A 54,739-nucleotide genomic window follows, 5' to 3' on the forward strand; every position below is an offset into this window, starting at 1 on the left:
CATCAGCCCGACCAGCAAACCGCCGATCAGCCCCGGCCCGGAGGTCGCGGCAATCGCATCGACATCGGCCAGCGACACGTCGGCGCGCAGCAAGGCTTCCTCGATCAGCGTATCGAGCGCCTCGACATGGGCACGTGCGGCAATCTCCGGCACGACGCCGCCATAGGCGCTGTGTTCTTCGAGCTGGCTCAACACCACGTCGGAAACGATTTCGCCACGGCCATCCGGGTGGCGCAGCACCACGGCGGCGGCGGTTTCGTCGCAGCTTGTTTCGATACCGAGAATACGGAGCGGTCTTACCATCGGGTCGTCGTCGGATTGCAGTCGCATGTGAACCTGTTCTATGGAGACTGTCGGTAACAACGGATCAGAGCGGATGCAAACAAAACCTTTCCGGATCGGCACGCGCGGCAGCCCGCTGGCGCTCGCCCAGGCCCATGAAGCCCGTGACCGGCTGATGGCGGCACACGGCTTGGCCGCCGAAATGTTCGAGATCGTCGTGCTGTCGACCACCGGCGACCGGATCACCGATCGCTCCCTTGCGGAAATCGGCGGCAAGGGCCTGTTCACCCAGGAACTGGAAGAACAGCTGACATCCGGCGACCTGGATATCGCCGTGCATTCCTCCAAGGACATGCCGACCAAATTGCCGGAAGGCCTGCATCTCTCCGCCTTTCTGCCACGCGAAGATCCGCGCGATGCCGTGGTCGGCCGCACCGCGCCGAAACTGTCAGAACTGCCCGAAGGCGCCACCGTCGGCTCGTCGTCGCTGCGCCGGCAGGCGCTGATCCGCCGGCTGCGGCCGGATATCAACGTCATCACCTTCCGCGGCCTCGTCGATACGCGCCTGCGCAAGCTGGCCGAAGGCCAGGTGGATGCGACGCTGCTCGCCTTTGCCGGCCTGAAACGGCTCGGCAAGCCGGATATCGTCACCGAATTGCTCGATCCCGTGGAGTTCCCCCCGGCCCCAGCGCAGGGCGCGATCTGCATCGAAAGCCGCATTGGCGACGACCGCATCCAGACCCTGCTGTCGGCGATCAACCACGCCGCAACCTTCGACGCCGTGACCTGCGAACGGGCCTTCCTCGCGGCGCTCGACGGCTCCTGTCGGACCCCGATTGCCGGTTATGCCACCTGCGACGGCGAGGACCTGCATTTTTCCGGCATGGTGCTGACACCCGACGGCAGCCAGTCGCACCGGGTGGAAGTCAGCGGCAAACGCAACGCCGCCGAAAAACTCGGTTACGATGCCGGCGAAAAGGTGCGCCGTGATGCCGGCGCGGCCTTCTTCGAAGGCTGGGGCTGACGTAATTCCGAAGACTGAGGCAGGCCGCAAACCGGAAAGGAGGGTTTTATGCGCGTGATCGTTACCCGGCCGCATCTTTCCGGCCGCCGCACGGCGGAAAAGCTGCGCCAGCGTGGCCACATGCCAGTCGTGCTGCCCTTGACCGCGCCGACCCATGACGTGCTTGCGACCGAACGGGCGCTGGAAAAGCCTTACGGCGCCTTGGCGATCACCAGTGCCGAGGCGGTCCGCGCCCTGTCAAAACTCGAGGGCAAGCTCGACACCCACCGCACCGTGCCGCTTTTCACCGTCGGCAAGGTGACCGCAGCCGTCGCCCGCGAGGCCGGCTTCACCACGGCCCATTCCGCCGATGGCAGCGGCCTGGAGCTTGCCGCCCTGATCGCCGATCATTTCGCAAGAAACGGCACCCCGACCGACCCCTTGCTCTATCTCGCCGGCCGGCCGCGTGCCTCCGGTTTCGAGCGGGCGCTGGCGGAGGCGGCAATCGCCTTCCGCACCGTCGAATGTTACCACATGCTGCCGATCGACCATGATCCAGACGAACTTCGCCAGACCCTGGTGGAGCGCCCTGTCGACGTGGTGCTTTTTTACTCGCGGGAAAATGTCGAGCGGTTTTTCAGCCTGCCGGTGTTCACCCGCGACCTCTCGCCGCTGCACAGGACGCGTTTTTTATGCCTCAGCCGCAACATCGCAAACGCCGTGCCGCCGCAATTCGATACGCAGATCGACGTTGCCGCATCTCCGGAGGAAGAAGATCTTCTTTACCTTCTCTGAACCATGCAAAGGCCGCAAAATTTCGCCAAGGCCTTTCCTTGGCAGGTTTTGCTGACTAGTTTTGTTGCACTGCATGGAAAAAGAGGTAGCCATGATTCCGGAAGATCCGTCACGCCACTCGAAAAAACCCGACGAACCGGTCATCATCGACCTGTCCGCGGAAGACGTGACCGAGGCGGAAAAATCCCGGCTCGCCGACGAGCCGTCGCAGACGGCGGAAGCTGAGATCGAAACCGTCGAACAGGCGGAAACCATCGACAGCGCCCCCGAGACCGCCGACCGGCCGCAGCCGGAAGCCGAGACGGCACGGCCTGTCTTCGAACCGCAACAGACGGTGGAAAAGCCGCGACAGCAACCGGCAACGGCGGCCCTGATCGCCGCCGGCATATTCGGCGGCATCGTCGCTCTCGCCGGCGCCGGCAGCATGCAATATGCCGGCTATCTTCCCGGCGCTTCGCCTGCCATCGACAATTCGGCGCTGACCAGCGAGATCGAAGCGCTGAAGGCCCAGGTCGCGACGCTGGTTTCGGCCCCCGCCCCGCAAGCCGATACCGGTGCCATCGAGCAGCGCCTGACGACCCTAGAGCAAGCCGCCGCCAATCCGGCCGTTGCCGGCGACGACGGTGTCGTTTCCGCCCTGCAGGACAAGCTGGCCGGCCTGACGGAAACCGTCGACCGCCTCTCCAGTGCTGCCGGCGAGGCCCAGAGCGGTACAGGCCAGCTGACGCAGCGTCTCGACGCCATCGAAAAGAAGCTGTCCGAGCCGCAGAACGACGGCACCGTCGCCCGCACCATCGCGCTGACCGCCATCAAGGCGGCGATCGATCGCGGCGGCCCGTTCGTCACCGAATTGGAGACGCTGTCCAGCGTCAGTCCCGACGACCCGGCGGTGACCAGCCTGCAACCGTTCGCAACCGCAGGCGTGGCTTCCCGCGCCGACCTCGTCAAGCAATTCGAGGCCGCGGCTCCGGCGATCCTCGAGGCCGTCAACCAGCCCGATCCGAATGCCGGACTTGGCGACCGCCTGCTCACCAGCGCGATGTCGCTGGTGACCGTGCGCGATGTCGGCAACGTCGAAGGTGCGACGCCGGAAGCGGTGATCGCCCGCATCGAAGACAAGGTGAAGCGCGGCGACCTCAAGGCAGCGGTAACCGAATGGGACGGCCTGCCCGAAGCGGGCAAGGCCGCCGCCGCCGGTTTCAAGAAAGCGCTCGACGAACGCATGCAGATTGAAGACCTCGTCAATGCGGCGGTGACCGCCGGCAACAAACAGATCTGAGGCCCGGGACGACATGATCAGAATTCTCGTATTTGCCGTCCTTGTTCTCGCTCTCGGTTTCGGTTTTTCCTGGCTTGCCGACAGGCCCGGCGAACTCTCCATTCTCTGGCAGGGCAAACTCGTCGAGATGAGCCTGATGGTGGCCGCCAGCCTGGTGGTGGCGCTTGTCGCCGCCGTCATGATCGTCTGGTGGCTGGTGCGTACCATCTGGACCTCGCCGCATTCCGTCACCCGCTATTTTCGCGCCCGCAAGCGTGACCGTGGCTACCAGGCGCTGTCGACCGGGCTGATTGCCGCCGGTGCCGGCAATTCCGCTCTCGCCGCCAAGATGGCAGCCCGCAGCCGCGGCCTGATCAGCGCCGACCAGGAGCCGCTCATCCATCTGCTCGAAGCCCAGACCGCGCTGATCGAAGGCAAGCACGACACAGCACGGAAAAAATTCGAGTTGATGGCCGACGATCCGGAAACCCGCGAGCTCGGCTTGCGCGGTCTCTATCTCGAAGCCCGTCGGCTCGGCGCCAACGAGGCGGCGCGACAATATGCCGAGCAGGCCGCCGAAAAGGCGCCCTACCTGCCCTGGGCAGCACAGGCAACGCTGGAATATCGCTGTCAAGCAGGCCATTGGGACGATGCAATTCGGTTGCTGGAGCAGCAGCGCGTCGCCCATGTGCTCGACAAGAAAGCCGCCGAGCGCACCAAGGCCGTGCTTTTGACCGCGCGTGCCGGCGATCTGCTGGAAGCAGACCCGAAAACCGCCCGCAACGATGCGCTGGCGGCACTGAAGCTCGCCCCCGGGCTGGTTCCGGCCGCCCTGATCGCCGCCAGGAGCTATTTCCGCGAGGACAATACCCGCAAGGCGTCCGCCGTGCTGGAGCAGGTGTGGAAGATGGCGCCCGATGCAGAGATCGGCCGCACCTATGTCCGCGCCCGCAGCGGCGACAGCGTGCTCGACCGGCTGAAGCGCGCCGACCGGCTGGAAGCCTTGAAACCCAACAATGTCGAATCGCTGCTCGTCGTCGCTCGCGCAGCACTCGATGCCAAGCAGTTCGAACGCGCCCGCGCCAAGGCCGAGGCCGCCGCTCGCATGGATGCGCGCGAAGGCGTCTTCCTGCTGCTTGCCGATATCGAGGAGGCCGAGACCGGCGACCAGGGCCGTATCCGCCATTGGCTCGCCCAGGCGCTGCGCGCGCCGCGCGACCCGGCCTGGGTTGCCGACGGTTTCGTCTCCGACAAATGGCTGCCGGTTTCGCCGGTCACCGGACGCCTGGATGCCTTCGAATGGAAGGCGCCCTTCGGCCAGCTCGACGGCCCGGTCGAGGAAGGTTCGCTGTCGAACGGCGAACAGGCCTTGCGCTCGCTGCCGCCGCTCAGCGCCGTCGAACCGGAGCCGGAGCCGCTTCCGGAAAAGGAAAAGGTCATCGAGGCTGTGGTGGTTCCACCACGAACCGAAACCATAGTTGCCGAACCGGTGCGCGAACAACCGCCGGTCAAGCTGGTGAAGACGGAAAAAACCGAGACTGTTCCTGCCAGGGAAAAACCCACGCCGGATCCGTTCTTCGGCCGTCCGCCGGATGATCCCGGCGTCAAGAACCGCGATGGCGACACCGATTCCAAGACGCGCCTGCGTCTGTTCTGAACCCTGGAGCATGTCCGGTGAAAAAGCTTCACCGGACATGCTCTATGTTTTTGTTTCTTGCCGCATTGTCCGACGCCGAAACGACCCCGCTTCGGCTGGAAATGCTCTAGAGGACCGACGCCCGATGCTGGAGCGCCTGCAGACGTTTTTCCAAAGCCTGACCACCAGCCGCACCACCAGCGAATTTGCCCCCGGCGACCCCTTGATCGCCGTGGCAGCGCTTTGCACCCAGGTGATGGAGGCGGACGGCACGGTTTCGGAAACCGAAACGAAAAAACTGCGCGTGCTGCTGCGCGAACATTACGATCTCGACGGCAGCAAGCTCGACGCGCTGATCGAGGCCGGGCGCGAAGCCGGCAACGAGGCGGTCGATTATTATCGCTTCACCACCGACCTGAAACGGCACCTCGACGAGAACCAGCGGATCGAGCTGGTCGGCATCCTCTGGGACATCGTTTATGCCGATGGCGTGCGCAGCGAGATGGAAGATCACGTCATCTGGCGGATTGCCGACCTGCTCGGCGTCTCCGGCAACGACCGTATCACCCAGCGCCGCCAGGCCGCAGCCCGTGCGCCGGAAAGCGCCGGAGGCGGCGATGCTGATTGACCCTGCGTCGCCGGATCGCAAGGCGCCGATCCTGATCGTCCTGCATCAGGAGCGGTCAAGCCCGGGCCGCGTCGGCCAGATGCTGGTGGAAAAGGGATACGGCCTCGACATCCGCCGCCCGGTGCTCGGCGATCCCCTGCCGGTGACGCTGGACAATCATTCGGGCGCCGTCGTCTTCGGCGGACCGATGAGCGCCAACGATCCGGACGACTTCGTCAAGCGGGAAATCGACTGGCTCGGCGTGCCCTTGAAGGAACGCCGCCCCTACCTCGGCATCTGCCTCGGCGCGCAGATGCTGGTGCGCCATCTCGGCGGTACCGTCGCCAGCCACCGGCACGGGCTGACGGAAATCGGCTGGTATCCGCTACGCGCCACCGAAAGCGGCAAGGCGCTGCTGCCCTGGCCGCAGATGGTCTATCATTTTCATCGCGAAGGGTTTGACCTGCCGGCCGGCGCCGAGCTTCTGGCGGAAGGCGACGCCTATCCGCACCAGGCCTTCCGCTACGGCGACAAGGCCTGGGGCTTGCAGTTCCACGCCGAACTGACCCGCGCCATGATGCATCGCTGGGTGGTCCACGGCGCACACCGCTTCACCATGCCCAACGCCCAGCTCGGCAAGGCGCATCTCGACGGCCGCTTCCTGCATGACGCGCCGCTGCGCTCCTGGCTCTCGACCTTCCTCGACCTGGTCTTTGCCGAAAACGATCAGCGCTGATCGCCGGCCTTGCGAGGCGTATCCAGCGTATCGATGCGACGCAGCTGCGGAAAACCCATTGCCCAGATGATCGAGACGGCAAGCGTGCCGACCCCACCGATGACCACCGCCGGAATGGCACCGAAGGCGGCTGCCATGGTGCCGGCGCGGAATTCGCCGAGTTCGTTGGAAGCGCCCACGAAGACCATATTCACCGCATTCACCCGCCCGCGCACCTCGTCCGGCGTCCAGAGCGCGATCAGGGTTTCCCGCACATAGACGGAAATCATGTCGGAGGCGCCCATGAGGCAGAGCGCCAGGATCGACAGCCAGGCACTGTCCGACAGGCCGAAAACGACCGTTGCGGCACCGAACAGGGCAACGCCGATGAACATCGTGATGCCGGCATGGTGGCGGATCGGATAAGCGGCAAGCCAGATCGCCACGACGATGGCGCCGACACCGGGAGCGGCGCGCAAAAGCCCCAGCCCCCAGGGACCAAGCGTCAGCACATCGCGGGCAAACACCGGCATCAGGGCGACGGCGCCGCCGAGCAGCACCGCAAACAGGTCGAGCGAGATCGCTCCCAGCACCACCTTTTCCGAGAAGATGAAACGGAAGCCGGCAAGGATGGTGCTCCAATCCGTCGCTTCCGACAGGCGTTTCTGCGCCGGCTTCGGGATCGTGAAGACGAGCAGTGCCGCAAGTACCATGAAGGCGAGCGCGACGGAATAAGCAACGGTGGCACTGACGCCATAGAGCAGCCCGCCCGCCACCGGGCCGACGATCGATGCCGCCTGCCACGAGGAGGAATTCCAGGCGATGGAATTGGCAAGGTCTTTTTCCGGCACCAGATTGGGCGCCAGCGATTGCACCGCCGGCGCCATGAAGGCGCGTTCCACCCCGAACACCAGCAGGATGCCGAAGACCGGCAGCGGCGAAAAACTGTCGGTGACGGTAAGGAAAAGCAGCGCCGCGGCGCAGAATGCGCTGATCACCAGGCAGATGGAAACGATGGCCCGGCGATTGTAGCGGTCGGCGGTCGTACCGGTTACCAGGATCAGCAGCAGCGATGGCAGGAACTGGAAGAGGCCGATCAGGCCGAGATAGATGGTGCTGCGCGTTTCATCGTACATCTGCCAACCAACCGAAACGCTGATGATCTGGATCGCGAACACGGCCAGGAAACGCGCGAGGAAAAAGCGGGCATAAGAGGAATGGCGAAAGGCCGCGAAACGGTCACCATTGGCAGGAATGGACATGCAAGGACTTTCTTCAACTGCCAAAGGCGCCGGCAACAGGCCGAAAGCGGCGCGTTAAACATGATTCATCGTGCCATCGGCCGCGGCCCTTGCCCGTTAACTCGCCAATGTCTACATGTCTGTCAACAACGAATTGGAGACGATGATGCTCGCGCTTTTTCAAACCATTGACCTGGCTTTGAATATCTACACCTGGATCCTGATCGCCAGTGCCGTGTTTTCCTGGCTCTATGCTTTCAACGTCATCAATGCCCACAACCAGTTCGTCAACTCGGTGACGTTGTTCCTCTACAATGTCACCGATCCGGTGTTGCGGCCGATCCGCCGCGTGCTGCCCAATCTCGGCGGCATCGACATCTCGCCGATCATCCTGCTGCTGATCATCTTCTTCATCCGCTCGCTGATGTGGAACACCATCTACCCGATGGTTGCCGGGGGTTGAATCGCCCCCCTTACCAGGTCTTTGCCGATCACATCCGCCTTTCCCTTCGCCTGACGCCGAATAGCGGGCGCGACGCGATCGAAGGTATCGAGGCGGATGCGGACGGTTTGGCCTTGCTCAAGGCACGCGTCACCGCGGTTCCCGAGAAGGGCAAGGCCAACAAGGCGCTGATCGCGCTGGTCGCCAAGCGACTGGGCATCGCGAAATCCAATATTTCCCTGATTTCAGGCGAAACGGCGCGTAAAAAAATCCTCCGCATCGATGGCGATACGGAGGATTTGTGTTTGCGGATCGACCGAATGGCAGCGGAAGGCTGATCAGCCCTTCGCACCCTTGGCGCGTTCGATCGATTCGAGAATGATGCGCTTGGCGGCGTCGACATCCAGCCAGTCGCCGATCTTCACCCACTTGCCGGGCTCCAGATCCTTGTAATGCGTGAAGAAGTGCTCGATCTGCTTGAGCGTGATTTCCGGCAGGTCGGTGTAGTTCTTGACCTTGTCGTAACGGCGGGTCAGCTTCGGAACCGGCACGGCCAGAACCTTTTCGTCCTTGCCGCCGTCGTCTTCCATCATCATCACGCCGATCGGGCGGACGTTGATGACGCAGCCCGGCACCAGCGGACGGGTGTTGCAGATGAGAACGTCGAGCGGGTCACCGTCTTCACAGAGCGTGTGCGGCACGAAACCGTAATTGCCCGGATAGGTCATCGGCGTATAGAGGAAACGGTCGACGACCAGCGTACCCGCCTCCTTGTCCATCTCGTACTTGATCGGCTGGCCGCCGACCGGAACTTCTACGATCACGTTGATGTCTTCCGGCGGGTTCTTGCCGATGGAAATGGCGTCGATGCGCATGCAGGCCTCCAGGGAGTGAGGGAGAGATCGCTGTGCAGATAATAGCTTTCATTCCGCAACGCAACACGGCTTTTCGAACGAAGCAGACCACCGGAAATAGTCATCGCGCTGCCATGCGAACGGCTGTAGCGTGAGGAGGGATGGTTGACCGGTCGAGCCGAACGAATAAGCGCGCCGGTTGTTGCGTTGAAACAGCAGGGAACGGGGGTTTGCGATGACTATGATCCGGGTCGGTATGTATTTCGCCATGCTGACGCTCGCCGCGACTGCGGCCGGCGCCAACGAGAGCAGCTACACCGACATGAACACCGATAAATGCAAGACGCTTTCACGCAACGAGGAAGAGAGCGGCAGCGTCTCGCTGAAATGCCGTGGCCTCGATGGCTACCCGGTCTATTTCAAGGAAGGGGACGCGCGCCAATCGGTGTTTTTCGGCCCGGTCAGCCAGTCCTACATCGACGGCGCCTTCGAGAGCTTCGGCATGTTCAACTATGTCGGCAAGAAGGTCGAGTGGCGCGTCGATGACAGCGGCACGCCGGTTGCGGCCATTCTGCGCTATTTCATTTCCAATCTCGACCCGGAAACCGGCATGCCGACGAAAGAGCTTGAAGGCCAGGTCCTGGTCATCTCCCGTGTCGCGCAATCTGACGACGAATCCGGCTGTGTCGCAGCCTATGTCGATGCACTCGCCAACGGCGATGCCAATGGCCTTGCCCGCCAGGTGGCCGACGATATGGCCGCGAACTTCACATGTGGCCAGGACGAGCCGAGCTTCCACGGTGAAAGAGGCGAACGCGCAAGCGAACCGTCGCGTTATCTTCCGGAATGAGGGATGACCGATGCGAAAAGCCGGCCCCATGGGGCCGGCCAGCCTGCCGATCCTGCCTATGAAGTCACAAGCGCCCAGCGCGAATGGTCAGTTCCAGGCGAAGCCGATCTTCTTCAGCGAGGTTTCGCCAAAGGCTTCCATGCCCTCGGCAATATCCATGCCGCCGTTGGAGCGGAAAAACCGGTCGGCATGTTCGCTTTCTTCGAGGCACCAGACGACCGTGCCGTTGCAGCCGAGCGTCTTCAACAGCCGGCGTGCCTCGCCGAACAGCCTGTAACCGAGGCCAATCCCCTGGTATTCCGGGCGCATATAGATTTCGTAGATCTCACCTTCCTGCGGCAAGGAGCGGGCACGGTTGAGACCGAGGGTCGCATAGCCCGCTATTGTTCCCGCGACATCGACGACCAGCAAGGTCGCCGGACCACGTGTCGCCTTGCGCCACCAGCTTTCGCCGCGACGTTCAAGCATGTCGTTCAGCGGGCGATGCGGAATGATGCCGCTATAGGTGTGCTGCCAGGCCTGGCGATGCGCATCGGCAATCGCCCGGGCATCCTGCGGCTCAGCCGTCCGAATCTCTATCGACAACGTCTTCATAACGCTACTTTGGTCCTGCCATAGCCAAACCGCCACCGGCAATCATTGCCGATGGAGCTCTTCCCACAGGCTTTTCCCGTGGACATATCTAAAATTTAACGCGCTTTTAAGGAATTCGACAAGGGGAGAATGATCATAGCGCACAATAAAAACCCCGGCCGAAGCCGGGGTCCATCAATCGTCTGCAATCAATCTCAGGCGTAGCGCTGCTTTTCGAAGCGCTTGCGCTCATTCGGATCGAGGTAGAGCTTGCGCAGGCGGATCGACTTCGGCGTCACTTCCACCAGCTCGTCGTCCTGGATCCAGGAGAGCGCGCGCTCCAGTGTCATCTTGATCGGCGGCGTCAGGCGCACTGCTTCATCCTTGCCGGCGGCGCGGATGTTGGTGAGCTTCTTGCCCTTCAGCACGTTGACTTCGAGGTCGTTGTCGCGCGTGTGAATACCGACGATCATGCCGGCATAGACCTTCTCGCCGGCATCGATGACCATCGGGCCGCGGTCTTCCAGGTTGAACAGCGCGTAAGCAACGGCTTCGCCCGATTCGTTGGAGAGCAGCACACCGTTGACCCGGCCGCCGATCTCACCCTTGTAGGGCTGGTAGTCGTGGAACAGGCGGTTCATCACGGCGGTGCCGCGCGTGTCGGTCAAAAGTTCCGACTGGTAACCGATGAGGCCGCGGGTCGGGGCAAAGAAGCGCAGGCGGACGCGATTGCCGCCGGACGGGCGCAGTTCGACCATCTCGGCCTTGCGTTCGGACATCTTCTGCACGACGACGCCGGAATGCTCCTCGTCAACGTCGATGACGACTTCTTCGATCGGCTCCAGCGTCTCGCCGGTCGCCTCATCCTTGTGCATGACGACGCGGGGACGCGACACGGCAAGTTCGAAGCCTTCGCGACGCATGGTCTCGATCAGCACTGCGAGCTGCAGTTCGCCGCGGCCGGAGACGAAGAACGAATCCTTCTCGCCCGACTCCTCGATCTTCAGCGCGACGTTGCCTTCGGCTTCCTTGAACAGACGGTCGCGGATGACGCGGCTCGTCACCTTGTCGCCTTCGGTGCCGGCAAGCGGGCTGTCGTTGACGATGAAAGACATGGTAACGGTCGGCGGATCGATCGGCTGTGCCTTCAGCGCTTCGGAAATCGAGGGGTCGCAGAACGTGTCTGCAACGGTGCCCTTGGTGAGGCCCGCGATAGCGACAATGTCACCGGCATGGGCTTCTTCGATCGCCGTGCGCTCGATGCCGCGGAAGGCAAGGATCTTCGAGATGCGGCCGTTTTCGATCAGATGGCCGTCCTGGCCGATAACCTTGACGGTCTGGTTCGGCTTGATCGAGCCCGAATGGATGCGGCCGGTGATGATTCGGCCGAGAAAGGGGCTGGCTTCCAGGATCGTGCCGATCATGCGGAACGGGCCTTCTGCAACCGTCGGCTCCGGTACGTGCTTCAGCACGAGGTCGAGCAGCGGCGCCATGCCCTGATCGGTCGGGCCTTCCGGATTGACGTTCATCCAACCGTTGCGGCCCGAACCGTAGAGGACCGGGAAATCGAGCTGTTCGTCGGTGGCGTCGAGATTGGCGAACAGGTCGAACACCTCGTTCAAAACTTCCTCGTGGCGGCCATCCGGACGGTCGATCTTGTTGATCGCGACAATCGGCTTCAAACCGACTTTCAGCGCCTTGCCGACAACAAATTTCGTCTGCGGCATGGGGCCTTCCGACGAGTCGACAAGAACGATCGCGCCGTCCACCATCGACAGGATGCGCTCAACCTCGCCGCCGAAATCGGCGTGACCGGGCGTATCGACGATGTTGATACGATGCCCCTTCCACTCGACCGAGGTCGCCTTGGCGAGGATGGTGATGCCGCGTTCCTTTTCGATATCGTTCGAGTCCATCACGCGTTCAGCGACGCGCTGGTTCTCACGGAAAGAGCCGGACTGCTTCAGGAGTTCGTCGACGAGGGTCGTTTTCCCATGGTCAACGTGCGCGATGATCGCGATGTTGCGAAGTGCCATATTGTTAATCTCTGAGGCTTGGGCGCGAAAAGGGAATGAAGCGCCAATTACATTTGGCGCGCTCATAGCCTGTTTTTTGCGTTTGCGAAAGGGGGGGAAGGCACAGAGGAGCAAAGCAAGGGTTAACTCGTCACGGCCGGATCGAGGTTTATTCTCCAGAGTTCGGTGTCGTTGCGGTCCATCAGACGCACGGTCAGTTGCTCCGTCTGGCCGTCGATATCGACGATGCCGAAAAATTGCAGACCGGCCGAAGGCGGCAGGTTTTGCTCGATGCCACCGGGCGCCGCCTTGATGAAACGCACCTCCGGACCAAAGGTCATGTCCAGTTGCTGCGCCCCGTAGGTGCCCGAATGCAGGGGGCCGGACACGAACTCCCAGAACGGCAGGAATTCTTTGAAGGCGGCGCGCGCCGGATCGTAGTGATGGGCGGCGGTGTAGTGCACGTCCGCCGTCAGCCAGATGATGTTGGCGATGCCGGCATCGCGGATGAAGCGCAGCAGATCAGCAAATTCCAGTTCGCGGCCGAGCGGCGCGCCGTTGTCGCCGTTGGCGACGGCTTCCGATCCCTGTTTCTTGCCGTAGTCGTCCCAGATGACCAAGCTGAGCGGCATGTCGCAGGAAATCACCTTCCAGGTGGCATCCGAGCGGGCGAGTTCCCGCTTCAGCCACGCCACCTGCTTTTCGCCGAGGATGCGCGACGTGTCCGACAGCACCGGATCGAGGCCGTGGGTATTCGGGCCGCGATAGGAGCGCAGGTCGACAAAAAACACATCCAGCAGCGGGCCATAAGAAACCTTGCGGAAGATGCGCCCCGGCTCTTCCGCAACATAGCGGATCGGCGTCATCTCGTGAAAGGCGCGGGACGAGCGGCCAGCCACCGCGCCGATCGTCAGTCCCGCATAACGCGCATCGTCGCGAAGGTCGGAAGACGGCGACCAGTTGTTCAGCACCTCGTGGTCGTCCCACTGATGAAAGACCGGGCAATGCGCATGCAGGTCGCGCACATGCTCGTCGAGCAGATTGTATTTCCACTGGCCACGGAATTCGTCGAGCGTACGCGCCACTTCGCGTTTTTCATCGGTGACGATGCGGTTCTTCCAAACAGATCCATCGCGCAACCGGATTTCATCCGGCATCGGATTATCGGCATAAATGGTGTCGCCGGAGTGGATCATGAAATCGGGGCGATGAGCGGCAATCGTGCTGTAGGTGCGCATGCCCTCGTCGTCGATGCCCCAGCCCTGCCCCGCCGTATCGCCCGACCAGACAAAACGCACATCGCGTCGCGTGGTCGGAGCGGTGCGGAACTGACCGCGCACCGCATTGGAAACGGCGTTGATTTCCTGCAGGTCGGCGGCGACGAAACGGTAGAAGATATCCTGGTCCGGCGGCAGGTCGGCCAAAAGCGTCTTCAAGGTGAAGTCCGTCTCCGGCCCGACATCGATCGGCGAAAGCCGCGTGGCATTGGAAAACCGCTCGGTCGTCGAATATTCGATGGTGATGCGCGACGGGCGGTCCACCCGCGTCCAGATCATGCCGGATGTCGCATCGACATCGCCTGATTGGACGCCCGAGGTAAAGACGGGCCGGCTTGCGGTGCCACGCGCCACATAAGGCATCGCCAGGCTGGCGACCGCAAAACCGCCGACCGCGCTCATGGAGGAGAGAAAACGGCGGCGGGTCAGGGAGATGGCTGACATGATTCTGGCTCTCCGATGTCACACGGACGAATCATCCGTCCGTGCGGAGAGCCTTGGCCGCCGCTTGTGTCAGCCACTTAACCGTCGGGTGACGGTTTTTATAAGCTTTCGCTACAATTTTGTTACGCGCCCCGTTACGCATCGGCGCCGGAAAGCTCCTCGAAGGTTGCAAGCCCTTTCTTCTTCAGCATCACATCCGGGCTCGGCAGCTTGCCGCGGAAGGCTTTATAGGTCTCTTCCGGATCGATCGAACCGCCGACCGAATAGATATTGTCCTTCAGACGCTGCGCCATGGCCGGATCGAAGGCGTCGCCGGTCTCTTCGAAGGCGGCAAACGCATCTGCATCCAGAACTTCCGACCACATGTAGGAATAATAGCCGGCCGAATACCCATCGCCGGCGAACACGTGCTGGAAGTGCGGCGTCGCGTGGCGCATGACGATCGCATCGGGCATGCCGATCTCAGCCAGCACCTCTGCCTGCACCGCCATCGGATCGCCGCCGGCCGGACGGGTATGGAACGCCATGTCGACCAGCGCCGAAGAGGTAAACTCGACGGTGTTGAAGCCGGCATTGAATGTCCGCGCCGCCAGCACCTTGTCCAGCAAGGATTGCGGCATCGGTTCGCCGGTTTCGAAATGCACCGCATATGTCTTGAGGATATCAGGCACCGTCAGCCAATGTTCGTAAAGCTGCGACGGCAACTCGACGAAATCGCGCGAGACGCCGGTGCCGGAAATGCTGGGATAGGTGACGTTGGATAGCATGCCATGCAATGCGTGGCCGAACTCGTGGAACAGCGTGCGGGCTTCATCCAGCGACAGCAGCGCCGGCTTGCCTTCCGCCGGCTTGGCGAAGTTGCAGACATTGTAAATGATCGGCAGTTCGCCGACAGCGCCGTTCTTGAGCGGCAGCTTGTGCTGCGACTGGAAGGAACTCATCCAGGCGCCCGACCGCTTCGAAGACCGTGCGAAATAATCGCCGAGGAACAAGGCGACCAGCCTGTCCGCGGAATCGCGGATCTCGAAGACACGGGCATCGGGATGATAGGCGGGAACACCCTTCTTCTCGACCGCGCGGATGCCGAACAGCCGCTGTGCCACGTCGAAGCAGGCCTCGATGATCTTTTCGAGCTGCAGATAGGGCTTCAGTTCCGCTTCCGAGAAATTGAACCGTTCGGCCCGCAGTTTTTCGGCATAATGGCGCCAGTCCCACGGCTTGACCTCGTGGTTCTTGCCTTCGCCGGCGATCACCGCCGCCAGTTCCGTTTCTTCCTCGCGCGCCCGCGCCACCGCCCGGACCCAGACCTTGCGCAGCAGGCCGTTGACCGCATCCGGGGTCTTGGCCATCGTGTTGTCGAGCTTCAGCGCGGCAAAATTTTCGTATCCCAGCAATTTTGCCTTTTCGGCCCGCAATGCCAGCGTCCTTTCGACAGTCGCGCGATTGTCCGTATCGCCGCCGTTGGCGCCACGCGCCGTCCAGGCCCTGAATGCCTGCTCGCGCAAGTCGCGACGCTCCGAAAAGGTCAGGAACGGCTCGATGATCGAGCGCGACAAGGTCACGGCATATTTGCCCGGTTCGCCGCGTTCGGCGGCGGCCGCTGCCATGGCATCACGCACGAATTCCGGCAGGCCTGCCAGTTCCGCTTCGCCGTTCAGCATCAGGAACCAGCCTTTTTCGTCACCCAGCACGTTCTGGCCGAACCTGGCGCCAAGACCGGCCAGTTCTTCGTTGATCGCCGCCAGTCGCTCCTGTTCGGCCTTGGGAAGCTTGGCACCGGACTTGACGAAGCCCTTCCAGTGACGCTCCAGCACCCGCTCCTCTTCCGGCGTCAGGCCAAGGTCGGATCGGCCTTCCCACAACGCATCGATGCGGGCAAACAATGCGGCATTCATGCCGATCTTCGAATAATGCCGCGACATTTTTGGCGCGATCTCACGCTCCAGCGCCTGGATCACCTCATTGGTGTGGGCGCCGGCGCGGTTCCAGAACAGCGACGAGACGCGGGAAAGATCGTCGCCGGCGATTTCGAGCGCAACGATGGTATTGGCGAAACTCGCCGCTTCCGGATTGCCGGCGATCGCATCGATCTCAGCCTCGTGCCTGGCCAGCGCCGCATCGAACGCCGGCGCGAAATCAGTGTCGCTGACGGCATCGAATCGCGGCAAGCCATGCAGGCCGTTCCATTCGACAAGCGCGGGGTTGAGGGAAGCATTGAGATCGGCATGAGACGGCATCGGTCATTCCTTCGGCCTGCAAGATGATGCCGCCTATATAGGCGATGCGAAACCGATTTCCTACCGCCCGAAACAACACCGAGCCGCGCAGGATCCCAAAAATAGTAGACAAGAAATCATATACAAAAATTAACGATTTGTTAACGATTGACGCTGCAGCGCAATAAACGGTAAATTTGCAGGCATATCCGGCGCGAAGGATTTTTTGCCATGGAGATTTATTCCTTACGTTCTTACTACAATAGTACATTCCGAAACAGCACCAGTAAGAATACCAAAACGCCCGGCATTGAAATCGAAACTGCAAATCCCGTTTTCAACGCAGCGCAAACATCGGAGCAAAACGCGTCGAATCTCGATTTTTCGTCGATGACGCCGCGGGATCTGCGCGAGGTCGCGCGCGTTGGCCTGGAGGATGGCCTCATCGACCAGGAGACATTCGCTACGATTTCCGAAGGCCTGCCGATGCAGACCATCGACGTCAACGGACGGATCGTCGACCTCTCGGATGTCGGCGACAACACGCCGTTCAATTTTCGCGATTATTACGAAAGTCAGCTGGACATCGCCGTTTCCGTCGGCAGCGGCTCTTCCGTCGAGGTGTTGCGCTCGATCATGAGTTTTATCGGCGACGGTCGATAGAGCATTTCCGCCTTTCTCTGAAACGCGAAAACACCCTCTCTCCTGTTTTTTGCGCAACCGCTGCGCATTTTTGCTGGAACCGCTCCCGGTGGAGCGCTCAGGGTTTCCGCCATCCCAACAGGCCGGGCGCCGCATGCCAGAGAGCCTGCACGGCAAATCCCATGAACAGCAGGCCCGACAGGCGGACGATCACCCGTTCATGCGCCCGGTAGAACTGGCGGACGATGCGTGCGCCGATGATGCCGATCAGGATGGCATCGGCAACCAGAAAGCCGATGAGCGATACGCCGAGCAGCATTGGCAGCGTTTCCAGTTCCAGCGCATCGGCAGAACCGGCCAGCAACGCGGTAAAGGTCGCCAACGCGACAGGATAACCTTTCGGATTGGTAACCCCAAAAATGAGGCCGCGCCGCAGCGGGCGCTCCACCGCCATCAGGGCCTCTCCCGGCGCGCGCGGCTTGGCGGTCAAAGCCGACCAGCCGATCCAGGCGAGGTAAAGCCCGCAGAGGACGCCGAGAATATCGAATACCGTGGTGCCCACGGTGCGGGCGCCGACGATGGCGACAAGCGCCAGCGACGACCACAAGAGGTCGCCGATGAGATGCCCCATCATGAACAACGCCCCCGCGCGGCGCCCCTGGCCGGCGCCGATGCCGAGCAGGGCAAGAAATGCCGGACCGGGGATCAGCACATAAAAGAGGGCTGCCAAAAAGGCGCCCGTTAATAAAGTCTGTGACATGAAAATTTCCCTTGCTATGCGCAGAGTAAGGGGCTTGAAACTTTCGTCAAGTGCTCCACACTGCGGCACAACCATTCGACCAAAATCCGCAACCGGCCGCATGTCGCGGCGAAACGATATAGATGCCAAAAAAGCTTAGTTCAGACTCCCTGGGTTTTCTCATTACCGACAGTGCGCGATTGATGCGCATGATGTTCGAAAGACGCATTACCGATGCCGGCCTCAACCTGACGCCGGGTGAAGCGCGCACTCTGCTGCATGTCGCCATGGAAAACGGCAGCCGCCAGCTCGACCTGGCCGCACGCATGGGCGTCGAACCGATGACCGTCTGTACCTTCCTCGACAAGTTGCAGGCATCCGGCCTCATCGAACGGCAGCAGGACCCCGCGGATCGTCGCGCCAAGAAAATCGTGCTGACGGAACGGTCGGATTCCATGATCGATTCCATCAATATGGAGCTGCAATCGCTGTTGGCCGACGCAACCCGAGGCATCACCGAGGAAACCAAGCTTCTCATGCAGGAAGCGCTCGGAACGTTTCGCATCAACCTTCAAAAGATGGCGCGATAAGGCATTTTCGCATTCTCTTGGTCACGGCAACATTGCCGAAACGGCACGAAGACAAACATCCAAATAAAAATCCGCGGGGGCAACCCCGCGGATTTTTTGTTGTCCTGATGGTGATGCCCCGGCTTATTCGCCCAGGTTACGCTTGGCGAGCGTGCGCAGGCGCAACGCGTTCAGCTTGATGAAACCGGCCGCATCCTTCTGGTCGTAGGCGCCCTGGTCGTCCTCGAAGGTGACCAGCTTGTCGGAGTAGAGCGACTTGGCGCTTTCGCGGCCGGTGACCATGACGTTGCCCTTGTAGAGCTTCAGGGTCACTTCACCCTCAACATCCTTCTGCGACAGGTCGATGGCGGCCTGCAGCATCTGGCGCTCCGGCGAGAACCAGAAGCCGTAGTAGATCAGTTCCGCGTAACGCGGCATCAGATCGTCCTTGAGGTGCGCCGCACCGCGGTCGAGCGTGATCGACTCGATGGCCCGGTGTGCCGCAAGCAGGATGGTGCCGCCGGGCGTTTCGTAAACGCCGCGCGACTTCATACCGACGAAGCGGTTTTCCACGAGGTCGAGACGGCCGATGCCGTTGTCGCGGCCGTAATTGTTGAGGGCGGCCAGCAGCGTCGCCGGCGTCATGCGCACGCCGTTGATCGAGACGGCGTCACCACGCTCGAAACCGACCTTGATGACGGTGGCTTTGTCGGGTGCCGCTTCCGGCGAAATCGTGCGCATATGCACGTATTCGGGGGCTTCCACCGCCGGGTCTTCGAGAACCTTGCCTTCCGAAGAAGAGTGCAGAAGGTTGGCATCGACGGAGAAGGGGGCTTCGCCCTTCTTGTCCTTGGCGACCGGGATCTGGTGCTTTTCGGCGAATTCGAGCAGGTCCGTGCGGCTCTTGAACGACCAGTCGCGCCACGGCGCGATGATCTTGATATCCGGGTTCAGCGCATAGGCCGAAAGCTCGAAACGCACCTGGTCGTTGCCCTTGCCAGTCGCGCCATGGGCAATAGCGTCGGCGCCGGTCTTGCGGGCGATGTCGATGAGGTGCTTGGAGATCAGCGGACGGGCGATCGACGTGCCGAGCAGGTAGACGCCTTCATAGACGGCATTGGCGCGGAACATCGGGAAAACGAAATCGCGGACGAACTCTTCGCGCACATCCTCGATGTAGATTTCCTTGATGCCGAGCATCTCGGCCTTCTTGCGTGCCGGTTCCAGCTCTTCACCCTGGCCGAGATCGGCGGTGAAGGTGACAACTTCAGCGCCAAGTTCCGTCTGCAGCCATTTCAGGATGATCGAGGTGTCGAGGCCGCCGGAATAGGCGAGGACGACTTTCTTTACGTCTTTGTATGATGCCATGGTGAAGGGTCCGTCTGATAACCGGCGGCAACATGCGCCGCCTTGCGAATGGCCGGCACTTTTATCGAGATTGTCGCCGTAAGCAAGGAAAACCGCGCACGGCCGGCCGCTTCACTTCTTCAGAGATGCGCCGCAATGTTCATGCGGCGATGAAGGATACGGATGATGCGGACGCTGTTGCTGGTTTCGCGGTAGATGATGAAATGGGATCCACAGGTCAGCGACAAATATCCCGGGCGCACACCGCCGATCACTCTTCCCCGCTGCCGACGCTCCACCAGATGGCTGCAACAGTCACGTAACTCGAAAATGTAAGTTTCCGCCTGCTCGGAACCCCACTTTTCCTCCGTATAGTCAAATATGCGGTCAATGTCAGCCAATGACTTTGGAGAGAAAACCAATCTCCTCATTGGCTTCTGCGCGATGCTCGCTTCTTCTCTACGAAGGCATCGAAATCGAACTCAACCGGCTCCCCCGATTCCTCTCCCTCGATGATCGCAGCCCGGATCGCCTCGATCTCCGCTTCCCGGCGCAGCAGTTGCAGCGCCGCATCCACCACGTCTTCTGCCGAGCGGAACCGGCCCTGATCGATCTGTTCGACGATGAAGGCGCCCATCTCGTCATCGATGGCAACGGATGTCACTTTGCCCACAACCACACCCTGTATGTTTGACTTATCCGGCGAGCATACCATATCTGCCGCTGCCAACAATGATCCGCGAAAGGAGCAAAGACATGGCCGATACCCACTCTGCTTTTGCCAAATCGAACGTGGCCGTCGTCACCGGCGCAGCCTCCGGCATCGGACTTGCCGCCGCCAAGGAATTTGCCCGGCGTGGCATGAGCGTCGTGCTCGCCGATCTCGGCGGTGACAAGCTGGCACAGGCCTGCGAAGAGACTGTAGCGCTTGCCGAAGGCGGCGTGGAACACGTCGCAGCCATCGAAACGGACGTATCCCAGCTCGATTCACTCGAAGCCCTGGAGCGCGCCGTCATCCAGCGTTTCGGCCGCGTCCACGTGCTGATGAACAATGCCGGCATCCAGCCGGGTTCGTCGATCTTCGGCCCGCAGGTCGCCTGGGACAATGTGCTGGCCGTCAACCTGATGGGCGTGGTCAACGGCACGCGCACCTTCGGTCCCGGCATGATCGCCCACAAGGACCCCGCCATCATCATCAACACCGGCTCGAAGCAGGGCATCACCACGCCGCCCGGCGACCCGGCCTACAACGTCTCGAAAGCCGGCGTCAAAGTCTTCACCGAAGCCCTGCAGCACGAGTTGCGCAACACCGAGAACTGCAATGTCTCCGCGCATCTGCTGATCCCCGGTTTCGTCTTCACCGGACTGACCGCCAACGGCCGCACCGAAAAACCCTCTGGCGCCTGGACGTCGGACGAAACGATCGGTTTCATGATGAAGAGCATCGAGCGCGGCGACTTCTACATCCTGTGCCCCGACAACGATGTCGACCGCGCGACCGACGAGCGCCGCATCCTCTGGGCCGCCGGCGATATCGTCGAGAACCGCCCGCCGCTGTCGCGCTGGCACATCGATTTTTCGGAGAATTTCAAGGCGTTCCTTACCCGCAACAAAGATTGATTGGCATTTTTCGGAAAGCCGGATAGGGAAACATCCTCCAGATCCGGCTTTTCCGGGAGTTTGCCGTGGATTTCATTCCGAGCCTGCCTACACTTCTCGCCTTCAGTGCCGCAAGCCTGCTGCTTGCCGCCACGCCCGGGCCAGACATGACCCTGTCGATCAGCCGTGCGCTGGCGCAGGGCAAGAATGCCGCGCTGTATGTGGTGGTCGGCACGAGCCTCGGCATTGTCGTCCATACCATGTTGGTCGCCTTCGGCATTTCGGCGCTCATCACCGCCTCGCCGACCGCCTTCCTCATCCTCAAGACCGGGGGTGCAGCCTATCTTCTCTGGCTGGCGATCCAGGCGCTGCGCTACGGCTCGACGCTGACGGTGAAGAAAATGGACGATGTGCGCGGCACGCCGCTCGCCAACATTTCCAGCGGCTTCTGGGTCAACCTCTTGAACCCCAAGGTCATCATCTTCTTCATGACCTTCTTGCCGCAGTTCGTCTCCGCCGGCGATCCGGCCGTCACGCACAAGCTGCTGTTCCTCGGCTTCTTCTTCATCCTGATCGGCATGCCGGTGAACACGGCGGTGATCCTCGCCGCCGACTGGCTGGCCGGCTGGCTGCAGAAAAACCGCCGGGTGCTGCGCGGATTGGATTACACCTTTGCCGGCGTCTTCTCGATCTTTGCCGCAAAAATCTTCTTCACGCAGGCGAAGTGAGCGCGGCTATACACCGTAGCGATAGTGCCCAGTGATCGGATAGGCAAACAACACGTCCTCCAGCCGCGCGCCCGCCCCAATATTGTGGACGACGAGCGGCCGGGACGCATCGGCAGACCGCTCGTCCGCAACGATGCCGATATGCGGCAGGTTTCCGGGCAGCATCTGCGAGACGATGTCGCCCGGCAGATAGTCCGATGCCGAATCGCTGACGGCCAAGGAAGCGCCAGCCCGCTTGAAGAAGGTTTGCAGGTTGGGAACCCGGCGGTGATCGATGTTGCGGTCGGTCTTTTTCAGGCCCCACAAAGGCGGATAGGCTGAAAAGGCCTGTCGCATATCCTCATGAACCAGCACCTGCAGATCGATGCCGAGACCGTCGCGGTAAGCGCGGACGATAACGTCGGTGCACACGCCCCGCTCCCGCGGGACATCGCCGCCGGGATAGGCAAGCCGGGAATAGGATGGATCGTAGGTCAGCGTAACGCCCACCTGGGCGCGGGCGGCGGTGACGAGCTTGCGCGCCGCCTCGCCATCCGATGCGGCACGAGCGAGCAGCGGCAGGCAAACGGCAAGGCCCGAAGACAGGCCACCCAAAAGCAGCGAACGGCGATACAGCATGGCCCCCCAAAGATCCGGCAACAGAAAGCTGCCGGCTGATTCGGGCGGTTTGTTGGCGTATCAGCCGATCAGCAAGGCGTCGTCGTCGAGCGTCTCGCCGCGCATCTTGCGGAACATGTCGATCAGGTCTTCGACCTGCAGGTTCTTGCGGTTGTCGCCGGCGACATCAAGCACGATCTCTCCGCCATGCAGCATCACCGTGCGGTGGCCGAAATCGAGCGCCTGGCGCATCGAATGCGTCACCATCAGCGTCGTCAGCTTGCGTTCGGAAACGATTTTTTGCGTCAGCTTCATGATGAACTCGGCCATGCCCGGATCGAGCGCCGCCGTATGTTCGTCGAGCAACAGCACCTCCGAACCGGCCAGCGTCGCCATCACCAGCGACACGGCCTGCCGCTGGCCGCCGGAGAGCAGGTCCATGCGGTCGCGCATGCGGTTTTCGAGACCGAGATTGAGTTCGGCAATCCGTTCGCGAAAATGCTCGCGACGCTTCGTGCCAAGCGCAGCGCTCAGGCCGCGCTTCTCGCCGCGGCGGGCGGCCAGCGCCAGGTTTTCCTCGATCGACAGGGCACCGCAGCTGCCGGTCAGCGGATCCTGGAAAACGCGGGCAACGAGGCCGGCGCGGCTGGCGGTTGCCACTTTGGTCACATCCGTCGAGCCGATCAGCACCTGGCCTTCGCTCGCCAGCACATCGCCAGCGAGCACGCCGAGCAGTGTCGACTTGCCGGCGCCGTTCGAACCGATGACGGTGACAAAGGAACCCTGCTCGATGGTCAGGCTGACGCCGTTCAACGCCTGCTTCTGCAGCGGCGTACCCTTGCCGAAGACGACCTTGATATCCTTGAGCGCGATCATGCGGCACCTCCACGGCGCAGGCGGGGGAGAATAAGGGCGATCGTTACCAGCAACGCCGTAACGAAATTGAGGTCGGAGGCCTGCAGCCCGAGCACATCGCTCGACAGAGCGAACTGGATGGCGATGCGATAGAGGATCGAGCCGAGCACGCAGCCGATCAACGCCAGAAGGATGGCGCGGGCGCCGAGCAGCGTCTCGCCGATGATGACCGCCGCCAATCCGACGACGATGGTGCCGACACCGGATGTGACGTCCGCAAACCCGTTGGTCTGGGCAAACAATGCGCCGCCAAGCGCCACCAGCGCATTGGAGATCGCCATGCCGAGATAGATCTGCCGGCTGGTGGACACACCCTGTGCCCGCGCCATGCGCGCATTGGCGCCGGTCGCACGCATCGCCAGGCCGGCATCGCTTTCGAGAAAGCGCCAGACGACGATCAGCGCGACAACGACGAGGATGCCGACGAACAGCGGCCGCACGTAAAAATCACGCAAGCCCAGGCCGAAGAACGGGCTGATCATCGTATCGGCATTAATCAGCGCCACGTTCGGCTTGCCCATGACACGCAGGTTGACCGAAAACAGCGCGATCATGGTGAGGATCGAGGCGAGCAGGTTGAGAATGCGGAACCGGACATTGAGCAGCGCCGTGACCATGCCCGCGGCCGCACCTGCCACCATGGCAACCGCCGCGGCCACCCAGGCATTGACGCCGGCGATGATCAGCACCGCCGTCACGGCAGCGCCGAGCGGGAAGGACCCATCGACCGTCAGATCGGGAAAATCGAGCACCCGGAAGGCAAGATAGACGCCGAGGGCAACGAAGGCGTAAACCAGCCCCAGCTCCACGGCTCCCCAAAAAGCGATCACACTCACGGTTTTCGGCCCTTTTCTCTGGCCCGCCCTCCGGCGGGACACCTCGTTATAATAGACGAACCGCCCTCATTGTCATGAGGGCGGCCGGTCGTGACAGTCAGGATGGCGCGGGGCGCCTTATTCGATGGTGCGCGTGGCGCGCTTGACGACGCTTTCCGGCAGGGTAACGCCCATCTTGGAAGCGGCGGTCTTGTTGATGACCAGATCGCTGCCGGCTGCAACCTTCACGGCGATATCGCCGGGGTTTTCACCCTTGAGGATGCGCACGACGACTTCGCCGGTCTGCTTGCCAACATCGCGGTAGTTGAAGCCGAGAGCGGCGATCGAGCCGCGCGAAACCGAATCCGTATCGGCGGTGAACAGCGGCAGCTTGGCTTCCTCGGCAACGGCAACTGCACCTTCGAGCGCAGAGATGATCGTGTTGTCGGTCGGGATGTAGATGGCATCGGCACGGCCGACCAGCGCGCGGGCAGCACCCTGGACTTCAGCCGACTTGGTGGCGGCGGATTCAACGACCGTCAGGCCGGCTTTTTCGGCCTCGACCTTCAGGACGGCGAGCAGCGACACCGAGTTGGCTTCGCCGGAATTGTAGAGGTAGCCGATCGACTTGGCGTTCGGCAGGATTTCCTTGATCAGCGCCACGTGCTCGGCAACCGGCGACATGTCCGAAAGGCCGGTGACATTGCCGCCCGGCTTGTCCATGTCCTTGACCAGCTGCGCGCCGAGCGGATCGGAAACGGCGGTGAAGACGACAGGAATGTCACGGGTGGAGGAAACGACGGCCTGCGCCGACGGCGTCGAGATCGGAACGATGACATCGGGGCCGTCGCCGGCGAACTGGCGAGCGATCTGGGCGGCGGTGGCCGGGTTGCCCTGGGCCGACTGGTAAACGAAGGTCAGGTTTTCACCTTCCTTGTAGCCAGCCGCTTCCAGCGCTTCCTTGACGCCGTCGCGGGCGGCGTCAAGCGCCGGATGTTCAACGATTGCCGTCACGGCAACGGTGACGTTTTCGGCGCTGGCCGGCAGGGTGAGTGCCAGGCTGGCAGCAAAAGCGAGCAGAGTTGAACGCATAATGTCCTCCGAGAGTAAATTTTAGGCGCGTTTTAGGGAGGACGTGCCTAAAAATCAATCGCTCGGCGGTTCTTGACCGATCAAACTTGTTGATCAGTCGTCCTCGCCATGGTTGGCAATCATCATCGCCTCGAAAGCCAGACGCTCGGTCTTGCGCATGCGTTCGGATTCAGACTTCAGCTGACCACAGGCGGCGAGGATGTCGCGGCCACGCGGCGTGCGGATCGGCGAGGCGTAACCGGCGGCATTGATGAAATCGGCGAATTTCTCGATCGTCGCCCAGTCGGAACACTGGTAGTTGGTGCCCGGCCAGGGGTTGAACGGGATAAGGTTGATCTTCGCCGGAATGCCCTTGAGCAGCTGGATCAGGCCCTTGGCATCCTCCAGGCTGTCGTTGACATCCTTCAGCATCACATATTCGAAGGTGATGCGGCGGGCGTTCGACAGGCCGGGATAGGCGCGGCAGGCCTCGATCAGGTCCTTCAGCGGATATTTCTTGTTGATCGGCACCAGCATGTCGCGCAGATCGTCACGCACCGCATGCAGCGAGATCGCCAGCATAACGCCGATCTCTTCGCCGGTGCGGTAGATTTCCGGCACGACGCCGGAGGTCGACAGCGTGATGCGGCGCTTGGAGAGCGACAGGCCGTCGCCATCAGAGGCGATCAGCAGCGCCGTCTTCACCGGCTCGAAATTGTAGAGCGGCTCGCCCATGCCCATCATGACGATGTTGGTGATCTTGCGGCCTTCGGCCGGAATGATGGCACCCTGCGGCGTGTCGCGGTCCGGGAAATCGCCGAGCCGGTCGCGGGCAAGTAACAGCTGCGAGAGGATTTCTTCCGCCGTCAGGTTGCGCACCAGCTTCTGCGTGCCGGTGTGGCAGAAGGAACAGGTCAGCGAACAGCCGACCTGGCTGGAGATGCACAGCGTGCCGCGGCCCTCTTCCGGAATATAGACGGTTTCGACCTCCACCGGCCGGCCAGCGCCGCGCGGTGGGAAGCGCAACAGCCACTTGCGGGTACCGTCGTTGGAAACCTGCTCTTCGACGATCTCCGGGCGAGCGATGGTGAAATGCGTTTTCAGCATTTCGCGCATGTCCTTGGCGATGTTGGCCATCGCGTCGAAATCGGACACGCCGCGGATATACAGCCAGTGCCAGATCTGGCTGACGCGCATGCGCACCTGCTTTTCCGGAATGCCCTTTTCCCTCAGTGCCTCGGCCATGTCCTCGCGCGTCAAGCCGATCAGCGACGGTTTGACGGCGAAATCGGCGGGCCGGAGCGGCAGCGGCGCTTTCACCGGCGGGCGGACGATCGTCGTTTCAGTGGCATCCATGATAAACACAATCCCAGGGTCTCAATAGCTGCACCCCGCCGAGACGTTTATCCGGCAAGCACAGGCTGAATGAAAAGAAAATGGGGCGGACGGGCCGTATGCCGGCCGTGAGGCGTTCGCCCAGGTTGGCTGCGCTTTAGCATTAATTTGCGACCGCGTCACCCACCGGCTGCAAAAACAGTAAAGGCCGGTCAAAGACCAGCCTCTACCTCAGGACTTTCAGGCGAAAAGCTTACTTGCAGCTTTCGATCTGCTTCAGCGCCGCCGAGATGCCCTGCAGGGAATAGGCGTAGCTGGTGCCTGTGCCCTTGCGGGAGGTCGCCTTGACCGTCATCGTCTTGCCGGTCTTCATCGCCATGACGAGGGCCGGCTCTTCGGCAGCGTTCTCGACCCAGGCCGCACGCTCCTTGACGAACATGACGAAGGTCTTGTTGTCGATGATGACGTTGACCTTGGAATTCTCCTTCATGACGTAGCCCATCATGGCCTGCGGCTCATAGGAGATGTTCTGTCCCGGGCGCTGCGACACGATGAAGAAGATATCGCCGTGATCGACGTTCGCCGGCTCCTTCGTGGTCGGTACGGACAGAACGTAACAGACATTGCTGTTGCCTGATTTGTAGGAATAGGCGCCCCACGCCTTGAACTGCTGGATCCGGGTCGGAGATTGAGCAGAGGCAATGCCAGCGCTGGCCAAAATCAGGATAAGTGCGGTTGTGAAACTTCTTACGAACATGTTTTCCTGCCGGTTTTCTTGCCATCAATCGCCGGCCGACGAAGCGGCCAGGCTAAACGTGCTCATGATCTCATTCGTTTTGACTTAATTCAGGTTACCAAACCGTCAACAAGGAAGAGAAAGCCGTTGGAAATGTGCCGCTCCGGGTCGATGACCGGCCGTTTTTGGTCGATTTTAAGACTTATCGGCTGAGTTTGACCCGAAAGACACGCATCCCGTGGGATTTATGACACAAAGAATCAGGCAAGAGTTTGTCGGATGGGACACCCTCCGCCTGCCTATCACGACGAGTTGAGCGTTTCGTCACTCCGACTGGTCGGCGAGCGCCCGGTCGGCGGACTGGTAGTGCCGCTCATGGATATGGCCGCGGATCATCGCCAGCGCCGTGCTCAGCACCGCGATATCGTCGGAAAACCCGACAACGGCCAGAATGTCCGGCACCAGGTCCGCAGGCATGATGAAATAGCCCAGCGCCGCAAGCAGGACGCCGCGCACCCGCGTCGGCGTCTGCGGATCGATGGCACAATAAAAACTCGCCACAACGTCGCGGCCGAAGGGCACATGGCGCACGGCGCGCCGAAATTTCGGCCAGAATTTTGCCCTGACCGTCTTTTCACGCCTTTCCTGCGTCTTCTCGTCGCCGGGCAGGAGAATTTCACCAAATTTGATGTCGTCCGTCGTCACGCTCGCGCCTCCAGAGTCTGCGCACCCAATATGGGGGGCAGTGCCCGAAAATTCAATCGGCGCGGCGGGCGGCCGCCTTGTCCATGAGCAAAGCCAGCTTGAAATCGAGTTCGCTCAGCCCCTTCACGGAATGCGTGTTCAGCGTGACATCGACACGCGCATAGACGTTGAACCATTCGGGATGGTGATCGAGCTTTTCCGCGGCCAGCGCCATCTCGCTCATGAAACCGAAAGCTTCGGCGAAATTGCGGAACTTGAAGCTGCGGGTGATCGCCCCGCCGTCTTCGCGCAGTGTCCAGCCGGTCACGGTTTCAAGCTTTTCGGCAATGGCCTCCGGCGTCAGCTTCTCCTGCTTCATCGCATCCTCCTCGACAGGCAGGCAGGTTACGGCAAACGGAGCGCGTTCGAAACCGCCTAGATGAAACTCTTCTCGACGACGCGTTGGCCGACCGGGCTGGAAGCGACAGGCGCCTCACGCAACTGGAAAACCTCTTCGGTGAGGTAAGGCCCGCCGCCCACCGAGTCGCGCGACGACAGGAGAACGAAGCGGCAGACGGTGAAGGGAACGGTGTGGAAATCGCCGCGGCCGGCGAGGTAATGCACGACGTCATCGACACGCGACGACTTCAGCCGCGCCAGCGTCACATGCGGGGTAAACTTGCGCGGATCCGGCGGCAGGCCGATGCGCTGGCAGATCCGCTCGATTTCCGCCTGCAGCGCAAACATTTCGGGAGCCGGCGAAACACCGGCCCACACCGAATGCGGTTTCTTACCGCCGAACGAGCCGATACCATTGATACCGAGCTGGAATTCCGGCCGGTCGATGCGATCAAGCCGATCGACAACCTCGTCTGCAGTGCGTCCATCCACGTCGCCGATGAAGCGCAAGGTGATGTGGTAATTCTCCACATCGATCCAGCGCGCTCCGGGCAGGCCTCCACGCAAAAGGGAAAGGCTCATGGCCGCATTGCGCGGAATTTCGAGGGCGGTAAACAGTCTCGGCATGGCGAGCTCCCCGAATCTTGTGCAGATGCTCACAGCGAATCACGCAATGAAAATCGGCGCAACCCCTATTTTGTTCCGGAAGAAATCATATCCACGAAAGCCTTAACGACCGGCAACGAGCGTTCGACCATGACGCCGACGCCATCGGCATTGGGATGCATGCCGTCTTCCAGCTGCAGTTTGGCTTGGGTCACGACACCATCGATGAACAGCGGGTAGAGCGGTACGCCATGTTTCTCCGCCAGCCGTGTGTAGATCGGATCGAACTTCGCCGCATAGTCGCCGCCCATGTTCGGCGGTGCCAGCATGCCGGCGAGCAGCACGGCGATGCCGCGCTCCTTGAGCCGGCTAATGATCGCATCGAGATTCTTTTCCGTTTCTTCCGGCGGGATGCCGCGCAGCGCATCGTTGGCGCCGAGTTCGAGGATGACGCCATCGGTTCCATCCGGCACCGACCAGTCGACGCGCGCCAGGCCCGCGGAGGTGGTGTCGCCGGAAACGCCGGCATTGGTGATGACGATATCGACGCCTTGCGCCTTCAGGGCGGCCTCAAGCCGGGCGGGATAGGCATCGTTGGGCGGCAACTGGTAACCGGCCATCAGGCTGTCGCCGAAGCCGACAAGCTGGAGCGTGCGGGCCGCGGCCGGCGTGACGCCAACGGCAAAAACCATGGCCAGCATGATGACGATGAAGTGAATGCGCCCGGCTTTAAATCTCATGACCCTTTTCCTAAATTGGCGGAGACCATGGCCGGCCCGCGCGTGCGTTCTGCATTCTTCCCATCACCCATATAGGAAACGTTTCTTTTGACAAAAACCATCATCGAGCTGAAGAAAGCCGATTTGACCCTGGGCCGCGACGCCGCTTCGGTCCATGTGCTCAAGAGCATAGATCTCAGCATCGATGAAGGCGAGGCTGTCGGCATCGTCGGCCCTTCAGGCTCCGGCAAATCGACGCTGCTGATGGTGCTTGCCGGCCTGGAACGGCTGGACAAGGGCGAAATCCACATCCGCAACACGCCGCTGCACACGCTCGGTGAGGATGCGCTGGCCGATTTCCGCGGCCGCAACATCGGCATCGTCTTCCAGTCCTTCCACCTGATCGCCAACATGACGGCGCTGGAAAACGTCGCCGTGCCGCTAGAACTGGCGAATGTGCGCAATCCGTTCGATATTGCCCGGCAAGAGTTGCAATCGGTCGGCCTCGGCGAACGCTTGAGCCACTATCCCGGCCAGCTCTCCGGCGGCGAGCAACAGCGCGTCGCCATCGCCCGGGCGCTGGCGCCATCGCCGGCGGTGCTGATCGCCGACGAGCCGACCGGCAACCTCGACACGGAAACCGGCCGGCAGATCGCCGACCTGCTGTTTTCCAAGCAGCAGGAACGCGGCATGACCTTGGTGCTCGTCACCCACGACGTATCGCTGGCCGCCCGCTGCTCGCGGCAGATCCGCGTCCGCTCCGGCGAGATCGCCGGCGACAGCCGCAACCAGCCGGCCGAACAAGCGGCCTTCGCATGAGTTCGCTGCGCTCCCGCCTCTCCCTCGCTTTCCGCCTGGCCCTGCGCGAATTGCGCGGCGGCCTTTCGGGCTTTTACATCTTTCTCGCCTGCATCGCGCTCGGAACGGCGGCGATTGCGGCGGTGAATTCCGTTTCGAGATCGATCACCGATTCGATCGCCTCCGAAGGCCGCACGTTGCTGGCCGCCGACGTGCGTTTCGAACTCAACAACCGTGAAGCAACGCCGCAGGAACTCGCTTACGTCCAGAGCTTCGGCGACGTGGCGATCTCGGCTGGCCTGCGCTCCATGGCCCGCCTGCCCGGCGGTGCTGACCAGGCACTGGTCGAGGTGAAAGCCGTCGACGACATCTATCCGCTCTACGGCACTTTCGAGACCAACGAGGGCAGCGCCCTTTGGCCGCTTCTGGCGCAACAGCAGGACGGTCGCTATGGCGCCGTCGCCGCTCCGCTGCTGCTCGACCGGCTCGGCCTGAAGGCCGGCGACGAGATCCTGCTCGGCAATGCGCGGCTGACGATAGCCGCCACCGTCAAGAGCGAACCCGACGCCATCTCGGAAGGTTTCGGCTTCGCGCCGCGCCTGATCGTCAGCCATGAGGCGCTCGTCGCCTCCGGCCTGATGCAGACCGGCAGCCTGGTCGAACACGTCTACAAGGTCCGTCTCAAGGCCGGCTCGCCGCCGGCTGCCGGCATCCAGCAGGACGCCGCGCAAAAATTCCCCGATGCCGGCTGGTCGATCCGCGCCAGCGACCGCGCCGCGCCGGCGCTGAGCGACAACGTCACCCGGTTCTCGCAGTTCCTGACGCTGGTCGGCTTGACCGCGCTGATCGTCGGCGGCGTCGGCGTCGCCAATGCCGTGCGCGCCTTCCTCGATTCCAAACGCACCACCATCGCCACCTTCAAGTGCCTGGGCGCACCGGCCTTCGTGGTGGTGGCGATCTACCTGTTCCAGATTCTGCTGATCGCGCTGGCCGGTATCGGCATCGGCCTCGTCGTCGGCGCACTGGCGCCGATGGCTGTGGCACCGTTCCTGGCCAACTTCCTGCCGATTTCGGCAGCCCCCGCCATCTATCCCGGCCCGCTGGCGCTCGCAGCCCTGTTTGGCCTGCTGACGACGCTCGCCTTCGCCATCCTGCCGCTCGGCCATGCACGCGAAGTGCCGGCAACCGCGCTGTTCCGCGAACAGGGCTTCGAGCCGACCCGCCTGCCCTCCTGGCCCTACCTGCTGGCGACGGGCGTCATTCTCGCAGCCCTTGCGGCGCTGGTGATCCTGACCGCCTTCGATCGCTTCGTCGCCGCCGTCTTCCTCGCCGCCGTCGCCTTCGGTTTCGTGCTGTTGCGGCTCGTCGCCGGGGTGGTGGCGGCGATTGCCCGACGCAGCCCACGCGTCAACTCGCCGGCGCTCAGGCTGGCGATCGGCAACATCCACCGCCCCGGCGCGCTGACATCCTCGGTCGTGCTATCGCTCGGGCTGGGGCTTGCCCTGCTCGTGACGCTGACGCTGATCGACGGCAACCTGCGACGCGAACTCACCGGCAACCTGCCGGAACGGGCGCCGAACTTCTTTTTCGTCGACATCCAGGGCAGCGAGGTCGAGGGTTTCCGCCAGATCGTCAGCCAGCAAGCGCCGGAAGGCAAGGTCACCGAAGTGCCGATGCTGCGCGGCCGCATCCTCGCCTTCAACGGCCAGGACGTCACCAAGATGGACGTGCCGCCGAACGGCCGCTGGGTGCTGCGCGGCGACCGCGGCATCACCTATTCCGAAGCCCTGCCCGAGAACGCCAAGCTGACCGCCGGCGAATGGTGGGCACCGGACTATGCCGGCGAACCGCTGGTCTCCTTCTCCGCCGAGGAGGCGGGCGAACTCGGCTTGAAGATCGGCGACACCGTCACCGTCAACGTGCTCGGCCGCAGCCTCACCGCCCGCATCGCCAACCTGCGCCAGGTGGAATGGGAATCGCTGTCGATCAATTTCGTCATGGTCTTCTCGCCCAACACCTTCAAGGGCGCGCCGCATGCCTGGCTGGCGACGCTGACGGATGCGACGGCAACGCCGGCGCAGGAAGCCGCCATCCTGAAAGCCGTGACCAACGCCTATCCGACGATCACCAGCGTCCGCGTCAAGGATGCGCTGGAGATCGTCGACAAGCTGGTCGGGCAGTTGGCAACCGCCATCCGCGCCGCTGCCGCCGTGGCGCTGGTTGCCTCAGTGCTGGTGCTCGCCGGCGCGCTCGCCGCCGGCAACCGGGCGCGCACCCACGACGCGGTGATCCTGAAAACGCTCGGCGCCACCCGCGCCATGCTGATCCGCGCCTTCTCCTACGAATACATGATTCTCGGCCTGGCGACGGCGGTGTTCGCGCTGTTTGCCGGCGGCGTCTCCGCCTGGTACGTGGTGAGCCGGATCATGAAACTGCCCTCCGCCTTCCTCGCCGACGTTGCCGTGACGACTCTGGTCATCGCGCTGGTGATGACCGTCGGCATCGGCCTGGCCGGCACCTGGCGCGTGCTGGGGCAGAAGGCAGCACCTGTGCTGCGTGAATTGTGAGCGGACACCCGCGCGTTAACCAACTACCGTAAATCCGCACCCCTCACCCAGCCTGCCGGCATTTCCGGCAGGCTGGGTCTTGTAAGCAACACAAAGTCACATCATATTCTTTTCAGGCATGCTGAGGCTTCGCAGCGGCGCCCGGGATCTCCCGACACCGTAAATTCTCCGGAGCTTTCGTAAGAGGAAACAATGGCTGATCTTCGTAACTACCAGAACCGGTCGACCTATTCGGGCGCGCAATCCGGTGCTCTGATTGATGAGGGCCTGCGCGCCTATATGCTCAAGGTCTACAACCTGATGGCGCTTGGCCTGGCGATCACGGGCGCGGCTGCCTACGGCACCTTCGCGCTGGCGGTTTCGAACCCCGCCTTTGCCCAGCTGATCTTCATCTCGCCGCTGAAGTGGGTGGTCATGCTCGCTCCGGTCGGCCTGGTGTTCTTCCTGAGCTACCGCATCCACAAGATGTCCGTTGCCGCCGCACAGACGACGTTCTGGATCTATGCCGCGCTGATGGGCCTGTCGCTGTCGTCGATCTTCCTGGTCTATACCGGCCAGAGCATCGTGCAGACGTTCTTCATCACCGCTGCCGCCTTCGGCGGACTGTCGCTCTATGGTTATACGACCAAGCGCAGCCTGTCGGGCATGGGTTCGTTCCTGATCATGGGCCTGTTCGGCTTGATCATCGCCTCGATCGTCAACATCTTCCTGCAGTCCTCTGCCGTGCAGTTCGCCATCTCGGCGATCGGTGTTCTGGTCTTCGCTGGCCTGACCGCCTACGACACGCAGCGGATCAAGGACATGTATTTCGACCAGGACGACGTTTCCGTGATGGGCCGCAAGGCGATCATGGGCGCCCTGCAGCTCTACCTCGACTTCATCAACCTCTTCCTGTTCCTGCTGCAGCTGTTCGGCAACCGCAACAACTAAGCGGAATGGAAATCGAGACGAAGAAGGCGGTCCTCACGGGCCGCCTTTTTTCATGACCTGTGACAAACCGGATGATAGGAAAAAGCATCTTCCCTCCGGACCCGGAACAATGCCCTTCTCCATCCGAAACGCCACGATCGCCGATCTCGCCGCCATCACCACCATCTACGAGGAGGCCGTCGTCAACGGCGTTGCGAGCTATGAACTCGATCCGCCGTCGCTGGCGGAGATGACGAAACGCTTCGAAGCGATCACCGGCAACGGCTATCCTTATACGGTGGCGCAGGAGGATGACGGCACGATCCTCGGCTACGCCTATGCCTCGGCGTTTCGCACGCGGCCGGCCTATCGCTGGCTGGTAGAGGATTGCATCTATCTGGCTCCGGAAGCGCGTGGCAAAGGTGTCGGCAAGGCATTGCTCGAAGACCTTGTCCGCCGGTGTCAGACCCTCGGCTTCCGCCGCATGGTCGCCGTCATCGGCGGCGCCAGCCCGGCATCGATCGCCGTACATCGCAGCTGCGGTTTCGAGGATGGAGGCGTCCTGAAGGGGACCGGCTTCAAGCATGGCCGCTGGCTCGACACGGTCCTGATGCAGCGGAGCCTCGGCGAAGGAACCGAAAGCACGCCCGAACTGGACCTCTATCCGGGCACGCTTTATCCGTCGTGACCGGCGAATCGGCCGCTCACTTGTCGACGAGTTTCAGCGCCTTGTCGAAAACCTTGAGAACCTGGGAGAGTTCATGTCCGCGCTTCAGCACCATACCGTTGGTGTTGACGACGGAAAAGGCGCCCTGCTTGGCCGCCAGCTTCGGGTTCTTTTCGATGCGGTAGAGCGGCATTTCCCCGGACCGCTTGAACACGGAAAAGACCGCTTTTTCCTTCAAGTGATCAATGGCATAGTCGCGCCACTCCCCTTCGCCGACCATACGGCCGTAGATCCAGAGGATCGCATCCAGCTCGCGCCGATGAAACGTCACCGGCAAGGGATCGAGATTTTGCCGATATTCGCGAAGATCGATAACAACGGAACCTGAACTGTCGATAGATCTGTTTTCGCCGTAGGACAAATCCGGCTGATCAGTCATGGACACTCCTCGATCCCTGTGAATGTAACAGCGCCATGACAGTGTGCCTCAGCTTTATCAAAATGCAAGCCTGAGGAGGGCGCAACCCTTCGCGCAGGCTAGGGCGATATGCCGCATTCCGGACAAACCCATGCCCAATTTCACTGGAATGATGTTTTCCGTGGCGGCGAGATCCGTCAGCTTTCAGACCCGGCCCGGCACCGTCAACCCCTGCCCCATCCCCGACGATGCCGGGCCGGATGCGATTTGCGGAGACCGTCCGATCAGCGTGATGCTGCAGACAGCATGGTCGCACCATAAATGGCTGCGGGATCACCCTTTGCGCTGGCCGATTGCAACAGGATGGCGCAGCCGTCGCGCCGCTCGGTGCCGATGACATTGGCGGGAAGAACGATCCGCAGAGGCATGCCTTCCCACATTCCGACTGTCTGCACGTCGGTCACCGTATGCCAGTAAGTGATTTCCCGACCGGTGTTTTCGCCCTTCTCGACCTTGATGACCTGTTCCTTGTCGAAATAGGCGATGACCACATTGGCCTTACCCGTGCCGGGGCCGATATTGATCTCCAGTTCGTCACCGCGCACGGCCGCCTCGACACCGACGGTGAGGCCTTCACCTTTGGATTTCAGGCCATCGAGCTTGGCATTGATTGCCTGTAGATCCGTGCCCTTCATATGGGCACGGCCATTGACGATCGCCTGCGGCGTGTAGACGTTGGCCCGACCAAGTGTCCGGGCATAGGCATATTGCCGGTCGGTATTTTCCTTGGAACTCATCGTGTCTTTCCAGCCAAGATAGTTCCAGTAATCGACGTGATAGGCGATCGCCACGACATCGCCTTGCCGGATCAACTTCTCCAGCGCCGCGTCGGCCGGCGGACAGGACGAGCAGCCCTGCGAGGTGAACAGTTCGACAACGCCCTTCGGTTTGACCGCTTCCTCGGCGCAGATCGGCGCCGTCACAGTGACGCCGAGCACCAGACAGGAAACGAAACGCACAACGGGCATCAGTTCACACCTCTTCCTTTAACATCGCCGCCCGGCTGGAGCGGCAATGCTTCAAACGTCGGTCATAACGCAAAATCGTTTCCGATCCGCAAAGCCACCCTGCTTTGGCGATCGGACGGGCCGCAGCCCAATCTCGGCGGTAGAACTACAACGTTGCTCCATCACCGGGAAGTCACGATGGGGTGATACTGCACATATGAAACAATTCTGCCGGGAAGTTTCCTCCCCGGCAGCAAAAGGCGAAATTTTCTTCTCGAAAGGCTTATGCCGCGAGGTCGCGCAGAACGGTCTGCAGGATGCCGCCATTGTTCATGTAGGTCACTTCATCGAGGGTATCGATGCGGCAAAGGATCGGAACGTCCTTCACGGTGCCATCGGCATAAGTGATCTTGGCAACCTTCTTCTCGCGCGGCTTGATGTCGCCTTCGAGGCCGTCGATCTCGACGATCTCGTCACCCTTGAGGTCGAGGCTGGCCCAGGTCGTGCCTTCCTCGAAGACGAAGGGAACGACACCCATGCCGACCAGGTTCGAGCGGTGGATACGCTCGAAGGACTGGGCGATGACGGCGCGGACGCCGAGCAGGTTGGTGCCCTTGGCAGCCCAGTCACGCGACGAACCGTTGCCGTATTCGACGCCGGCGAAGATGACGAGCGGAACGCCCTCGGCCTTGTACTTCATGGCCGCGTCGTAGATCGACATCTCTTCCTTCGACGGATAGTGGATGGTGAAGCCACCTTCCTTGCCGTTCGGGCCGAGCATGTGGTTGCGGATGCGGATGTTGGCGAACGTGCCGCGCATCATCACTTCATGGTTGCCGCGGCGCGTGCCGTACTGGTTGAAGTCGGCAACCGCGACACCGTTGCCGGTGAGGTAGGCACCCGCAGGCGAAGCTGCCTTGATCGAACCGGCCGGCGAGATGTGGTCGGTGGTGATCTTGTCGCCGAAAAGACCGAGGACGCGGGCGCCCTTGATGTTCTTCAGGCCGGAACCGGTCTTGCCCATGCCGACGAAGTAAGGCGGGTTCTGCACGTAGGTCGACTTGTCGTCCCAGGCATAGGTCTGACCGGCGGGAACCTGAACGGCCTGCCAGTTTTCGTCGCCCTTGAACACGTCGGCATACTTGGTTTCGTAGAGTTCGCGCGTGACGTATTTCAGGATGAATTCCTGGATCTCGTGCGAGGTCGGCCAGATGTCCTTGAGGTAGACCGGGTTGCCGTCCTGATCGTTGCCGATCGGCTCCTTGGTCAGGTCCTTCTGCACCGTGCCGGCCAGCGCGTAGGCGACAACCAGCGGCGGCGAAGCAAGGTAGTTCGCCTGGACATCAGGCGAGATACGGCCTTCGAAGTTGCGGTTGCCCGACAGCACGCCGGCGGTGATCAGGCCCTTGTCGTTGATCGTCTTGGAGATCGGCGCCGGCAGCGGACCGGAGTTGCCGATGCAGGTGGTGCAACCGAAACCGACGAGGTTGAAGCCGAGCTTGTCGAGGTCGGCCTGCAGGCCGGACTTGGCGAGGTACTCACCGACAACCTGAGATCCCGGCGCCAGAGACGTCTTTACCCACGGCGCCGACTTCAGGCCCTTGGCGACCGCATTGCGGGCGAGCAGGCCGGCAGCGATCAGCACCGACGGGTTGGAGGTGTTGGTGCAGGAGGTGATGGCGGCAATCGCCACGTCGCCATGGCCGAGATCGAAGCTTTCGCCTTCGACGGCATAACGGTTGGTGAGCTGGCCGGGCTTCTTGTAGTCGTTTTCGAGCGCAGTCGCGAAGTTCGGCGCAATGGTTTCGAGCGGCAGTCGGCCTTCCGGACGCTTCGGGCCGGCCATCGACGGCACGACGTCGCCGAGGTCGAGTTCCAGCGTGTCGGTGAAGACGAGGTCGGAACCGTCGCCGTCGCGCCACATGCCCTGGGCCTTCGAATAGGCTTCGACCAGCGCGATCCGGTCGGTCTTGCGGCCGGACATGGTGAGGTAGTTGATGGTTTCGCCGTCGACCGGGAAGAAGCCGCAGGTGGCGCCGTATTCCGGACCCATGTTGCCGATGGTGGCGCGGTCGGCAAGCGACATCGAATCGAGGCCGGGGCCGAAGAATTCGACGAACTTCGAAACGACGCCCTTCTTGCGCAACATCTGCACGACGGTCAGAACCAGGTCGGTCGCCGTGACGCCTTCCTTGACCTTGCCGGTGAGCTTGAAGCCGATGACCTCGGGCAGAAGCATCGAGACCGGCTGGCCAAGCATGGCCGCTTCGGCTTCGATACCACCGACGCCCCAGCCCAGAACGCCGAGGCCGTTGATCATCGTGGTGTGCGAATCGGTGCCGACACAGGTGTCGGGATAAGCGATGGTTTCGCCGTCTTCTTCCTTGGTCCAGACGGTCTGGCCGAGATATTCGAGGTTCACCTGGTGACAGATGCCGGTGCCGGGCGGCACGACGCGGAAGTTTTTGAACGCCTGCTGGCCCCACTTCAGGAAGCGGTAACGCTCGCCGTTGCGCTCATATTCGAGCTCGACGTTGCGGGCAAAGGCGTTCGGCGTGCCGAACTCGTCGACGATGACCGAGTGGTCGATGACGAGATCGACGGGCACCAGCGGATTGATCTTTTCCGGATCGCCGCCGAGCGCCTTGATGCCGTCACGCATGGCCGCGAGGTCGACGACGGCGGGAACGCCGGTGAAGTCCTGCATCAGCACGCGGGCCGGACGGTAGGCGATTTCGTTTTCAGCCGTACCCTTGTCGACCAGCCAACCGGCAATGTTTTCGATATCGGCCTTGGTGACCGAGCGGCCGTCTTCGTTGCGGAGCAAATTCTCCAGCAGCACCTTCATCGAGTAAGGAAGCTTGGAAACGCCGGCAAGGCCGTTGGCTTCCGCTTTCGGGAGGCTGAAATAGACATAGTCCTTGCCGCCCACCGTGAGCGTGGACCGACAATTGAAACTGTCGAGAGATTGAGACACGAGAGACCCCGTTTCTGATTGCCAACACAGTCGTGCGAACGCCCATGCACTTCATGCACATCAGGATGCGGGTACGGCCATTTCCGCTGTCCGCACGTGGGAATTGCTGCCCGCAATCCCCGAAGTTCGGCGGAAGGATGAAGATCACGCCGACCGCTGGCGTGGTTGCAAGTCTTATAGATAATTTCTAAGAAAGGTTCCAGACCACTGAGAGCCGGTTTGGGACATTTTTTGCAACGCAATGACTAAAATCCTAACGAAAGCGACGAGGCATGCTTCTGACCGCCGAAAGCCTTGCCGCGCGGCGCGGTGAAGACCTGATATTCGTTAATGTTTCCTTTCGCTTAGGCAGAGGTGAAGCGCTGGTTCTGACCGGCCCGAACGGCTCGGGAAAATCGACGCTGCTGCGCGTCATTGCAGGGCTTCTGCCGGCGGAACGCGGCCATGTTTCGATTGCCGGCGAAGGGGTCGAAACCGGCAGCCGGCCCGGCGAATTCAGCCATTATCTCGGCCATCGCAATGCCATGAAAAAAGAGCTGACCGTGGGCGAAAACCTGCGTTTCTGGCAGGCCTTTCTCGGAGATGCACCGGGAGGCAGCAGCACCACGATCGAGGAGGCCGCCGAAACCGTCGGCCTCGGCGGCATCACCCATCTGCCCTTCGGATATCTGTCCGCCGGCCAGCAACGGCGATTCGCCATCGCCAAGCTGCTCGTCGCCTATCGGCCGATCTGGATCCTTGACGAGCCGACCGCCGCGCTCGATGCCAGCGCCGACCGGATGTTTGCCGATCTCGTCACCCGCCACCTCGCATCCGGCGGCATCGCGCTCGCCGCCACGCACCAGCCGCTCGGGCTGGAAGGCGCGCAACAATTGCAGATGACCGGTTTTGCCGGTGTTGGTGCGGAGGTCTGGGCGTGAAGGAGGCAACGGATCTGCAGGCAAGGCGCCATGCCGCCTCTTCCTCCCCGCGGCCCGTTGCAAGGGTGACACAATGATCGCCCTCTTCCTCCGCGACATAAAACTGTCGATTCGTGCCGGCGGCGGTGCCTTGATCGGCGTGCTGTTCTTCATGACCATCGTCGCCGTCATTCCCTTCGGCGTCGGGCCGGATCTCAACCTGCTCGCCCGCATCGGCCCGGCGATCGTCTGGATCGGCGCACTGCTTTCGGCCCTTCTCGGCCTCGACCGGCTGTTCCAGGCAGAGCGCGAGGATGGCTCGCTCGATCTTCTGCTGATGCACGAGACGCCGCTGGTGGCGACCGTCGCCGTCAAATGCCTGGCCCACTGGGTGGGAACCAGCCTTCCCCTGGTGATCGCCTCCCCCCTGCTCGGCTTGTTCATGAACATGGACGAGGTGGCGATCGGCGCCGTGATGCTGACGCTGGTCGTCGGTTCGCCGGCGATCACCTTCATCGGTGCGGTCGGGGCGGCGGTGGCGGTGGCCTTGCCGCGCGGCGGATTGCTGGTGTCGATCCTCGTCCTGCCGCTGACGGTGCCGGTGCTGATCTTCGGCGTCAGCGCCACCTATGCCGCGGTTCAGGAACCGGCACCCTTCCTGCCGCCCTTCCTTATTCTGGTCGCCATTACCCTGTTCTTTGCAGCCCTTGGCCCGGCGGCAGCGGCGCTTGCTCTGCGCAACAGTTCCGATTGACCAAGATCAATTGCGGCCCTTGCGATATCAGGATAAACATCCGGCATGAGCGATAACAGCCTAGCCATCACCAAGTTCAGCGATCTCGCCAATCCGACCCGGTTCCTGGCGCTGGTCGCCCGTGTGCTGCCGTGGATGGCCGGGATCACGGCGTTGCTCTTCGCCATCGGCCTCTATCTCGGCTTTACCGCCGAGGGTGATTACCAGCAGGGCGAAACGGTGCGGATCATGTATGTGCACGTGCCGGCGGCCTGGCTGTCGATGATGTGTTACACCGTCATGGCCGCTTCGGCGATCGGCACCCTGGTCTGGCGTCATCCGCTTGCCGATGTCTCCGCCAAGACCGCCGCACCGCTCGGTGCCGGTTTCACGCTGATCGCGCTGATCACCGGCTCCTTGTGGGGCAAGCCGATGTGGGGCACATGGTGGGTGTGGGATGCGCGGCTGACCTCGGTTTTCGTGCTGTTCCTGATGTATCTCGGCCTGATCGCCCTCAACCGCGCCATGGACGACCCGTCGAAGGCGGCGCGCGTCAGCGCCGTGCTGATCCTCGTCGGTTTCGTCAACATCCCGATCATCAAATTTTCCGTCGAGTGGTGGAATACGTTGCATCAACCCGCCAGCGTCGTACGGCTGGACGGCCCGACCATCGATCCGGAATTTTTGCGGCCGCTGCTGGTCATGGCGGTTGCCTTCACCGTGCTGTTCTTCACGCTGCACCTGGCGGCCATGCGCAACGAGATCCTGCGCCGCCGGGTGAGCGCGCAGCGGCGGCTTGCCGCGCGCATGGCAGCACGGGAGGCATGACCGGATGAGCCACGCCTTTTATGTCTATGCTTCCTATTTCGTCACGGTGATCATTGTCGGCTGCCTTGTCGGCTGGACGTGGCTCGATGGCCGCGCCCGGCAGCAGGAACTGCGGACACTGGAAGCCTCGGGTATTCGCCGGCGCTCGGCCAAACCAGCCGAAGAGGCAAAATCATGATAAGCAGCGAAACCGGCGAAAAAGCCACGTCGTCGCGGCGCGGCTTGCGCATCTTCCTCGCCCTCTTGCCGCTGATCGTCTTCATCGGCCTTGCTGGCGTATTCCTGATGCAGCTCGGCTCGGGCAAGGATATTTCCGAAATTCCCTCGGCGCTGATCGGCACCAAGGCGCCGGTGCTGAACCTGACGGCGCTGGAAGGCGCCAATGTGCCGGCGCTGACCGATGCCGCCGTCAAGGGCAAGCTGTCGCTGGTCAACGTCTTCGCCTCGTGGTGCGTGCCCTGCCGGCAGGAGCACCCGATCCTCAAGGAACTGGCGAAGGACGGCCGCATCACCGTCGTCGGCATCAATTACAAGGACCGCCAGGAAAACGCCCTGCGTTTCCTCGGCGAACTCGGCAACCCCTATGCCGCCATCGGCGTCGATCCCAACGGCAAGGCAGCGATCGACTGGGGCGTCTACGGCATTCCGGAAACCTATCTGGTCGCCGCCGACGGCACCATCCTCTACAAGCGCGTCGGCCCCTTCGACGAGAAGAGTGTGCAGGAAGGCCTGTATCCGGCGATCGAAAAGGCGCTGGCAGCGAAGTAGGTTACAACCCGCCCTGCCAGGTCTTGATCGCCTCCAGCGGCCAGACCAGCATGATGACATTGAGCGTCAGGTTGTCGCGGATGATCCAGCCGGTAAAAATCTCGAAAAAGATGGCGATGGCGACCGTCACCCACACCGGCGCGCGGGCGGCAAAAAAGAAGCCGAGCGCCATGAATACCGTATCCATCACCGAATTCAGGATGCTGTCGCCGTAATAATCGAGCGAGATCGTCGCCGTGCGGTAACGATCGATGATGATGGGCGAATTTTCGAGGATTTCCCAGGCGGATTCGATCACCAGCGCCAGCAGCAGCTTTGCCGCCAGCGGCTTGCGACGCAGCACCAGGAAACCCAATCCATAAAACAGGAAGCCATGGATGATGTGGGACGGCGTGTACCAGTCCGACAGATGTTGCGAATTGCCGCTGGAATTGACCGAACCTTCCCACAGCTTGACGTAACCGCATTCGCAGATCGGCAGGCGGCCCATCCAGTATTCAGAAACGATCTGCACCAGCAGCACGCAGAAACCGGCAAGCAGCCAGTATCGCGTCGATTGCCCCCTGGTGGCCTCGGTCTGCCCCGCGACCGTCAATTCTCACCTTCCGCCACGGCATCGACCGTGTGACGCATGATCAGCGGCATCTGCGCCAGTGTGAACAGGATGGTGATCGGCATCGTGCCCCAGACCTTGAAGTTGACCCAGAGATAATCGGCCATCTCCTTGTCGGGCATGTAGTACCAGTTGGCACCGCGCCAGACCGCTTCGTTCAACACCGCGAGAAACAGGAAGAAGATGCCCCAGCGCAGCGTCAGCTTTCGCCAGCCGTCGTCGTCGAGCTGGAAGGCGGCGTTGAAGACGTAGCCCAGCAGCGATTTTCCGAACAAGAGGCCACCGAGCAACACGACGCCGAACAGCGTGTTGACGATGGTCGGCTTCATCTTGATGAAGGTCTCGTCCTGCAGCCAGATCGACAGCGAACCGAACACCAGCACCACGACACCCGAGACAAAGGGCATGATCGGCAAGTGGCGAAAAACGATCTTGGAGATCACCAGCGAGATCACCGTCGCCACCATGAACAGCGCCGTGGCAATCAGCAGCGGACCGCCGATCGCCGACAGCTCCGGAAAGGTCTTCGCCAGCCACTCGCCACGCAGGTTGCCGAAGAAGAAGACCAGCAGCGGGCCGAGCTCGAGAGCGAGTTTCAGCATCGGGTGCTGCCGCTCGGCGCGGGTCGGGGCGTTTTCGCTCTGCGTGGTCGTCATCGTTCGGGAATCCCGTTTTTCTCTCGTGGCACAAATCGCGTTGGGCGCTTTGCGGGCTTGCTCTAAAGGCGCGGCCTTTGCCCCTTATCCGTGGCCAATCTGTGACATCATTGCGCGAGGCCTGCAATCGCCCGGGCAAAATCATTGGCCTCGAACGGTTCCAGATCATCGACGCCCTCGCCGACGCCGATGAAATAGACCGGCAATTTGTGCTTCGCCGAGATGGCGACAAGGATGCCGCCGCGCGCCGTGCCGTCGAGCTTGGTCATGATCAGGCCGTTGACGCCGGCGACGTTGCGGAAGATCTCCACCTGCGACAACGCATTCTGGCCGGTGGTGGCGTCGAGCGTCTGCAGCACGGTGTGCGGCGCATCGGGATCGAGCTTGCCGAGCACGCGGACGATCTTTTCCAGCTCGGCCATCAGCTCTGCCTTGTTCTGCAACCGGCCGGCGGTGTCGATGATCAATACATCGCATTTTTTCGCCTTGGCCTGCTCGAAGGCGTCATAGGCAAGACCGGCAGCATCGGCGCCAAGCTTGGTGCCGATGAATTCCGACTTGGTGCGGTCGGCCCAGATCTTCAGCTGCTCGATAGCGGCGGCGCGGAACGTATCGCCGGCGGCCAGCATCACCTTCAGGCCGGCGCCGGAAAGTTTTGCCGCCAGCTTGCCGATGGTCGTCGTCTTACCGGTGCCGTTCACACCGACGACGAGGATGACATGCGGCTTGTGGTTGAGATCGAGCTGCAGCGGCTTGGCGACCGGCGTCAGCACCTTGGTGATCTCGGCAGCCATGATGCGGCTGACATCCTCGCCGGTGACATCCTTGCCGTAGCGTTCGGAAGACAGCGTATCGGCAACCCGCATCGCCGTTTCGACGCCGAGATCGGCCTGGATCAACAGGTCTTCGAGGTCCTGCAGCGTCTGCTCGTCGAGTTTTCGCTTGGTGAACAGCGCAGCGATCTGGCCGGTCAACTGCGAGGAGGTGCGCGAAAGCCCCTGGCGCAGGCGCTGGAACCAGGACAATTTTGCCTGAGGTGCTGCCGGCAGCGGCTCGACGATGGCCGGACCGGTGGAAAAACCCTTGGGCAGGACCGGATCGGTGCGGCCGGTTTCCGGCGCCTGCACCGTTTCGTCGGAGATTGTCTCGACCGGCAGCGAAGCCGGCACATCGACGGGTTCCGACGCGGCAAGGCTACCCGCATCATCGGTGGTATCCACCGGCACTTCACCGCCGACGACGATGTCTGCCTGTCCGGGAATGTCGCCGGCCGATCCGGGAATGTCACCGGACTGTATCAGGCTCTCCTCTTCGCCCGCATCGCGAAGCGCTTGGTCGAATGACGGCTCGGCAGCCGGCGCCGCATCGTCCTCCTGCGCCGCCTCGGCGATGGCTTCCGCCTGCAGCAAGGACAATGGGGTAACGCCGAGATCGCCGATCCGGTCGACCGTCGGCAGGAGCGGTGGCTCTTCTTCAACCGTATCGGCGGCCGGACCGCCGGCGGTGTCCATCACCCCGGGCGCCACCGGATCGGCTGGCGATACCGGCAGATCTTCGTGGCGCGAGCGGGGTTCTGCCTCTGCCGCGATCGCTGTCTTTTCTTCGGGCGTCAGCGCGAAGGGAGACGGAGGCGCCTCCTCGACCGGCTTCTCCTTGCCGAAGGTGAAGACTTTTTTGATGAAACCGAGGGCCATGAATGATCCGTGACGTCAGGCCGCCTGCGCCGCCTTCAATTGCATTTCGAGGTGCTTGCCATTGTGGCCGGTGATGACGACCGGCACAAGATCGCGAGGTTTCAACCCCGCCGCGCCCACAAGCGTGAAATTTTCCGTATGCGCAAGCCCGTTGTTTTCGACCAGCAGCATCTGCTCGCTGCCGACCATCGCATCGAGGTGGGCATTGTGAAGGTCCATGCCCACGGCCCGCAGCCTAGCCGCCCGCTCCTTGACCAGCGCCCGGTCCAGCTGCGGCATGCGTGCCGCCGGTGTTCCCGGCCGTGGGCTGTAGGGGAAGACGTGCAGGAAGGCGATGCCCGCCTCGCGCGCCATCGCGGCGGCATTGTCGAACATGGCGTCGGTTTCGGTCGGGAAACCGGCGATCATGTCGGCGCCGAAACTCGTCTCCGGCCGCAGCCGCCGCACGTCCTCGATGAAACGCAGGGCATCGGCGCGGGCATGGCGCCGTTTCATGCGTTTCAGGATCATGTCGTCGCCATGCTGCAAGGACAGGTGCAGGTGCGGCATGAAGCGCGGCTCCTCGGCAATCAGGTCGAGGAGGTACCGGTCGGCCTCGATGCTGTCGATCGAGGATAACCTTAACCGGCGAATATCCGGCACATGCTTCAACAGGGTCTTGGCCAGCAAGCCGAGGCTCGGTTCGCCCGGCAGGTCGGCGCCGTAGCTGGTGGCATCGACGCCGGTCAGCACGATCTCGCTATAACCGCCCTCGACCAGTTTTCGCGCCTGGTCGACGACGGCGCCCATCGGCACCGAGCGGGAATTGCCGCGGCCATACGGAATGATGCAGAAGGTGCAGCGGTGGTCGCAGCCGTTCTGCACCTGAATGAAAGCGCGCACATGCCCGTCGATGTGCTTGACCATCTGTGGTGCGGTGTGGCGCACGCTCATGATATCGTTGACGCGCAGCTTCTCTTCGGCCGAAACGCCGAAATCCGGCAGGGCGCGATAGGAGGCCGACGCCAGCTTCTCCTCGTTGCCGAGCACCGCATCGACCTCGGGCATCGCCGCGAAAGCGTCCTTCTCCACCTGCGCGGCACAACCGGTGACGATGATGCGGGCATGCGGATTTTCGCGCCGCGCGCGGCGGATCGCCTGGCGCGCCTGGCGCACGGCCTCGCCGGTGACGGCACAGGTATTGACCAGCACGGCATTGTTGAGGCCGGCCTTTTCCGCCTGCGCCCGCATGACTTCGGATTCGTAGGTATTCAGCCGACAGCCGAACGTAATGACCTCGACGCCGCTCACTGCGCCTGCGCCCCGGCTTCCGTTTCGCGTGTCCAGGTACCGGTCGAGGGATCGAGCATGCCGGACCATTCCCATTCCGCCGGGCCGGTCATGATCACATGGTCGTCGCGCTCGCGCCATTCGATGGCAAGCGTGCCGCGATTCGGGCTGCTGGCGACGGTGATGGTGACGTTGCGCCCGGTGCGCCCGGTGCGGGCAGCGGAAACGCCGGCGGAACAGGCGGCCGAGCCACAAGCGAGCGTCAGCCCGGCACCACGCTCCCAGGTGCGCGTGGTCAGCGACGAGGGCGACGTCACCTGCGCCAGCGTGATATTGGCCTTTTCCGGAAACATCGGATGATTTTCGAGCAGTGGGCCGAAACGGTGCAGATCGTAGGACATGACGTCCTGATCAACCCAGAAGACGGCATGCGGGTTGCCCATCGACATCGCCGAGGGCGAATGCAGCACCGGATTGTCGATCGGACCGATCTGCAGCTCGATGCGGCTGGTATCGTAAAATTCCTCCGCCAGCGGAATGCGGTCCCATGCAAACACCGGCTTGCCCATGTCGACGGAAATCGTGCCATCCGCATGCTCGACGGCATTGAGGATACCGGCAACCGTCTGGAAGGTAAACGTCTTCTTACCGGTCTCGGCAGCGAGCGCCTGCACGACGCAACGCGTGCCGTTGCCGCAGGCCTGCGCCCTGGTGCCATCGCAATTGACGATGTCGATCCAGGCATCGGTGCCGTCGGCCTTCGGATCGTGGATCGCCATGATCTGGTCGAACTGGGTGGAGGGATCGGCATTGAGCGCGATCGCCGCTTCCGGCGTCACCTTGTCTTTCCGGCCACGCATATCGACCACCAGGATCTTGTTGCCAAGCCCGTTCATCTTCGCGAATTCGACCGTATTGCTCATGGGACCATCCACCTTTCTTGCGGCCTATATGGCGGAAATGCGGGTAAATTACCAGTGGCGGCATGGCCTTGCCGGCGATCACGCCAAAGGTATGGTTACGGCGAAGACGTCGGCACCTCGAAGACCTCCCCGGGCGAAAGCGGCGGAAAGCGTTCCCGGGCAATGTTTCGTTCGTCCAGCGCCGCATGCAGCGCCTCGACCGGCTGGCGGATGCCTTCGTCGGTCAGTTGGAACGTGCCCCAATGATGGCCGGCGACATAATCGGCACCGCACAGCAGCATGCCCTCAACGGCTTCTTCCGGATTCTGGTGCTGGCCACGCATGAACCAGCGCGGCTCATAAGCACCGAACGGCAAGAGCGCCAGACGAAAACCGCCATATTTTTCGCCGACGGCGCGGTAGTTGATGCCATCGTGAAAGCCGGTGTCGCCGATATGGTAGATACGCCCGGCCGGCGTTTCGAGCACGAAGGCCGACCAGAGCGCCATGCGCCGATCAAACGTGCCCCGCGCCGACCAGTGATGGCAGGGTTCGGCGATAACGCGGATGCCGGCGACGGAGATGTCCTGGCCCCAGTCGAGCACGGCAATACGCGCCTCCGGCGCCGCATGGCGGATGAGACCGTCGTTGCCGAGCGGCGTGACGATCTGCGGCTTGTGCGCCTGATCGAGCGCCTTCAGCGTCGCCAGATCCATGTGGTCGTAATGATTGTGCGTCACCAGCACGAGATCGATCGGCGGCAAGTCGGTGAATTCTATGCCGGGAGCCACGAACCGCTTCGGTCCGGCAAATGAAAACGGGCTGACCCTTTCGGACCAGACCGGATCGGTGAGAATATTGATGCCCGCCACCTGCACCAAGAGCGAGGCATGCCCGACCATCGTCACCCTGATGTCGCCACCATCGACACGGCGGGCCGGTTTTGTCGGCTTGAACGGGCTTGTGACGGTTTTCGGCCAGGCGATCCTGCCACCGCCGAATTGCCAGCGCAGCAGATCCGGCAAGCCGAGCGGTGGAATGCCGCCGGGATTGAAAAAATAGGTGCCGTCGAAATGATCCGTCGCCGGACCCTGGTAATAGGGATTCTTTATCCGCAACGTCTTCGCCCATTCTTTTGTGGTCATCGGTGGCTTCCGATGATCGTTCAGAGATGGGCTACAATCAGGCAAAACGCAAACTGCCGATCAGATAACTACAAAAGGTGTTTTTTGCTTTTCTACTTCATTACTCGGCTATCAAAAATTCCATATCATTGCAGAAACACATCACGAACAAATTTGCCTGTGGATTATTCTTTATCGTATCCACACTGAATATAAGAAGATTCGACAAACAAACTAATAACAGAGAAAATAAAAAGGTCCACATGTCTGATTCACATGTGGACCTTGAACGCTAGCAGCCGGTTCGGACTGCCGTTGTGATCACCACGACACCATGATTCATGTTGTGGGAGACGTCAAGACCGAGCTGGCCTTTTAAACAGAAAGGGCCACAAAATGGCAATTGCGACTCATCCTATAACAGGAGTGGAAATAAACCCGATTGTTATAGAGCGTAAATCTCTGACTTTTGAGGAGGCCGTCACCGCTCACGTTATGCGTATCGAAGGCGTTAAATACAACATAATCGCTCAGCATCTTGGCACAAATACTCACCGACTCGGTGAAGTATTCCGCGAAGAAAAGCATAGCGGCTCAAAGAAGATAGCGATGAATTTGGTCGCGAATCAGCATTAATCAGAGACAGATCAAGGTCTTTGGAATTGCTGAAAACACAAGCTTTGCCGAGCTATGAGGCGACCTTCGAACGTCGCCTCTAAATTACGCCTTAGAAAAGAAGCGCAGAATTCCCGCATTTTCCTTGACTTTGTCGGGATCTTCGGGTTTATCGCGCCCAATCTGCGACGAGACAAGCACTCCGAGCCGCCGACCGGGACCCGTGAAGGTATAAAGAGATCCCGGAGGTCAACACCCGACAGCGCGATGCGCCCTCGGGTGCTTTTTGGCTTTGCGTCTTGTTTTCGTCAAGCGATATACCGACGTTTCAGGTGATCCCCGAAACGAAGAAGGAAGAGCTGATGTTTGAGAACCTCCAGGACCGTCTTGGTTCCATCCTGAATGGACTGACCGGCCGTGGCGCGCTGTCGGAAGCCGATGTTTCCGCCGCCCTGCGGGAGGTTCGCCGCGCGCTGCTCGAAGCCGACGTCGCGCTGGAAGTCGTGCGCTCCTTCACCGATCGCGTCCGCGAAAAGGCCGTCGGCGCCGAAGTCTTGAAGTCGATCAAGCCGGGCCAGATGGTCGTCAAGATCGTCCATGACGAGCTGATCGAGATGCTCGGCTCCGAGGGCGAAAGCATCGACCTCAACGCGCCGGCGCCGGTCGTCATCATGATGGTCGGCCTGCAGGGCTCGGGCAAGACGACGACGACGGCGAAGATCGCCAACCGGATGAAGACGCGTGATCGCAAGAAGGTGCTGATGGCATCGCTCGACACGCGCCGTCCGGCTGCGCAGGAGCAGTTGCGCCAGCTGGGCGTCCAGACAAGCGTCGACACGCTGCCGATCATCGCCGGCCAGTCGCCGACCGATATCGCCGCGCGCGCCGTGCAGGCGGCCAAGCTCGGCGGCCACGACATCGTCATCCTCGATACCGCCGGCCGCACGCATATCGACGAGCCGCTGATGGCCGAAATGGCGGACATCAAGAAGAAGTCCAATCCGCACGAGATCCTGCTCGTTGCCGACAGCCTCACCGGTCAGGACGCCGTCAACCTCGCCCGCAACTTCGACGAACGCGTCGGCATCACCGGCCTGGTGCTCACCCGCATGGACGGCGACGGCCGCGGCGGTGCTGCCCTTTCGATGCGCGCCGTCACCGGCAAGCCGATCAAGCTGATCGGCGTCGGCGAAAAGATGGGCGAGCTGGAGGAATTCCATCCCCGCCGGATCGCCGACCGTATCCTCGGCATGGGCGACATCGTCTCGCTGGTCGAGAAGGCTGCCGAAAACATCGACGCCGAGAAGGCGGCGGCCATGGCCGCCAAGATGGCCAAGGGCAAGTTCGACCTCAACGACCTCGCCGACCAGATCGGTCAGATGCAGAAGATGGGCGGCATGGGCGGCATCATGGGCATGATGCCCGGCATGTCGGGCATGAAGGACAAGATGGCCGCCGCCGGCCTGGACGACAAGGTGTTCAAGCGCCAGCTCGCCATCATCTCGTCGATGACCAAGGCCGAGCGCTCCAACCCGGACCTTCTCAAGCATTCGCGTAAAAAACGCATCGCCGCCGGCTCCGGCACCGATGCCGCCGACATCAACAAGCTTCTGAAGATGCACCGGCAGATGGCCGACATGATGAAGATGATGGGCGGCAAGGGCAAAGGCGGCATGATGAAGCAGATGATGGGCGGCCTGGCCTCGAAGATGGGGCTTGGCGGCATGGGGGGCATGGGGGGCATGCCCGACCTGTCGAGCCTCGATCCGAAGCAGCTGGAAGCCTTGCAGAAGCAGGCGGAGGCTGCCGGCCTCGGCAAGCCGGGCGGCATGCCCGGCCTGGGTGGCGGCCTGCCGGGCCTCGGCGGGGCCAAGCTTCCCGGTCTTGGCGGCGGTTTCCCCGGTCTTCCCGGCCTGCCGAAGAAGAAGTGAGGGGAGGAAAGCCTTAAATGATCGATCCCAACGTCAAAGAACAATTGAGCGGCTATCGCCAGTCGATCGACAATATCGACGCCGCTCTCGTGCATATGCTGGCCGAACGTTTCCGCTGCACCAAGGCAGTGGGCGTGCTGAAAGCCACGCATGACCTGCCGCCGGCCGACCCGGCGCGCGAAGAATACCAGATCAGCCGCCTTCGCCGTCTGGCGAAGGATGCCAGCCTGGACCCGGATTTTGCGGAAAAGTTCCTGAACTTCATCATCACCGAAGTGATCCGGCATCATGAAGCCATCGCTGCCGAACACGGCAGCACCCAACACACCGCCTGAACAAAGCGGTCCCAAACAGCCCAAGGAGTAATGACATGTCCCTGAAAATTCGTCTCGCCCGCGGTGGTTCCAAGAAGCGCCCGTACTACACCGTCGTCGTTGCCGACGCCCGTTCGCCGCGTGACGGCCGCTTCCTCGAGAAGCTCGGTTCCTGGAACCCGATGCTCGGCAAGGAAGACGCAAAGCGCGTCGAGCTGAACGCCGACCGCATCAAGCACTGGCTCGACCAGGGCGCCCAGCCGACCGACCGCGTTCTGCGCTTCCTCAACGAAGCCGGCATTGCCAAGCGCGACGCCCGCAGCAACCCGGAAAAGGGCAAGCCGGGCAAGAAGGCCCAGGAACGCGCCGCCGAGAAGGCCCAGAAGGCCGCCGACGCTGCTGCTGCCGCAGAATAATCGGCTGACCATCCTTATCGAAAGCGGGCGGCGTGAACTCATGCCGCCCGTTTTCGTTTCCAATTTTGCAAACTTCGACATAATAGAGCCCGAGCTTTGAAGAAAACCGGATCCAGCCGCATGAGCAAGCTTGAAAATCCCATCCTGATGGCGACGGTCGGCGCGGCGCAGGGGCTGCGGGGCGAAGTGCGCGTCAAGGCCTTCAGCGCCGATCCCATGGCGCTCGGCGATTACGGCAACCTGCACAGCCTCGACGGCCGGACGTTCGAGGTTCTCGATATCCGCGAGGCCAAGACCGTCGTCATCGTCCGCTTCCGCGGCATCAACGACCGCAATGCGGCCGAAGCCTTGAACGGCCTGGAACTCTACGTCGAGCGCGACAACCTGCCCGACGACGAGCTCGACGACGACGAATTCTTCTATGCCGACCTCGAAGGCCTGGAAGCCGTCGACAGCGACGGCAAGAGTTACGGCACCGTCAGCGCCATCTACGATTTTGGCGCCGGCGATCTCCTGGAACTCAAGGGGCCGGGGCGCCGGCCGGTGCTCATCCCCTTCTCGGAAAAGGCGGTGCTCGACATCGACCTCGAAGGCGGCACGATCCTCATCGACCCGCTCGCCGCCGGCCTGATCGACAGCCCCGACGACCGGCCGAAACCATGACGGACGGCAACAGCCCCTTCCGGGCAACGGTCCTGACGCTCTACCCGGAAATGTTTCCTGGCCATCTCGGCTATTCGCTGTCCGGCAAGGCGATGGAGCGCGGCTCATGGTCGCTCGATGCCGTGCAGATCCGCGACTACGCCACCGACCGGCACCGCACGGTGGACGACACCCCGGCCGGCGGCGGCGCCGGCATGGTGCTGAAGCCGGACGTGCTCGCCCGCGCCATCGACGATGTCGGCGAAGGTCGCCCCCGCCTGCTGATGAGCCCGCGCGGAAAACCGCTGACCCAGGCGCGCGTGCGCGAGCTTGCCGCCGGCGACGGCGTGGTGATCGTCTGCGGCCGTTTCGAAGGCATCGACCAGCGGGTCATCGAGGCGCGGAACCTCGAAGAGGTGTCGATCGGCGACTATATTCTTTCCGGCGGCGAGCCGGCGGCGCTGATCGTGCTCGACGCCATTATCCGCATTCTTCCCGGCGTCATGGGCAACGACCTGTCCGGCCTGCACGAAAGTTTCGAGGACGGGCTGCTGGAGCATCCGCACTACACGAGGCCGCAGGTCTTCGAAGGCCTCGAAATCCCTGCCGTCCTCACCTCCGGCAATCACGGCGCCATCGACAAATGGCGCAAGGCGGAAGCCTTGAAGCTGACGGCCGAGCGCCGGCCGGATCTGCTGGCGAAACCGGCGACAAAATCGACGTCACAGGGGTGACATATCGGGAATCTTCCTGTATATGCCCGCTCGGAATTCGGGCTTGGCCCGTCGACCGCCAATCAAAGAATGGCGAATCCGCTCCAGCCTTCACCGGCTTACTCCCGAGGTTTCGACCGGAGGACAATCGAGAGCGCTCTGGCTGTTTCAGAAAAATGCAAAGGTTAGACCCATGAACATCATTCAGCAGCTGGAAGCCGAACAGGCCGCCAAGATCGCCGCACAGCGCACCCTTCCGGAATTCTCCCCGGGCGACACGGTTCGTGTCAACGTCCGCGTCAAGGAAGGCAACCGTACCCGCGTACAGGCTTACGAAGGCGTCTGCATTGCCCGTTCGGGCGGCGGCATCAACGAGAGCTTCACCGTTCGCAAGATCTCCTACGGCGAAGGCGTCGAGCGCGTTTTCCCGATCTACACGCCGATGATCGAAAGCGTCGAAGTCGTTCGCCGCGGTAAGGTCCGTCGCGCCAAGCTCTACTACCTGCGCGACCGTCGCGGCAAGTCTGCCCGTATCGTTGAAGACACCGGCGTTCGCGCCCGCAAGCTCAACGACGCCGAGCGCGCCGCAGCCGCCCAGGAAAAGGCCCGCATCGAAGCCGAGAAGGTCGCAGCAGCCCAGGCTCTCGCCGCCGAAAAGGCAGCAGCCGAAGCCGCCGCTGCAGCGGAAGCTGCCGCTGCTGCAGAAGCCAAGGGCGAATAAGCTTTTCCGTTTGGAAATGCATCGAAGGCGGTCTCCGGGCCGCCTTTTTTGTTGCCTGCGATCCGGAAGGAGAAAATTCTTCTGCGACGACCGGTATACAGCGGTGGCGCGTTTCATTTTTGCCGTAAAGGCAAGTGCCTTGGTCTTGCCATCGGCTTTGAAACTGTGACATTTTCCGCACGCCACACAATCGGGAGAATTCCATGTCGTCCAGACGCTCGTTCCTTGCCGGGCTGACCGCCCTCGCCCTCATGCCGTTTGCTGCCGTTGCAGCCGACCTGCCGGATCTCGGCGGCCGCGCGGTCGTGGTCGTGACGGAAAATGCCTATCCGCCGCTGCAGTTCGTCGATCCGAAGAGCGGCGAAGCCAAGGGCTGGGAATACGACGCGATGAACGAGATCGCCAAGCGCCTGAATTTCAAGGTCGAATACCAGAACACCTCTTGGGACGCGATGATCCAGGCCGTTTCCGACGACCAGTACAACATCGGCATGACAGGCATCACCATCAAGGACGAGCGCAAGGAGAAGGTGGACTTTTCCGACCCCTACATGCGCTCCGAGCAGTTCATGCTGGTGCGCGGCGACGAGAGCCGCTTCACTGACGCCAAGAGTTTTGGCGCGTTCAACGACGGCCTGGTCGGCGCCCAGCCGGGCACCTCGCCGTTCTACACCGCCGTCTACAACATCCTTGACGGCAACGAGCAGAACCCGCGCATAAAACTGTTCGAGACCTTCGGCGCCACCGTACAGGCCCTCAAGGCCGGCGATGTCGATGTCGTCTTGACCGACAGCGTCGCCGCCCAGGGTTACGTCGATGCCTCCAATGGCGGCCTCAAGGTCGTCGGCG

60 protein-coding genes (2 of these 60 only partly in view) are annotated in these 54,739 nt (G+C 62.0%); 30 read left to right on the forward strand and 30 right to left on the reverse strand.

The genetic code is table 11. The features are described 5' to 3' along the window. Positions 1-303: the beginning of a tRNA (adenosine(37)-N6)-threonylcarbamoyltransferase complex transferase subunit TsaD gene (tsaD, locus tag ACSQ3I_RS08465; protein WP_435997863.1), read on the reverse strand. 792 nt of this gene lie to the left of the window's left edge; only the first 303 of its 1,095 coding nucleotides appear in the window; it begins with the start codon at positions 301-303; its stop codon lies beyond the left edge, outside the window. A gap of 73 nt (positions 304-376) precedes the next feature. Between tsaD and hemC the strand changes: the two genes are divergently transcribed. The 6 genes from hemC to ACSQ3I_RS08495 all read left to right on the forward strand — a co-directional run bounded on the left by hemC (position 377) and on the right by ACSQ3I_RS08495 (position 6,317). After that, positions 377-1,306 carry a hydroxymethylbilane synthase gene (gene hemC, locus ACSQ3I_RS08470; protein WP_435997865.1) on the forward strand — a complete coding sequence of 310 codons (930 nt, stop codon included), beginning with the start codon at positions 377-379 and terminating at the stop codon, positions 1,304-1,306. A 48-nt stretch (positions 1,307-1,354) separates the two neighbouring features. After that, positions 1,355-2,080 (forward strand): uroporphyrinogen-III synthase, encoded by a 726-nt coding sequence (locus ACSQ3I_RS08475; protein ID WP_435997867.1) that lies wholly within the window; start codon positions 1,355-1,357, stop codon positions 2,078-2,080. A gap of 91 nt (positions 2,081-2,171) precedes the next feature. Beyond that, a complete protein-coding gene (locus ACSQ3I_RS08480) occupies positions 2,172-3,359 on the forward strand; it encodes a mitofilin family membrane protein (protein WP_435997869.1) in 1,188 nt (395 codons plus the stop codon). Positions 3,360-3,372: 13 nt separating this feature from the next. Then, positions 3,373-4,995 (forward strand): heme biosynthesis protein HemY, encoded by a 1,623-nt coding sequence (locus tag ACSQ3I_RS08485; protein ID WP_435997871.1) that lies wholly within the window; start codon positions 3,373-3,375, stop codon positions 4,993-4,995. Between the two features lie 124 nt (positions 4,996-5,119). Beyond that, a complete protein-coding gene (locus ACSQ3I_RS08490) occupies positions 5,120-5,602 on the forward strand; it encodes a TerB family tellurite resistance protein (RefSeq protein WP_435997872.1) in 483 nt (160 codons plus the stop codon). After that, positions 5,592-6,317 carry a glutamine amidotransferase gene (locus tag ACSQ3I_RS08495; protein ID WP_435997874.1) on the forward strand — a complete coding sequence of 242 codons (726 nt, stop codon included), beginning with the start codon at positions 5,592-5,594 and terminating at the stop codon, positions 6,315-6,317. Before ACSQ3I_RS08490 ends, ACSQ3I_RS08495 begins: the two co-directional genes overlap by 11 nt. Here ACSQ3I_RS08495 and ACSQ3I_RS08500 read toward each other — a convergent pair. Continuing rightward, a complete protein-coding gene (locus ACSQ3I_RS08500) occupies positions 6,308-7,558 on the reverse strand; it encodes an MFS transporter (RefSeq protein ID WP_435997875.1) in 1,251 nt (416 codons plus the stop codon). The genes ACSQ3I_RS08495 and ACSQ3I_RS08500 overlap by 10 nt on opposite strands. A gap of 145 nt (positions 7,559-7,703) precedes the next feature. Between ACSQ3I_RS08500 and ACSQ3I_RS08505 the strand changes: the two genes are divergently transcribed. Continuing rightward, positions 7,704-8,000: a YggT family protein gene (locus tag ACSQ3I_RS08505; protein ID WP_435998325.1), complete on the forward strand. Its 297-nt coding sequence runs from the start codon at positions 7,704-7,706 to the stop codon at positions 7,998-8,000. Beyond that, positions 7,997-8,317 carry a DUF167 domain-containing protein gene (locus ACSQ3I_RS08510; protein WP_435997876.1) on the forward strand — a complete coding sequence of 107 codons (321 nt, stop codon included), beginning with the start codon at positions 7,997-7,999 and terminating at the stop codon, positions 8,315-8,317. The genes ACSQ3I_RS08505 and ACSQ3I_RS08510 overlap by 4 nt, the downstream gene beginning before the upstream one ends. On the opposite strand, the gene ppa is transcribed toward ACSQ3I_RS08510, so the two are convergent. After that, positions 8,318-8,854 carry an inorganic diphosphatase gene (ppa, locus tag ACSQ3I_RS08515; RefSeq protein ID WP_435997878.1) on the reverse strand — a complete coding sequence of 179 codons (537 nt, stop codon included), beginning with the start codon at positions 8,852-8,854 and terminating at the stop codon, positions 8,318-8,320. It abuts the gene before it with no gap. A gap of 214 nt (positions 8,855-9,068) precedes the next feature. Between ppa and ACSQ3I_RS08520 the strand changes: the two genes are divergently transcribed. Beyond that, positions 9,069-9,683, forward strand: coding sequence for a hypothetical protein (locus ACSQ3I_RS08520; RefSeq protein WP_435997880.1), 615 nt, complete (start codon positions 9,069-9,071; stop codon positions 9,681-9,683). Positions 9,684-9,770: 87 nt separating this feature from the next. Here the strand turns inward: ACSQ3I_RS08520 and ACSQ3I_RS08525 are convergent, their stop codons facing one another. From ACSQ3I_RS08525 to ACSQ3I_RS08540, 4 genes are all read right to left on the reverse strand, one after another. Next, positions 9,771-10,277 carry an N-acetyltransferase family protein gene (locus ACSQ3I_RS08525; protein ID WP_435997882.1) on the reverse strand — a complete coding sequence of 169 codons (507 nt, stop codon included), beginning with the start codon at positions 10,275-10,277 and terminating at the stop codon, positions 9,771-9,773. A gap of 194 nt (positions 10,278-10,471) precedes the next feature. Further along, positions 10,472-12,292, reverse strand: a complete 1,821-nt coding sequence (gene typA, locus ACSQ3I_RS08530; RefSeq protein WP_435997884.1) for a translational GTPase TypA — start codon at positions 12,290-12,292, stop codon at positions 10,472-10,474. Positions 12,293-12,414: 122 nt separating this feature from the next. After that, a complete protein-coding gene (locus tag ACSQ3I_RS08535; RefSeq protein ID WP_435997886.1) occupies positions 12,415-13,992 on the reverse strand; it encodes an alkaline phosphatase D family protein in 1,578 nt (525 codons plus the stop codon). A gap of 134 nt (positions 13,993-14,126) precedes the next feature. Continuing rightward, positions 14,127-16,229, reverse strand: coding sequence for a M3 family metallopeptidase (locus ACSQ3I_RS08540; RefSeq protein ID WP_435997888.1), 2,103 nt, complete (start codon positions 16,227-16,229; stop codon positions 14,127-14,129). A 369-nt stretch (positions 16,230-16,598) separates the two neighbouring features. Here ACSQ3I_RS08540 and ACSQ3I_RS08545 point away from each other — a divergent pair, with 369 nt between their 5' ends. Beyond that, a complete protein-coding gene (locus ACSQ3I_RS08545; RefSeq protein WP_435997889.1) occupies positions 16,599-16,871 on the forward strand; it encodes a hypothetical protein in 273 nt (90 codons plus the stop codon). A gap of 97 nt (positions 16,872-16,968) precedes the next feature. Here ACSQ3I_RS08545 and ACSQ3I_RS08550 read toward each other — a convergent pair whose 3' ends face one another. Next, positions 16,969-17,610 (reverse strand): LysE family translocator, encoded by a 642-nt coding sequence (locus ACSQ3I_RS08550; RefSeq protein ID WP_435997891.1) that lies wholly within the window; start codon positions 17,608-17,610, stop codon positions 16,969-16,971. Positions 17,611-17,732: 122 nt separating this feature from the next. Between ACSQ3I_RS08550 and ACSQ3I_RS08555 the strand changes: the two genes are divergently transcribed. Next, positions 17,733-18,179 (forward strand): MarR family winged helix-turn-helix transcriptional regulator, encoded by a 447-nt coding sequence (locus ACSQ3I_RS08555; RefSeq protein WP_435997893.1) that lies wholly within the window; start codon positions 17,733-17,735, stop codon positions 18,177-18,179. A gap of 123 nt (positions 18,180-18,302) precedes the next feature. Here the strand turns inward: ACSQ3I_RS08555 and ACSQ3I_RS08560 are convergent, their stop codons facing one another. The 3 genes from ACSQ3I_RS08560 to ACSQ3I_RS08570 all read right to left on the reverse strand — a co-directional run bounded on the left by ACSQ3I_RS08560 (position 18,303) and on the right by ACSQ3I_RS08570 (position 20,178). Next, positions 18,303-19,526: an argininosuccinate synthase gene (locus tag ACSQ3I_RS08560; protein WP_435997894.1), complete on the reverse strand. Its 1,224-nt coding sequence runs from the start codon at positions 19,524-19,526 to the stop codon at positions 18,303-18,305. A gap of 119 nt (positions 19,527-19,645) precedes the next feature. Next, a complete protein-coding gene (locus ACSQ3I_RS08565) occupies positions 19,646-19,936 on the reverse strand; it encodes a type II toxin-antitoxin system RelE/ParE family toxin (RefSeq protein ID WP_435997896.1) in 291 nt (96 codons plus the stop codon). After that, positions 19,933-20,178, reverse strand: a complete 246-nt coding sequence (locus ACSQ3I_RS08570) for a type II toxin-antitoxin system ParD family antitoxin (RefSeq protein ID WP_435997898.1) — start codon at positions 20,176-20,178, stop codon at positions 19,933-19,935. The genes ACSQ3I_RS08565 and ACSQ3I_RS08570 overlap by 4 nt, the downstream gene beginning before the upstream one ends. A gap of 83 nt (positions 20,179-20,261) precedes the next feature. Between ACSQ3I_RS08570 and ACSQ3I_RS08575 the strand changes: the two genes are divergently transcribed. Together ACSQ3I_RS08575 and ACSQ3I_RS08580 are read left to right on the forward strand one after the other, a co-directional pair. Further along, on the forward strand, positions 20,262-21,125 hold the full coding sequence (locus ACSQ3I_RS08575; RefSeq protein ID WP_435997900.1) for an SDR family NAD(P)-dependent oxidoreductase: 864 nt from the start codon (positions 20,262-20,264) through the stop codon (positions 21,123-21,125). 65 nt (positions 21,126-21,190) lie between these two features. After that, positions 21,191-21,832 carry a LysE family translocator gene (locus tag ACSQ3I_RS08580; RefSeq protein ID WP_435997902.1) on the forward strand — a complete coding sequence of 214 codons (642 nt, stop codon included), beginning with the start codon at positions 21,191-21,193 and terminating at the stop codon, positions 21,830-21,832. A 6-nt stretch (positions 21,833-21,838) separates the two neighbouring features. Here the strand turns inward: ACSQ3I_RS08580 and ACSQ3I_RS08585 are convergent, their stop codons facing one another. The 10 genes from ACSQ3I_RS08585 to ACSQ3I_RS08630 all read right to left on the reverse strand — a co-directional run bounded on the left by ACSQ3I_RS08585 (position 21,839) and on the right by ACSQ3I_RS08630 (position 29,730). Beyond that, positions 21,839-22,450, reverse strand: a complete 612-nt coding sequence (locus tag ACSQ3I_RS08585) for a DUF1287 domain-containing protein (protein ID WP_435997904.1) — start codon at positions 22,448-22,450, stop codon at positions 21,839-21,841. Between the two features lie 60 nt (positions 22,451-22,510). Next, complete coding sequence (locus ACSQ3I_RS08590; protein ID WP_435997906.1) at positions 22,511-23,305, reverse strand: ABC transporter ATP-binding protein; 795 nt, start codon at positions 23,303-23,305, stop codon at positions 22,511-22,513. Continuing rightward, complete coding sequence (locus ACSQ3I_RS08595; RefSeq protein ID WP_435997908.1) at positions 23,302-24,180, reverse strand: ABC transporter permease; 879 nt, start codon at positions 24,178-24,180, stop codon at positions 23,302-23,304. The genes ACSQ3I_RS08590 and ACSQ3I_RS08595 overlap by 4 nt, the downstream gene beginning before the upstream one ends. Before the next feature lie 117 nt (positions 24,181-24,297). Next, entirely contained in the window at positions 24,298-25,251 is a 954-nt protein-coding gene (locus ACSQ3I_RS08600; protein ID WP_435997910.1) for an ABC transporter substrate-binding protein, read from the reverse strand. Positions 25,252-25,344: 93 nt separating this feature from the next. Beyond that, positions 25,345-26,586 carry a 23S rRNA (adenine(2503)-C(2))-methyltransferase RlmN gene (gene rlmN / locus ACSQ3I_RS08605; RefSeq protein ID WP_435997912.1) on the reverse strand — a complete coding sequence of 414 codons (1,242 nt, stop codon included), beginning with the start codon at positions 26,584-26,586 and terminating at the stop codon, positions 25,345-25,347. Positions 26,587-26,818: 232 nt separating this feature from the next. Next, positions 26,819-27,322, reverse strand: a complete 504-nt coding sequence (locus ACSQ3I_RS08610; RefSeq protein ID WP_435997913.1) for an invasion associated locus B family protein — start codon at positions 27,320-27,322, stop codon at positions 26,819-26,821. A 303-nt stretch (positions 27,323-27,625) separates the two neighbouring features. Beyond that, entirely contained in the window at positions 27,626-28,006 is a 381-nt protein-coding gene (locus ACSQ3I_RS08615) for a YkvA family protein (protein WP_435997915.1), read from the reverse strand. A 52-nt stretch (positions 28,007-28,058) separates the two neighbouring features. Then, positions 28,059-28,364, reverse strand: a complete 306-nt coding sequence (locus ACSQ3I_RS08620; protein WP_435997917.1) for a 4a-hydroxytetrahydrobiopterin dehydratase — start codon at positions 28,362-28,364, stop codon at positions 28,059-28,061. Between the two features lie 56 nt (positions 28,365-28,420). Continuing rightward, positions 28,421-29,011, reverse strand: a complete 591-nt coding sequence (gene thpR, locus ACSQ3I_RS08625; RefSeq protein WP_435997919.1) for an RNA 2',3'-cyclic phosphodiesterase — start codon at positions 29,009-29,011, stop codon at positions 28,421-28,423. 65 nt (positions 29,012-29,076) lie between these two features. Beyond that, a complete protein-coding gene (locus ACSQ3I_RS08630; protein WP_435997920.1) occupies positions 29,077-29,730 on the reverse strand; it encodes an arylesterase in 654 nt (217 codons plus the stop codon). 87 nt (positions 29,731-29,817) lie between these two features. On the opposite strand from ACSQ3I_RS08630, the gene ACSQ3I_RS08635 reads away from it, so the two are divergent. The 4 genes from ACSQ3I_RS08635 (at position 29,818) to ACSQ3I_RS08650 (ending at position 34,671) form a co-directional block, all read left to right on the forward strand. Continuing rightward, positions 29,818-30,528: an ABC transporter ATP-binding protein gene (locus tag ACSQ3I_RS08635; protein WP_435997922.1), complete on the forward strand. Its 711-nt coding sequence runs from the start codon at positions 29,818-29,820 to the stop codon at positions 30,526-30,528. After that, positions 30,525-33,074 (forward strand): ABC transporter permease, encoded by a 2,550-nt coding sequence (locus ACSQ3I_RS08640; protein WP_435997924.1) that lies wholly within the window; start codon positions 30,525-30,527, stop codon positions 33,072-33,074. The genes ACSQ3I_RS08635 and ACSQ3I_RS08640 overlap by 4 nt, the downstream gene beginning before the upstream one ends. A gap of 192 nt (positions 33,075-33,266) precedes the next feature. Further along, a complete protein-coding gene (locus ACSQ3I_RS08645) occupies positions 33,267-34,004 on the forward strand; it encodes a Bax inhibitor-1/YccA family protein (protein ID WP_435997926.1) in 738 nt (245 codons plus the stop codon). 109 nt (positions 34,005-34,113) lie between these two features. Beyond that, the gene (locus ACSQ3I_RS08650; RefSeq protein WP_435997928.1) at positions 34,114-34,671 is read left to right on the forward strand and encodes an N-acetyltransferase family protein; all 558 of its coding nucleotides are present in this window, start codon (positions 34,114-34,116) and stop codon (positions 34,669-34,671) included. 16 nt (positions 34,672-34,687) lie between these two features. On the opposite strand, the gene ACSQ3I_RS08655 is transcribed toward ACSQ3I_RS08650, so the two are convergent. The 3 genes from ACSQ3I_RS08655 to acnA all read right to left on the reverse strand — a co-directional run bounded on the left by ACSQ3I_RS08655 (position 34,688) and on the right by acnA (position 39,052). Further along, positions 34,688-35,089 (reverse strand): DUF2794 domain-containing protein, encoded by a 402-nt coding sequence (locus ACSQ3I_RS08655; RefSeq protein WP_435997930.1) that lies wholly within the window; start codon positions 35,087-35,089, stop codon positions 34,688-34,690. A gap of 263 nt (positions 35,090-35,352) precedes the next feature. Beyond that, positions 35,353-36,096, reverse strand: coding sequence for a DUF1223 domain-containing protein (locus ACSQ3I_RS08660; RefSeq protein ID WP_435997932.1), 744 nt, complete (start codon positions 36,094-36,096; stop codon positions 35,353-35,355). A 262-nt stretch (positions 36,097-36,358) separates the two neighbouring features. Then, positions 36,359-39,052 (reverse strand): aconitate hydratase AcnA, encoded by a 2,694-nt coding sequence (gene acnA / locus ACSQ3I_RS08665; RefSeq protein WP_435997934.1) that lies wholly within the window; start codon positions 39,050-39,052, stop codon positions 36,359-36,361. A 272-nt stretch (positions 39,053-39,324) separates the two neighbouring features. Between acnA and ccmA the strand changes: the two genes are divergently transcribed. The 5 genes from ccmA to ACSQ3I_RS08690 all read left to right on the forward strand — a co-directional run bounded on the left by ccmA (position 39,325) and on the right by ACSQ3I_RS08690 (position 42,280). Then, positions 39,325-39,972: a heme ABC exporter ATP-binding protein CcmA gene (gene ccmA / locus ACSQ3I_RS08670; protein ID WP_435997936.1), complete on the forward strand. Its 648-nt coding sequence runs from the start codon at positions 39,325-39,327 to the stop codon at positions 39,970-39,972. A 73-nt stretch (positions 39,973-40,045) separates the two neighbouring features. Further along, positions 40,046-40,705: a heme exporter protein CcmB gene (ccmB, locus tag ACSQ3I_RS08675; RefSeq protein ID WP_435997938.1), complete on the forward strand. Its 660-nt coding sequence runs from the start codon at positions 40,046-40,048 to the stop codon at positions 40,703-40,705. Between the two features lie 45 nt (positions 40,706-40,750). Further along, positions 40,751-41,512, forward strand: coding sequence for a heme ABC transporter permease (locus ACSQ3I_RS08680; RefSeq protein ID WP_435997940.1), 762 nt, complete (start codon positions 40,751-40,753; stop codon positions 41,510-41,512). A gap of 4 nt (positions 41,513-41,516) precedes the next feature. Beyond that, positions 41,517-41,690 (forward strand): heme exporter protein CcmD, encoded by a 174-nt coding sequence (gene ccmD, locus ACSQ3I_RS08685; RefSeq protein ID WP_435997942.1) that lies wholly within the window; start codon positions 41,517-41,519, stop codon positions 41,688-41,690. Beyond that, positions 41,687-42,280 carry a DsbE family thiol:disulfide interchange protein gene (locus ACSQ3I_RS08690; RefSeq protein ID WP_435997944.1) on the forward strand — a complete coding sequence of 198 codons (594 nt, stop codon included), beginning with the start codon at positions 41,687-41,689 and terminating at the stop codon, positions 42,278-42,280. Before ccmD ends, ACSQ3I_RS08690 begins: the two co-directional genes overlap by 4 nt. A 1-nt stretch (position 42,281) precedes the next feature. On the opposite strand, the gene ACSQ3I_RS08695 is transcribed toward ACSQ3I_RS08690, so the two are convergent. From ACSQ3I_RS08695 to ACSQ3I_RS08720, 6 genes are all read right to left on the reverse strand, one after another. After that, complete coding sequence (locus ACSQ3I_RS08695; protein ID WP_435997945.1) at positions 42,282-42,875, reverse strand: DUF2585 domain-containing protein; 594 nt, start codon at positions 42,873-42,875, stop codon at positions 42,282-42,284. Further along, positions 42,872-43,549 (reverse strand): septation protein A, encoded by a 678-nt coding sequence (locus tag ACSQ3I_RS08700; protein ID WP_435997947.1) that lies wholly within the window; start codon positions 43,547-43,549, stop codon positions 42,872-42,874. Before ACSQ3I_RS08700 ends, ACSQ3I_RS08695 begins: the two co-directional genes overlap by 4 nt. Positions 43,550-43,656: 107 nt before the next feature. Next, complete coding sequence (gene ftsY, locus ACSQ3I_RS08705) at positions 43,657-45,243, reverse strand: signal recognition particle-docking protein FtsY (RefSeq protein WP_435997949.1); 1,587 nt, start codon at positions 45,241-45,243, stop codon at positions 43,657-43,659. Between the two features lie 15 nt (positions 45,244-45,258). After that, a complete protein-coding gene (gene mtaB, locus ACSQ3I_RS08710) occupies positions 45,259-46,533 on the reverse strand; it encodes a tRNA (N(6)-L-threonylcarbamoyladenosine(37)-C(2))-methylthiotransferase MtaB (RefSeq protein ID WP_435997951.1) in 1,275 nt (424 codons plus the stop codon). Continuing rightward, positions 46,530-47,435, reverse strand: a complete 906-nt coding sequence (gene dapF / locus ACSQ3I_RS08715) for a diaminopimelate epimerase (protein ID WP_435997952.1) — start codon at positions 47,433-47,435, stop codon at positions 46,530-46,532. Before dapF ends, mtaB begins: the two co-directional genes overlap by 4 nt. Before the next feature lie 95 nt (positions 47,436-47,530). Further along, on the reverse strand, positions 47,531-48,559 hold the full coding sequence (locus tag ACSQ3I_RS08720; RefSeq protein ID WP_435997953.1) for an MBL fold metallo-hydrolase: 1,029 nt from the start codon (positions 48,557-48,559) through the stop codon (positions 47,531-47,533). A gap of 375 nt (positions 48,560-48,934) precedes the next feature. Here ACSQ3I_RS08720 and ACSQ3I_RS08725 point away from each other — a divergent pair, with 375 nt between their 5' ends. From ACSQ3I_RS08725 to ACSQ3I_RS08760, 8 genes are all read left to right on the forward strand, one after another. Beyond that, a complete protein-coding gene (locus tag ACSQ3I_RS08725; RefSeq protein ID WP_435997954.1) occupies positions 48,935-49,174 on the forward strand; it encodes a hypothetical protein in 240 nt (79 codons plus the stop codon). 341 nt (positions 49,175-49,515) lie between these two features. Then, the gene (ffh, locus tag ACSQ3I_RS08730) at positions 49,516-51,084 is read left to right on the forward strand and encodes a signal recognition particle protein (protein WP_435997955.1); all 1,569 of its coding nucleotides are present in this window, start codon (positions 49,516-49,518) and stop codon (positions 51,082-51,084) included. Positions 51,085-51,101: 17 nt separating this feature from the next. Beyond that, positions 51,102-51,419 carry a chorismate mutase gene (locus ACSQ3I_RS08735; RefSeq protein WP_435997957.1) on the forward strand — a complete coding sequence of 106 codons (318 nt, stop codon included), beginning with the start codon at positions 51,102-51,104 and terminating at the stop codon, positions 51,417-51,419. A 35-nt stretch (positions 51,420-51,454) separates the two neighbouring features. Beyond that, positions 51,455-51,814, forward strand: a complete 360-nt coding sequence (rpsP, locus tag ACSQ3I_RS08740; RefSeq protein ID WP_109459465.1) for a 30S ribosomal protein S16 — start codon at positions 51,455-51,457, stop codon at positions 51,812-51,814. 120 nt (positions 51,815-51,934) lie between these two features. Continuing rightward, on the forward strand, positions 51,935-52,477 hold the full coding sequence (rimM, locus tag ACSQ3I_RS08745) for a ribosome maturation factor RimM (protein ID WP_435997959.1): 543 nt from the start codon (positions 51,935-51,937) through the stop codon (positions 52,475-52,477). Beyond that, a complete protein-coding gene (gene trmD, locus ACSQ3I_RS08750; protein WP_435997961.1) occupies positions 52,474-53,190 on the forward strand; it encodes a tRNA (guanosine(37)-N1)-methyltransferase TrmD in 717 nt (238 codons plus the stop codon). Before rimM ends, trmD begins: the two co-directional genes overlap by 4 nt. A gap of 172 nt (positions 53,191-53,362) precedes the next feature. Next, positions 53,363-53,890, forward strand: coding sequence for a 50S ribosomal protein L19 (gene rplS, locus ACSQ3I_RS08755; RefSeq protein WP_435997963.1), 528 nt, complete (start codon positions 53,363-53,365; stop codon positions 53,888-53,890). 203 nt (positions 53,891-54,093) lie between these two features. Next, positions 54,094-54,739 carry the 5' portion of a basic amino acid ABC transporter substrate-binding protein gene (locus ACSQ3I_RS08760; RefSeq protein WP_435997965.1) on the forward strand. 152 nt of this gene lie beyond the right edge of the window, so only the first 646 of its 798 coding nucleotides appear in the window; the start codon lies at positions 54,094-54,096; its stop codon lies beyond the right edge, outside the window.

Source organism: Rhizobium sp. LjRoot30 (assembly GCF_964253915.1).
In the GTDB taxonomy this organism is placed as follows: domain Bacteria; phylum Pseudomonadota; class Alphaproteobacteria; order Rhizobiales; family Rhizobiaceae; genus Metarhizobium.

Excerpts from the sequence above, each read along its gene's own strand:
- hemC (WP_435997865.1), top strand. The coding sequence starts at position 377 with ATGCAAACAAAACCTTTCCGGATCGGCACGCGCGGCAGCCCGCTGGCG.
- ACSQ3I_RS08475 (WP_435997867.1), top strand. The coding sequence starts at position 1,355 with ATGCGCGTGATCGTTACCCGGCCGCATCTTTCCGGCCGCCGCACGGCG.
- ACSQ3I_RS08480 (WP_435997869.1), top strand. The coding sequence starts at position 2,172 with ATGATTCCGGAAGATCCGTCACGCCACTCGAAAAAACCCGACGAACCG.
- ACSQ3I_RS08485 (WP_435997871.1), top strand. The coding sequence starts at position 3,373 with ATGATCAGAATTCTCGTATTTGCCGTCCTTGTTCTCGCTCTCGGTTTC.
- ACSQ3I_RS08490 (WP_435997872.1), top strand. The coding sequence starts at position 5,120 with ATGCTGGAGCGCCTGCAGACGTTTTTCCAAAGCCTGACCACCAGCCGC.
- ACSQ3I_RS08495 (WP_435997874.1), top strand. The coding sequence starts at position 5,592 with ATGCTGATTGACCCTGCGTCGCCGGATCGCAAGGCGCCGATCCTGATC.
- ACSQ3I_RS08500 (WP_435997875.1), bottom strand. The coding sequence starts at position 7,558 with ATGTCCATTCCTGCCAATGGTGACCGTTTCGCGGCCTTTCGCCATTCC.
- ACSQ3I_RS08505 (WP_435998325.1), top strand. The coding sequence starts at position 7,704 with ATGCTCGCGCTTTTTCAAACCATTGACCTGGCTTTGAATATCTACACC.
- ppa (WP_435997878.1), bottom strand. The coding sequence starts at position 8,854 with ATGCGCATCGACGCCATTTCCATCGGCAAGAACCCGCCGGAAGACATC.
- ACSQ3I_RS08520 (WP_435997880.1), top strand. The coding sequence starts at position 9,069 with ATGACTATGATCCGGGTCGGTATGTATTTCGCCATGCTGACGCTCGCC.
- ACSQ3I_RS08525 (WP_435997882.1), bottom strand. The coding sequence starts at position 10,277 with ATGAAGACGTTGTCGATAGAGATTCGGACGGCTGAGCCGCAGGATGCC.
- typA (WP_435997884.1), bottom strand. The coding sequence starts at position 12,292 with ATGGCACTTCGCAACATCGCGATCATCGCGCACGTTGACCATGGGAAA.
- ACSQ3I_RS08535 (WP_435997886.1), bottom strand. The coding sequence starts at position 13,992 with ATGTCAGCCATCTCCCTGACCCGCCGCCGTTTTCTCTCCTCCATGAGC.
- ACSQ3I_RS08540 (WP_435997888.1), bottom strand. The coding sequence starts at position 16,229 with ATGCCGTCTCATGCCGATCTCAATGCTTCCCTCAACCCCGCGCTTGTC.
- ACSQ3I_RS08545 (WP_435997889.1), top strand. The coding sequence starts at position 16,599 with ATGACGCCGCGGGATCTGCGCGAGGTCGCGCGCGTTGGCCTGGAGGAT.
- ACSQ3I_RS08550 (WP_435997891.1), bottom strand. The coding sequence starts at position 17,610 with ATGTCACAGACTTTATTAACGGGCGCCTTTTTGGCAGCCCTCTTTTAT.
- ACSQ3I_RS08555 (WP_435997893.1), top strand. The coding sequence starts at position 17,733 with ATGCCAAAAAAGCTTAGTTCAGACTCCCTGGGTTTTCTCATTACCGAC.
- ACSQ3I_RS08560 (WP_435997894.1), bottom strand. The coding sequence starts at position 19,526 with ATGGCATCATACAAAGACGTAAAGAAAGTCGTCCTCGCCTATTCCGGC.
- ACSQ3I_RS08565 (WP_435997896.1), bottom strand. The coding sequence starts at position 19,936 with ATGAGGAGATTGGTTTTCTCTCCAAAGTCATTGGCTGACATTGACCGC.
- ACSQ3I_RS08575 (WP_435997900.1), top strand. The coding sequence starts at position 20,262 with ATGGCCGATACCCACTCTGCTTTTGCCAAATCGAACGTGGCCGTCGTC.
- ACSQ3I_RS08585 (WP_435997904.1), bottom strand. The coding sequence starts at position 22,450 with ATGCTGTATCGCCGTTCGCTGCTTTTGGGTGGCCTGTCTTCGGGCCTT.
- ACSQ3I_RS08590 (WP_435997906.1), bottom strand. The coding sequence starts at position 23,305 with ATGATCGCGCTCAAGGATATCAAGGTCGTCTTCGGCAAGGGTACGCCG.
- ACSQ3I_RS08600 (WP_435997910.1), bottom strand. The coding sequence starts at position 25,251 with ATGCGTTCAACTCTGCTCGCTTTTGCTGCCAGCCTGGCACTCACCCTG.
- rlmN (WP_435997912.1), bottom strand. The coding sequence starts at position 26,586 with ATGGATGCCACTGAAACGACGATCGTCCGCCCGCCGGTGAAAGCGCCG.
- ACSQ3I_RS08610 (WP_435997913.1), bottom strand. The coding sequence starts at position 27,322 with ATGTTCGTAAGAAGTTTCACAACCGCACTTATCCTGATTTTGGCCAGC.
- ACSQ3I_RS08620 (WP_435997917.1), bottom strand. The coding sequence starts at position 28,364 with ATGAAGCAGGAGAAGCTGACGCCGGAGGCCATTGCCGAAAAGCTTGAA.
- thpR (WP_435997919.1), bottom strand. The coding sequence starts at position 29,011 with ATGCCGAGACTGTTTACCGCCCTCGAAATTCCGCGCAATGCGGCCATG.
- ACSQ3I_RS08630 (WP_435997920.1), bottom strand. The coding sequence starts at position 29,730 with ATGAGATTTAAAGCCGGGCGCATTCACTTCATCGTCATCATGCTGGCC.
- ACSQ3I_RS08640 (WP_435997924.1), top strand. The coding sequence starts at position 30,525 with ATGAGTTCGCTGCGCTCCCGCCTCTCCCTCGCTTTCCGCCTGGCCCTG.
- ACSQ3I_RS08645 (WP_435997926.1), top strand. The coding sequence starts at position 33,267 with ATGGCTGATCTTCGTAACTACCAGAACCGGTCGACCTATTCGGGCGCG.
- ACSQ3I_RS08650 (WP_435997928.1), top strand. The coding sequence starts at position 34,114 with ATGCCCTTCTCCATCCGAAACGCCACGATCGCCGATCTCGCCGCCATC.
- ACSQ3I_RS08655 (WP_435997930.1), bottom strand. The coding sequence starts at position 35,089 with ATGACTGATCAGCCGGATTTGTCCTACGGCGAAAACAGATCTATCGAC.
- ACSQ3I_RS08660 (WP_435997932.1), bottom strand. The coding sequence starts at position 36,096 with ATGCCCGTTGTGCGTTTCGTTTCCTGTCTGGTGCTCGGCGTCACTGTG.
- ccmA (WP_435997936.1), top strand. The coding sequence starts at position 39,325 with ATGCTTCTGACCGCCGAAAGCCTTGCCGCGCGGCGCGGTGAAGACCTG.
- ccmB (WP_435997938.1), top strand. The coding sequence starts at position 40,046 with ATGATCGCCCTCTTCCTCCGCGACATAAAACTGTCGATTCGTGCCGGC.
- ACSQ3I_RS08680 (WP_435997940.1), top strand. The coding sequence starts at position 40,751 with ATGAGCGATAACAGCCTAGCCATCACCAAGTTCAGCGATCTCGCCAAT.
- ccmD (WP_435997942.1), top strand. The coding sequence starts at position 41,517 with ATGAGCCACGCCTTTTATGTCTATGCTTCCTATTTCGTCACGGTGATC.
- ACSQ3I_RS08690 (WP_435997944.1), top strand. The coding sequence starts at position 41,687 with ATGATAAGCAGCGAAACCGGCGAAAAAGCCACGTCGTCGCGGCGCGGC.
- ACSQ3I_RS08700 (WP_435997947.1), bottom strand. The coding sequence starts at position 43,549 with ATGACGACCACGCAGAGCGAAAACGCCCCGACCCGCGCCGAGCGGCAG.
- ftsY (WP_435997949.1), bottom strand. The coding sequence starts at position 45,243 with ATGGCCCTCGGTTTCATCAAAAAAGTCTTCACCTTCGGCAAGGAGAAG.
- dapF (WP_435997952.1), bottom strand. The coding sequence starts at position 47,435 with ATGAGCAATACGGTCGAATTCGCGAAGATGAACGGGCTTGGCAACAAG.
- ACSQ3I_RS08720 (WP_435997953.1), bottom strand. The coding sequence starts at position 48,559 with ATGACCACAAAAGAATGGGCGAAGACGTTGCGGATAAAGAATCCCTAT.
- ACSQ3I_RS08725 (WP_435997954.1), top strand. The coding sequence starts at position 48,935 with ATGGCAATTGCGACTCATCCTATAACAGGAGTGGAAATAAACCCGATT.
- ffh (WP_435997955.1), top strand. The coding sequence starts at position 49,516 with ATGTTTGAGAACCTCCAGGACCGTCTTGGTTCCATCCTGAATGGACTG.
- ACSQ3I_RS08735 (WP_435997957.1), top strand. The coding sequence starts at position 51,102 with ATGATCGATCCCAACGTCAAAGAACAATTGAGCGGCTATCGCCAGTCG.
- rpsP (WP_109459465.1), top strand. The coding sequence starts at position 51,455 with ATGTCCCTGAAAATTCGTCTCGCCCGCGGTGGTTCCAAGAAGCGCCCG.
- rimM (WP_435997959.1), top strand. The coding sequence starts at position 51,935 with ATGAGCAAGCTTGAAAATCCCATCCTGATGGCGACGGTCGGCGCGGCG.
- trmD (WP_435997961.1), top strand. The coding sequence starts at position 52,474 with ATGACGGACGGCAACAGCCCCTTCCGGGCAACGGTCCTGACGCTCTAC.
- rplS (WP_435997963.1), top strand. The coding sequence starts at position 53,363 with ATGAACATCATTCAGCAGCTGGAAGCCGAACAGGCCGCCAAGATCGCC.